Consider the following 41,023-nt stretch of genomic DNA (forward strand, 5'->3'; position numbering starts at 1 on the left):
CGCGCGTGCCGCCTTCCTGAAAGTGATGATTGAGTGCGGACTACTCACCACCAACGAGGCCCGCCGCCTGGACAACCGGCCGCCGCTGCCTGGTGGCGAAGTCGCCACCAGGCAATCTCAAAACGTTCCCCTTACTCAACTTGGCCAAACGAACCCCGCACCCAGCGGGGTTTAGTTTTTCTGGAGGCACGCATGCCAAATATTTGCAAAACGCTCGCCTTCGAACAGGCCGAAATCAAGTTCGCCAGCTCAGGAGCGAGCACGTTTGAAGGCTATGCCTCCGTGTTCGGCGTCATTGATGGCGACGGCGACATCATGCTGCCAGGCGCATTTTCAAAGGTGCTTGGCAGCCAAAGCCGCCAGGTCTCAATGCACTTCAACCACCGCACTTGGGAAATCCCGGTGGGTAAGTGGTTGCAGATCGAGGAAGACAGCAAGGGCCTGCTGGTTCATAGCGAACTCACGCCTGGCCATGCCGGCGCTGCTGACCTGTTGGCGGCAATGAAGCACCAAACGGTGGGCGGGCTTTCGGTTGGCTTCGGCGCCACGAAAGACGACTACGACCGCATCGCAACCGGCCGTTCGTTCAAGAGCGTTTCCCGCCTGAGCGAAATCAGCATTTGCACCAACCCCGCCAACGAGCTCGCGACGATCGCGTCGATGAAGAGCCTCGAGGGCGTTACCACCATTCGTGACGCGGAGCACTGGCTGCGAGACGCCGCCGGTTTCTCCAAGACCGAAGCGCAGGCTTTTATCGCCTGCATCAAGTCCGCAGTTCGGAGCGATTCCGAAAGCGGCGACGACATCGCCGCGCTGGTCGCGAGCATCAGTAGCTTTCCCTCCAAACTGAGGACGTAAATATGGAACTGGCCCAAATCCAGAAGGCAATTGAAGAAGCTCAAAAGAACATGGAATCCCTGTTCGCTGAGCAAAAAAAGGAAATCACCGAAACTGGCGCCGTCAGCAAAAAGCTGCAGGACGACCTGAAAACTGTCAGCGATGAGCTGAAAAGCGCCGGGACTCGCCTGTTCGACCTGGAACAAAAGCTGACCGATGGTGCCCCGGACAAGGAGAACAAAAAATCCTTCGCCGAACGAACCGCAGAAGAGCTAACGAAGTCGTGGGACGGTACGCGCAGCAAGGTCGAAGTGAAGACCTTCAACAAAGTGTTGGGCAGCGGCGCTTCTTCGGCCGGCGGGCTGGTGGAAGTGCAGCGCAATCCGGGCATCCTGATGCCTGGCCTGCGTCGCCTGACCATACGCGATCTGCTTGCGCAGGGTCGAATCTCCAGCAACGCCCTGGAATACGTCCGCGAAAACGTGTTCACCAACGGTGCTGCACCGGTAGCAGAGGGCGCGCTGAAGCCTGAAGCTAACCTGACGTTCACCAAAGAAACCGCCAACGTCAAAACCATCGCGCATTGGATCCAGGCTTCGCGCCAGATCATGGAAGATGCGCCCATGCTCGAGTCCTACGTCAACAACCGTTTGATGTACGGCCTGGCGTTGGTCGAAGAAGGTCAGTTGCTCAACGGCAGCGGTACCGGTGACAACCTGCAAGGGCTGAACGTTGTGGCTTCGGCCTATGACACCACCCTAAACGCCACCGGTGATACCAAGGCTGACCAGATCGCCCACGCGATCTTCCAGACCAGCGAGTCTGAGTTTGAGGCCTCCGGCATCATCCTCAACCCGCGCGACTGGCACGCCATTGCGCTGCTGAAGGATGCCGACGGCCGCTACATTTTTGGTGGTCCCGCCGCCTTTGCTGCCCGCGTTATGTGGGGTATGCCGGTGGTGGCCACCAAGGCGCAAACCCAGGGCACCTTCACCGTGGGTGGCTTCGATCTGGCGTCCCAGATCTGGGATCGCATGGACGCGACCGTGGAAATCAGCCGTGACGATCGCGACAACTTCGTCAAAAACATGCTGACCATCTTGTGCGAAGAGCGCCTGGCGCTGGCGCACTACCGTCCAACCGCAATCATCAAGGGCACCTTCACCGCTCAGGCGTAAGGGTTGACCGATTGCCAATGAGGGCAGGGCCGGCAACGGCCCTGTTTAACGCATGAAACAGATCAAAGCGCTGCGCCAGTTCTCGCACTTCCACCTGGGTACGGTGGACGAGGGCGAGGTAAAAAACGTGTCCGACGATATCGCCGAAGCACTGATCGGCATGGAGTTGGCTGAAGAGGTGGATGCCGAGCCGGCTGAACCCGAGAAACCCTCCAAGGAAAAAGCGAAAAAATGACCATTGATGTTGCCACCCTGGTGCCGATCGAGCGCATGCGCGAGCACCTGCGCCTGGAATCGGACGATGCAAGCCAGGATGGCACCATCCTTCTTTATGCAAAGGCGGCGCTGGGATACTGCCTTTGGTACTGCGACGAGCCCCGGTGGCTGACGGCCGGGGACGTTCCTGATCAGGTAGAGAGCGCGATGCTCCTGGTCCTGACAGACTTCTTTGAGCACCGCTCCAGCCAGAGCGAAATCCAGCTATACAAGAACCCAATGGCCGAAGCGCTATTGTTCAGCTGCCGGAACTGGTCGGGCACCGTCCCGGCAGAGGTGGAGTAATGGAGGTCGGGCGCCTGAACAAGCGAGCTACGATCCTGGCACTTACCCCTGACCTTGCGACAATTGAGCTGGGCGGGGTATGGCTCGCGATCGCGAGCAAGGACGCTGCTGATCTTGCCCCGCAGGTTGGCGTGCGTAGCCTGGCACGAGTTGATATCCGGGCTCGGTACAGCGACCGCTTGCAGCAGGGGCGATACCTGAAACACGGCAACCGCCTGTTCCACCTAACCAGTGTCCGCGACCCCACCGGCACGAAGGCCGAGCTGCGCTGTTCGGCGGATGAATTTGTGGGGGAGGCCGCGATCTACAAGCCAGAAGGTGTGCCGCCGCGCCCATGCCGCGTGAACCTCGCCTTCGACGCGCCATACCGCGACGAGTACGGGAAGGTTGTTGAATACCGAACCAAAGCGGAAGTAGTTCTGATCGAAACCGGCCGCGTTCAGGCGGATGAGCAGCTTATTGTCGGCACCACCACTTACAACGTTCTGGGCTACGCAGATGAGACCGATGACGGCATTGTGAGGGGGCTATGGCTGCAACCAATGGAGGGGTGAGGATCGGCGTCACCGCTCTTGGCACTGAGTCTGCTCGCCGGCAATTGGCTAGCCTGGGTAAGAGCATTGACCCTGTACTGCGTGGCACGCTGGATACCACAGTCGGCAACGTGAGGAAAACTAAGTACACGCCGGAAATCGCGAAGATGTTTAAAAGCCGGGGCTGGGTTAACAAGCGCCTGATCATCAAGCGTGTGAATGCAAAGAAAGGCCGGTTTGATGCGCGGTTGATCCCTAGCTCCGCCGGCGTTTATGTGAATGAGTACCGAAAGTGGGGGTATCAGCTGGTTACCCCGACTCGTGCTCGAATTCTGGTTGGCAGTTTCAAAGGGCACAAGGTGGCTGCGGGCTTTGTGAACCCTGCGAGCTTGGGGCGCCAGCCGTGGTCGACCAGGTCGGGCAAGAAATCGCGACAGTCGAAAGAGCTGGTTGCGGCAATGGCGCCGTCTGTTGCGTTTTACTTCAAGCGCCTGACCAACTCCGCAACCCTCACGTACACCAACCGATTCATGTCTGCTGAGTTTCAGCGCCGGTACCGACGCGAGCTTCTGAAAGGTTAACCATGCCCACACCAACGAAGGCCACTAAGGTCGGCGCAAGCCTGCGCGCTTGCCTGGAAACGATCACCCAGCAGAACGGTTACCAGACCCAGCTCGCCGCTGTTTACGGGCCGGCTGACAAGGTGCGCGAAAAGCCACCGACCCCATATGCGCTGGTTCGCCCGTCCGCCGACAACCGCACCGGTGCGGCAATGCAGCAGGCAACAAGGGTTCGCATGTTCGAAATCGAAGTGGTGTTCTCCAAGGCGGTCGAGGATCCCGAAGCGGCTCTTGATGCCGTGCACGTCGACATCCTCCGGGCATTGGGCTTCGGCCGCGACAACGACCGGAAGTTTGCCGGGCTGATCGAAGACGACGACGAAGCAACCTTCCGCTACGCCGCTGAAAACGAAACCACCCACAGCATCACCATAAGCGTCGGCGTGCTCTACGTCGAAAGCTACAACTGACCACCCACCGGCCACGGGCCAGGAGCAAACCATGCAATACACCCAACTCTTCCGTGGCAATACGCTTGTGGCGCCATATCCGACCAATGTGTTCCAGGAGCTGTTCAAACTCCAAAACTCTTCTGCAGAGCCGGAGACCACCGAAATCACCATCGCCGACCCGACTCGCCTGGGCCTGCCTGAGCTGGATGGTGTGACTTCCACTTCGGCAATCAACATCACCGGTGAGGCTGTTAACTTCAGCCCGGCCGCCGCGGCAATCTTGATGTTCGGTTCGGTGGAGCGCGTGCCTTCTGGCACTGTGGTCGCCGAAGAGCAGGACGCATACGTCGACCGTACTATCGCCCTGGCGCACATGCCGTTGGTAATCACCAGCGTCAAAGCTGCGGACGCCGATGTTGGTGATCCTGCCTACGTTCGCAACGTCGATTACGCCGTCACTCCAGGCGGCATCAAAGTTCTGTTGGGCGGGCAGTTGGCCGACGACATCAACGCAGAAGCGGCGCCGGTTGGCGGGGGCCTGAAGCGCCTCGCTTTGAAAATCGCGTACACCTATCCCACCGTGGATGTGATCAAGCCCTTCATTACCGGGCGTAAGTTCTACCGGATCATGTTCGAGCAGGTGAACGAAGCTGGCGATGGCGAGAAGCGGCGCATTCGCTGCTTCTATGCGCGCATCAGCCTGAACGGTGGCTTGCCGCTGAACCAGGCAGCGGAGTTCGGTGTGATTCCCGTGAGCATTCGCTTGCTGGCCGACCCTAGCATCGTAGATACGGCGGAAGCGGCCATCTGGCAATTTGAAGTTCAGAACACTGACGAGGCCGCGTAAGGCCCAATCCACTAGAAAGCCCGCTTCGGCGGGCTTTTGCTTTTCGGGGTTTACATGTCCGAGCATCAAATTCTGTTCCCACAAAGCCCAGTCGTGATGGTTGGCCGTCGAGCCGTTGAGGTTCGCCCGGTACAACTGCGGCATTTCGAAATTTTCGCGGCGGCTGCGGCGGGTCTGATCGCGCTACTCGCCGACTCTTCTACCGGGAAAATCTTGGCCTATGCCAAGAACACCGCAGCACTGACCGCAATCATCGGTGCGTGTACCACGCTTCCAGTCTGGCGCGCTCGCCGACTACCGGCGGCCGTGGTCGTGCAACTGATGGTCGTTGTAGTTAAGGAAAATTCCGATTTTTTCAATCAGGCCCTGCAGGTGATGGCAAGCCATATACCTGGTTCGAGTCAATCCAACGACTGATCAGCAACGGCCACCATTGGGCCGATGTGCAGGGCTACACCCTCCCGCAGTTGCGGGCGTTTCTTTCCGGTGTCGACAGTGTTGAACGATCCCAGGCCCGCATGCGGCTTGTGACCGCGCGCGCCGCCAAGGCCAACAAGAGAGACTTTGATCGGCTACTCCGAGGGCTATCGTAATGGCGGGCGGCAAGGTAACAACCCAACTTGTCATCGAGGGCAAGAACAACGCTGCGAAGGCTTTCAAAGAGGCCGACGGCCAGCTGAACAAGCTCAGCGCTGGCGCGAAGGAGGCGGGTGCTGTGTTGGCCGGGGCACTGTCCGTCGGGGCGTTTGCTGTCTACATCAAAAGCGCCATCGACGCAGCGGACAAAACCGACGAATTGGCCGAGCGCGCCGGCGTCCTGAATAGCCAATTTGCGGGACTGCAGTACGCCGCCAAGTTCGCCAGCATGGACGGTGAAGCCCTGGCCGCTACCCTGGGAAAGCTGAACCAGAACGCTGCCAAGGCGGCGAATGGATCGAAAGCTCAAGCAGCGGCGTTTGCGAAGGTAGGCGTCTCGGTTCGCGGTGCTAACGGGGATATCAAAAGCGCCGATGTTCTGTTGTTGGAACTCGCTGACAAGTTTGCCCAGTTGCCTGACGGGGCTGAAAAATCGGCATTGGCTGTTGAGCTCTTCGGCAAGTCTGGCGCGAAACTCCTGCCTCTTCTCAACCGTGGCGGGAGCGGTATTCAGGAGCTAATCAACCAGGCCAAGGACCTCGGTTTAGTTCTTTCGGACGAGGCATACAAGGCAGCTGGAAATTTCAACGATCAGCTGGATGTGCTGGGCTCAGTTTCCGAAGGTGTAGGGCAGAAAATGGCGGCGGATTTGCTCCCGTCTCTCAACGTCATCACCGGCCTGATGCTCGATGTTTCAAAAAATACGAACCTGGCCACCACGTCTTCCACATTCTTTGGCGGCGCTCTCAAGGGGCTCGCTGCGGCCGGGATTATTTTTGGCGCCGTGATGGATGCGGCCGGCACCTACCTGGGGGCTCTTTTGGCGGCGCTGGTCACGGCCGGGAAGGGCAATTTGACCGGTGCTTTCGATATCCTAGAACAGCATTCGGCAGATGCCAGCAAAGGCATCAGCGATGCCGTAGACCGGATTGGAAAGGTTTTTAACGGAGAGTATGAGCAGGCCGGTCAGCAGGCTGCCGAGGTCTCAGAAAACATCCGCAGAAGCTTCGATTCTGTGGCCACCGGCATGGGCGCTACCGTAGAGCTGGCCGAGATAAAGGCAAAAGAGTTGAAGGGGGTCCAGGATCAGGTAGTAAAGGACTCCCAAGGCACCTTAAATCGGCTCGTGGACGCCCAGCGCAAAGCAAAGTCGGCGCTGGAAAAGGTGCAGTCTCAACAGCTTGAAAGCGAGAAGCGCTTCAGGGAGGCACGCCAGGACCTCAACAGGAGTGAAGACGGTGTCGCCAGCTATGGCGAAGCGGAAGCACTTAAAGTCAATGCGAGGAACGCTGTTAGCGCGGGAGACGCGGACGCCGCGCGAGAAAGCGTGATCCAGGCGCTTGCGGTGCTGAAGGAGCTAAAGGCCGCTGGCGAAAGTACGTATGGGTTCGAGGGTTTCATTAACGACCTCAATGCGATCGATGAAGCGGCCCAAGCGATCGATCTTAAAAATGCAAAAACAGGCATGGCTGATGCCACGAGCGAGCTAGAAGCCTTCCAGCGCAAGCTCGATGCAGTGAAAGATACGAAGATCACGATCAACCTGAAGCCTGAAGAAATCGCCAAACTTGAAAGCGATATCCAGGCGCTGGCTCAGCGCCTCGGCAATACGCTTACGATCACCGCCACTATTACGCCGATCGTGGCAACACCCGAAATGACGGCCGTAGGGCTTGAGCAACCGCAGATCACCTATCCCGGCTATGCCAGCGGCACCGACAGCGCCACGCCTGGTTTGCATTGGGTTGGCGAGAACGGCCCTGAGTTAATGCGCTTTAGAGGGGGTGAGCAGGTATTGCCGGCCGATGCGTCACGCAACCTTGCCACCAATATGGCCGGGCTGCTCAGTGGTGACGTTCTGGGTGGTAGTGCTGCCAGTGATGCCCTGAATTCCGCTAACAGCGATCTGCCGCACCTTGGCCAGTTGGACCTCAACATTGGCGGGGATAGCCACACGGTCTATGTTCCCAAGAAAACTGCCAGCGCTCTGCGTACAGCCAAGCGAAAGCTCGGCCGCAACTAAGCCAATCCTGCCCGCCACGTGCGGGCTTTTTGTTTGTGGAGCCCCTGAATGGCAATCCTGATCACGCTCGGCGGTGTACCGCTTGTTTGGCACGCCGGCGCGCCTGAGTTGGATGATGACGTGCTCGATGCGTCCACGCTGCTGCGCATGAGCGACGGCCGTGGCGTAAACATGCATCGTTATCAGAAGGTGACCGGCACGATTGCCGGTCAAGGACTGATGCCACCAGGTCTGGACGGACTGGATTTCACTCAACCTTTGGAGCTGCGCACCACTCAGGTTTCTAATGTGGTCGCCGAGGGCCGTGTTTTTACGCCCAAGACCACGCCCCGTCCCGATGTGGCGCCATGGGCGTTTGCTTTGATAGATGGACAGTGGATAAAAACGGCCTGTGTCTTTGCTGACGGCGTGATCACTGTCGCGGATCGCGCCGACGCCGAGCTTTACCAGGCCTGCTGGATGCCTGTGTATTCGGTGTTCGCCAAGCGGCCGGCGAAGTCTCAATCCACCACACACAGCTGGTCCATTCCCTGGGAAGAAGCCTGATGCTGCTCAACGGATCGACGCTGAACAGCGTCACCTTAAACGGCAACCGCATTGAGCATACAGAGGGCGAGCCCGAGTATGTGGTGGCCGGGATCTCGTATGCCTGGGGCGTAATCCTCAACGTGTCCGGCACTGACGTCGCAGCCCACTTGGTCGGCAGTATGTCAGTTGATCGGGAAGAGGGCGCCGCGGGGTTGGCCGACTTTGATCTGTTCATTGAGGAAGGGGTGTCGGTTGTGCCGACTGATTGGCGCAACAAACCGGTCACCATCGACTTCACTTGTACCGATCAGGCCGGGATGACGAAGTCGGAGCGACTGTTCACCGGTGTGATCACCGGCCCCGCTTGGAGCGCGAGCGAGCGCATTCTTAGTTGTGAATGCGGGGATCAACTACAGCAGAGGGTCGAGGGAATGCCTCTGGCGGCCATCGATACCCTGGCGGGAGGCGTATGGTCAGCGGACCTTTACGAGCCCGTGGATGGCCGGAGCCGCTGGGATTACATTCAGGAGCGGCTGGCGACCGTAGCCGGATCGCTAGATTGCGCGGCCGATGGCAGCCTGCGCGTTACCAGCTGGTTTGCGGGTGCGCCGCAGATTGTATTCGGGTACGGCACCACGCTGGATCAAACGGTTGAGTTTGATGCCGCGCAACTGAGCAACGTTACCAACCGTGTAGAGGTGGAGTTCAGCTTTCGGTACAGCCGCCTTTGGCAGCTCAATCAGCATTACACCTGGTTGGTGCCCGCTGGCAGCTTCTGCGCCTGGCGCGTTGACTCGCACGAATTGCCCACCAAGGACATGATCGAGGATGCCGCTACCGATGGCGGCCAGACCATGATTAACGGCACGTTTGTGTATCTCCCACCCTCGGCACCCGACCCTTGCGGTACTGGTTCACCCTGGATCAACACGTACCCGGACCTGTTGACCGGGGCCGGTTGGACCGGGGCGCGGCGGTGGGCGCAGGCCGTAACGGAAACCTACACCATGGTGTTCGCCACCCCAGAGGGTGAGGTAGAAGCGACGCAGATTATCAAGCGTGATAGCGGTTCCTTGGAGATCGAGTCGGACAGTATTGAGGCCTGGACATCGGACCCCATCACTGGGGGAGTCTCTGGCTACTCGGATGTGCTCGATGAGTCCCGTAGGGACTTGGCGTTGCGGGTGAAAATGCTCTCAGCCCGAACGCAGATCATCGCCGCGAATCGCGATAACGGAATGAGCTGGCAGGTTCCGACTCCGATGGCGCTCGGCACCGACCTCACCTCTACGCTGCAGTTGGACGACCAGCGCACCAAAGGTCTAGGAAAGTGCCGTCGAATCGTGCACGACCTGGACTTCGAAGCCGGCACGGCCATTACCACGATCAGCATCGCAATCATGCGTGGCGGTGGATCAAGTGATGCCCTGACGGCGCCGCCTCGCCTGGGCGTTGCTCATGTTGATCCGGGCGAGAAGGCAACTGATGTTTTGCCCTCGCAAATCGGCGGCCGAAGCGATAGCCCGCCTTATGACGAAGACCGTGACGGCTTCTCCGGTAACTACGACTACATCGACAACGACGTGGGCCAAGAGGAGTACCCGCGCCGAATCACAGCCACCGCCCCGGAAATCCCCGCGGCGTTGCGCGATGAGTTGGCGTTGACCTCCGAAAGCCTATATCGCGTCGGCATACCGAATAATCAGTTGGAGCTTTGATATGGCCTTGGGCGATGCACGCCGCGCAAGCGGCCGCGCGAACGAAGCAAACCGGCGCGCAATTGGCACCACGAACGAGTCTGAGCGCCGGGCTATTGGCCGTCAGAATGAGGCGGATCGGCGCGGAACCGAGGTTGTCGATGAAATCAACAGCCTGGTTAGTCCTCTACCCACCAAAGCGACTTTGCGCGCTGTGCCGCCTGTTGGCCCTACGGCTGCCAAGCGCGGTACCGGCACCTATAAGGCCCCTGCGTCTGGCACCGGTGGTGGCATCGCCAGCCCGGTCACCGAAAAAACCAAGGTGGTCGACGGTAAAACTGTGCCTGACCGCGTGTATTACGCCGCGGGCTTCACCAGTAGCGATGGCCTTTTCATCCTTCCTGCGATCAAAACCCAGAACATGGCCGACGCCAACGGCGCCGATGTGGTGTTCGAGTTTGCCGACCCGGCGGGCACCGTATGAGCACACCAGGGGTACCGCCTTGGGGCTGCCCTTGGCATGGCCTGGTGAAGGACTACCGGCTTACGCTTCCGACCGGCGATCTTCTGGTCTACCCGACGCCAAACGCCGGTGGTTTATGGGAGGCAGGTTCAAACGCCCTTATTCAGCATCCGGCGGCGCCTGAGATCGAGCGATCGAGCGAAGAGGCTGCAGCTGATGCGGCAGCAGGGCGGCAATGGTGGAACAAGGCGATTCTCGCGTGGAACTCGCTGCACGGTAAAAACATTGGTGGTTGGATTTACATTGATTCCGCCGGCGCCTGCTGGCGGGTTACCACCACGCTTTCTGCGCTCCATATGAGCGGGGGCACAGCCGAGGTAAAGCTGAAGCGCTTCGGTTTATTGGGTGGCTCAGCAGAGGAACATACGTACAGCGTTTCGGTACCAAACATGGGGCAGGGAAGCCCTGCCATAGAAGGCTCAAACGGTTCCTACCTGCTCACTCGGTACCATACAAATAAGGTCGGTTCTGCCGCCGTTTTTGAGTTGGCTGTGGGGTTTTCCGGTGACAGGTATGCCCATTGGCCACGCAGGCCCTGTGGCTGGGTTGAAATTAAGCTGAGTGGGCCGGGCGCAGAATGCGTTATTTCCGTTGCAACGGTGAAAAACCGTGCGGAAACCCTGGGCTCGGCCACCACGAGTGAGCTGACCAGAATCCCGGACAACTGGTACGTCCAAGAGCACCCTGCAGAATCGAAGAAGCGTTTAACGCAGACACCGCTCTCGGGGTTCACCACTTTCCTGCTTGTCCAACATGAGGCCGTCTCTGGCATCGAGGCCCGTTCATACACCGGGTATACGGTAGGCATGTTCTACGACGACGCCGGCTTGCATGAACTCACCATCAGCGAGCAGGCACAGACCTCCTATAGTTCGCCACCGGCGATCCACTCCGGTCCTGTTGAGTTCGACTTCAACGCACCTGTCACCGGGAGTTGGTACAGCAGCACAAGCTTCACGACCTCGCTTAGAATCATCTATGCAATCGATGGTGAGGAAGTTTGCACCTACGATTACAGCGCAGTGCAGACCAGCTCTCAGACGGGAACCATCACGAATGGTGCGTCAAACATCGAGTTCACCTGGTCGGTTAGCTACGCGCCCGGAGGCGTAAGTAGCGGGTCGGGAAATATTGTGTGGGTCGTGGACGGAGTAGGAGCCCTTGGTGGTGACTACACCGCGCGCTTCTCGACCGCGATGAGTGACGGGGCGATACCTCGCGATATGGGTGGCAACGGTATTGCGTACCGCTGGAGTACTTCCGGCACTGCCAGAACCATGCGGTTGTTCCCTCATCGCCACGCGAACACGCTTTTTGGTAATTGCGAGCGTTACACCGACCCGCCGGCCACTAGCTACCCCGCCGCCGTCGCCACCCCAGTTGGAGCCCTATCTCTGCCGGTTTTCGTTGGCGGGTCCGACCAAACAGTCTTTGTTTATGGCAGTTGGTGCCCTGTCACCGGCCAGGCCGTGCGCGCTTTAGAACCCGTTTGCTGGGTATAACCGAGGATCACCATGAACTTTGTGAACAACTGGAGTCGGCCGATTGCGCTGGCTGCCGGCGCCGGCACGTTGTCCGGCGTTACCGGCTTGGCAGATGGCGAATACACGCTGACCTTCACTGACTCAGCGACCGCACCCACCAGGTGGGAAATTGTGTTCGCTGTCTTGGCTGGGGGCACTGCCACTCTGCAGCGCGCCCAGGAAGGCACCACGGATCAGGAGTGGCCGGCGGGCAGCATTGCTTACTGTTCGGTTACTGCCGGTGTGTTGCTGGAGGTGTTCGATAAGCTGGCCGTTTACGCCGAGCAGATTTCTAGTCTGGAAGAGCGGGTCACCGCTCTTGAGCCAGCACCCGCGCTGCCGGTGTTCTCCGGCATGCAAATCGACAAGACGTCGGGCGTCTTCGAAAGCTCGACAGTGAACCAGATCACGCTGTCGTTCGAGTACAACGCTGTGAAAGTGCTCGATACCGGCGATCTCGTGCCCGTCTTCGGCGTTCAAGAAAGCACCGAATACGGGGCTGCAAACCTCATTGATGGTGAGACAACTGCCCGTTTCATGCTGGCAGAAGGTGTTGATCTCCCGCCTCACGACGACATTCACGCCACGTTCTACGGCCTGCCAGATGCAGTAATCAGCCTCGTTGACCAGTTCGGAGAGATCTACGCCAGTCAGGCCACGGGATCCGAGAACGGCGGGGTCAGCTGGACTGTCACCCCCTAGCTTTCAACTTCCCAAATACCTAGGAGTAGCCAGCCATGCAGCCGGCCAGCATCCCCCTGTCCATCGTTCAGGGCGCGACACTTCGCGAATCCATTCGCGTTATGCAGTCCACGTTTGAATACCGGCCAATCGCTGCGATATCTGCCACTGCCCCCGTGCTGCTCACTGTTGCCCACGAGCTTCCGAAGGATTGGCCGGTATGGATTCAGAACGTCCAGGGCCTGCCAGAACTCAACCGAGCGTTCAACCAGGCGCAGTTGCTCGCCTCAGTGATCGATGCAGACACGTTGGAAATCAACGCCATATCCGGAGTCGGCCGGAAGGGTGCCGGCGGCATGCTCATTTATCACCCGCCCGTGGACCTGACCGGCGCCACCGCTGTGCTGCAGGTGTTGGACGAGAAGGGCGCCAAGGTGTTGGAAGTCGCACCGGAAGTGCACGCCGCTGGCTGGATCGATATCAACCTGACCGCCACCGAAACTTCTGCCCTCACCTGGCGAAAGGGTACTTGGCTGCTCAACGCGCTAATGCCGAACGGCGAGGTTCTTTCGCTGTTCACCGGCCCTGCCGAGGTCGTGCCCCCGGGCACGTCGCCGAAGCTTTCCGCTATCTCGTCTGGCTTTGTTTACACCTTCGGCACCCAGGGCCCGGCTGGCTCCGGCGACTCGGCCGAGTTGCTTGCATTGATCGCCGCTCAGCAGCAGCAAATTGACGAGATCTTCGCTCTTGTGGGCGGTGGTGAGTCCCCTGTTTTCGTCCTCTCTGGTGAGGACTTCGTAATGTCAGGCGAAAACTTCGTCGTCAGCTCTGGAGTGCATTAAAAATGGCAAATGTTCAAATTGTGGCAGAGCTGGAACGGCTGCAGGTGGCTCACCTAAGCGATGTGAATGCTCGCGCCACTGCTGCCCAGGGTGCCAAGGCGGATGCAGCCTTGCCCGCTGCGGAAGTCGGTCAAAGCGTTGCATCGTTGGTCGGCGGCAAGGTGCCTGCCGGGCAACTGCCATCCTTTGTCGATGACGTTCTGGAGTTTGCCAACCTTGCGGCGTTTCCTGCTTCTGGTGAGTCAGGAAAGATTTACTTGGCAATCAACGGCGGCGACAACCCGTCGAATCCTACGAAGCAGTACCGCTGGACCGGCACGGCATACATGCACATTCCGGCTTCGCCGGGCACCACGGACGATGTGCCCGAGGGCGCCAACAACAAATACTTTTCTGCGGTCCTCGCGCGTGCCGTGACCCTCGGCTCGCTGGCATTGACCAACGCCGCGATCCTGGCCGGCGATACCTTTGAGGTCATGTTCGGCAAGCTTCAGGCGCAGATCAATGCGCTCAAATCCGCCCAAACCTGCATCCCCATTGCGTGCAGCGACGAAACAACTGCGCTCACCGCCGGCGCCGCCAAGGTCACCTTCCGTATGCCTTTCGCCATGACCAACGTGTCGGTGCGCGCAAGCCTTACCGTGCCTCAGACCAGTGGGGCGCTGCTCACCATTGATGTGAAAGAGGGCGGGGTTTCGCTGTTCTCCACCAAGCCTACGTTCGACAACGCAGAAAAGAGCACCACGACGGCGCTCGCGCCTGCGCAAATGACCGACACCACCCTCGCTGATGATGCAGAAATCACCATCGACATTAGCCAGATCGGCGACGGCACCGCCAAAGGCTTGAAGGTGTACATCCTGGGGAACAAGTGATGCTGATGAATCCCTACCGGTACGTTGTGCCGGCCATTGAGTCGAATGCTCCGGCCAAAAACTGGCGGCTGCCCATCAGCGCCGCTGTCGACAGTTTGGGTGATACGACCCTGCAGACCTCGCTGGTCAACTCGGCGGCGGCTCTCTCATTCCCCAGTTACACTGTGGCCACCGGCACGACTCGGACGGTTACGCAGGATATCGAAGCCGTAACCAGCCCCGGCGCCCTGCTCTATTTCATATTCGACCAGGTAGTCACCCCGACGGCGCAACGGTCGTTTGATGGCGGCACCACCTGGCAAGACCTGACGTTCAATATTTCCAGCTACCAGGGCGGCGACATCACGACGGCGGTTAAGCGCGGTCAAATGATCGAAATCCCAGCCGGCGCAGCGTCCAAAGTGCGCCTCAGCGTGGCGAATGCCTCTGGCTCACTGGCAACCGTCTATTTGAAAATGCACCAGCGGCCAGCGATCGGTAAGGCTGACGCCTGGGTGCACCACGGCGCATCGCTTGAATCGACTATGCCCAGCCTGCAAATGATTCAGGCCTGGCGGGCGGCGTTCCCCGACTTTGACCCGATATTTTTCAACTGGGCGCAGAGCAGCCAGAGCGGCGCTCGCGTCAAGGCACTGGTTGATGATTCGATAACCCGTATCCCGTGGGTCCATAACTACCTGTTCGATATCGGCGGTAACGATGTAACCAGTGGTCGCCCATATGTGCAGGGTGTCACCACGTTGCCTAGCTTCGGTCAGGCCTTGGATGCCATCAACGCAGCCGGCCACCTGGCATTGCCGTGCAATATCTCCTATCGCAACTATACCGGCGCGCCAGCGGTGAACGGCGGGGCTAATCAGGAAAACGGCTCGGCACCGTACAACGTAAACATCATCATCCCCACCATGTTGCAAAAAACCCCGTGGGCTGTTGATCCGGTCTTAGGTATCGCGCGCCTCGACTGGTACAACGCGGTAATGGTCAATCGAGAGCTTCTGTCGGACGACGTGCATCACTCGGACGCCATGCGGGCGACTGTTACCATCCCGCTATATGCAGACGTTTACGCTCGATATGTCTATACCGGGGCATGGCCGCTCGGCTTTATGGAGCAGCAGGTGGCTAAAGTCGAAACGCTCAAGGTTGACAAGGATTACAGCCGAGCGGTTGAAATGTTCACCTTCACGCCCGACAGCGCCGGGAAAGCTGCGCTGCTCGCTCGCTTGAATGCCGCACTGGTGCTGCCTGCAAATACAGCGGCGCCAGCCTTGAGCGGTGCGTTTGTGGTTGGCGCGATAGTCAACGGCACCCCCGGCACCTGGGCGGGCTTCCCGACCCCAACCCTCGCCTATCAGTGGTACGCTGACGGGGTAGCTATCAGCGGCGCAACGGCGACCGCCTACACCATCACGTCGGCAGAACTCGGCAAGGTGTTGAAATTCCGGGTTACTGCCACTAACGCCAAGGGCTCGACCTCGGTAGATAGCGCCAACAGCGCCGCAGTGACAGCCGGCAGCAGTTACGACCCACTGACGCAAACCTTGCTGGCGCGCATGACCGCCCAGCCCACCGTGACGCAGGCGAACAAGATTGACACCTTGATGAAGGTGCTCAAGACGATGAACCGCACTGCGTTCGGCATGTTCGCCGCTCACGATAAGCAGGCGGCGCTTTTGGATTGGGTTCGCAGCGACGTTACCTTCACCTTGAGCGCACAAGAGCCGGCTTTCACTGCGCTCGGCGGCTTCAAGGGAACGGGTTCGTCTATCGGCATCGACTTGAAATGCACCTTGAACGCCATCGCTGGCTACACGCAGAACAGTGGCTCGTATGGCTTCGGGATCAGCATTTTGGGCAGTGGCCCCATCATCGGGCAGCTGGAGTCAGGCGCGCCGGTCTACTCGACAACGCCAAGTTCGTTCCGACATAACAACGGCTCTGGCTCAGTGGTGTCGGCAACCGCACTGGCGGTCGGCAACTTCATCGTGACGCGCACTGCATCAACTGGTTTCACCATCCGCAAGGATCAGGTGGCCCGCGAGACGGCTACGCAGGTTTCTGCAGCGCTGGGTGCAACATCGCTGGCTGGGCTTCGTGCGGTGAACGTTACCGGGACGCACCAGATGAGCCACTTCCATATCGGCCCATCTCTCACCGACGCACAAGAGCTGGAGCTCAACGCCGCGATCGCTACCTATCTGGCATAAGCCACACCCGCCACCCAAGCCCGCTGCGCGCGGGCTTTATTTTGCCTGGAGAAAAGTATGCAACTCACCCTGCAGCAGTTGTTGTTGATCCTGCCCGGCGCCCGCAAAGCGCCTAACGCGATCATCGATGCGCTCAATGCCGCCATGGTTCGCTATCGGATCGACTCGCCCGTGCGTGCCGCCGCGTTCCTGGCACAGGTCGGTCATGAATCTGGCCAGTTGCGCTACTTACGCGAAATCTGGGGGCCCACCCCTGCGCAGGCTCGATACGAAGGCAGGCAAGACCTGGGCAATACCCAGCCCGGCGACGGTAAGCGGTTCATGGGCCGGGGCCTGATTCAAGTTACTGGCCGGGCAAACTACCAAAAAGCCGGCGCGGCCTTGGGCCTGCCGCTGGAGGACCAGCCGGAACTGCTCGAGCAACCGGTGCATGCCGCTATGTCGGCCGCCTGGTTCTGGCAGACCCACGGGCTGAACGAGCTGGCGGATGCCGGCCAGTTCCAGACGATCACCCGCCGCATCAACGGCGGGCTGAATGGCCAGGCCGAGCGAGTGGCGCTGTGGGAGACGGCCAAGCGGGTGCTGGCATGAATGAAGTCGCCCTGCGAGCACTGGCCTATGTGCTGGTGGGAGCGTTGGCTCTTGGCACGGGCTGGCAAGTGCGCGGCTGGAAGGAGGGCAGTGATGACGCCATTCGGCTTGAGGCCAAGCAAGCGGGTGAGGACCTGGTGCGCCAGGCCGTCGCCAGCGTGGCCGATCAAACCGCCAAGGCCGTGGCCGGCATCAAGGTCACCAACACCACCATATACCAGAAGACCCGCCATGAAATTATCAAAGAGCCTATGGACCCTGGCTGCCGTCTGCCTGCTGGCTGGATGCGCAACATCAACAACGCGCGATCCGGTGCCGATAGACCAGAGCCTGCTGCAGCCGTGCCTGGATCTGGCGGCGGTGCCGGTGGCTGAGGATGGTACCGGTGACCCGGGCGAGTTGACGCTGGCCGACGTGGCGCTGTCCGGCCAATACCTGGAGTGCCAACGGAACCACCAAGGCCTTATTGAAGCGGTGAAGGCACAGCAACAACTGGGTCGGTAATTCTCTCGATCAGTTCGGGGCCCTGATTGCGTGGGCTGCCCACAGCCTTTGGCACTGGGTACCAGGTGAAAGCGTCGGCGCCCAGGCCTTGGCCGCTCGCGATAGCCAGAGCCCGCTCCGGGTCTGTGGCGGGGTCGAGCCATTCAGCGGCCAGATCTGGGGGCAACACCACGGGGCGACGGTCGTGGATATCCAGCAACCCGGAATCGGCCGCGGCGGTGATGATGGTGAAGCCGTCGCCTTCGGCCTGTTCCAGACCCTGGGTGACCTGGCAGAGCGAGGCGAAGAACAGGGGCGCGCCATCCCTGGCCTTGATGAAGTAGGGCTGCTTTATCTTCGGGTCGTCTGGCTGCTTTACCCATTCATACCAGCCATCGGCCAACGCCAACGCGCGGTGCTTCCAGATCGCCCGGAAGAACTTGCCGGTGGCCACCGTCTCTACCCTGGCGTTGATCGCCGGCGGCATCTTCCCTTTCGCCCAGTGCGGCGCATATCCCCAGCGAACGGCTTCGGCCGCCAGCCCTTCACCGGTGTCGTAAAAGATTGGTGCCTTCTGAGTAGGCGCGATGTTGTAGCGCGGGCCTGCCGCCGGATCCGTTCTGTCCTCGATCGGCTGCATGATAGCCAGCACGTCGCGCCATCTGTTCAGGTCCTGTTCCTTCGCGTATCGCCCACACATGTCTTGTCTCCCTTCACGTCAGCCATAAAGCTCAGACATGCCGACGCGCTATGCGTGCGTACTTTGGCTCAGGTCTGGCTGATCGATCTTGGCTGGCCGAGATTCGTGCGCGATGCCTTTCCAATCACGGTGGTATTTCTTGAATTCGTCGTAAAGCACCCGCCGGGCACCCTCGGTGCCAAACTCGTCAATGAGCATGGCAAGTGCATAGCGTGCGTAGGACTCCACATCATCAAGGAAGATGACGTGCGGCTGTTTGGGATTGAAGACGGAAACCATGCTGCTGATCTGCACGGTTCGAAGAGGTTTTAGCATGGCGCTGACTCAATACTGTTTTTATGTACAGTATTGGGGCGCGCGCGGAATTTCCAGTCTGGCCAGATGAGTAGCTACTTCTGCAAGCCTTTTCGCCACTCGCCAGGTTTCCCTTCCAGTAGTTCACCACGCAACTCAAGCACCAAGGCAGCGATTGCCCGGCTAGTGTTTAGGCCGGCGAGGGGTATGCCTACAAACGACATTCCTTTCTCAGGATGGTCCTTGGGGCTGATCTGCACGTTCAGGGAAACTCCATCAGGACAGGTGCAGACGCATTTCTCTGGAAGAAAAGCTTGCTCGATGATTCGGCTTATTTCGAGGGGAGAAAGGGCGTAACCGTGCATGGCTAGTCCTCTTAGCTGTGGCGGGCGAAGCGTTGAATAGTAGTCGAAATGTTTGGATGGGCAAGTAGGGAAGGGGAGCACCCAGAACGGGCTGATGGCCTGTACCACTTTTTTTACCGATGACTGGTGAAACGGAGTTAAGCGGTGGAGGCCTGCAGGGGAAATAGCCAGCGACCCTCAAGAGTCAAGGACGTTGCTCGATTGCTGCACTACTCTGATCTTCTATCCTGGCTGGCCAGAAGATTTCCCTATGAGAAAAAATACACCACCTACCGAGCCAATAGCCGAACAGTTCGATCTGCTCAAAACCCAGATCGAGAGTATCAGCCATACTTGCGCAACCTTAGCTCAGCTGTTCCGGTCTCGGGCAAGTGCGCCGGACATTCTCAACGAAGTCCAAATGGCGGAGCACCTCGGAATAAGCAAGCGAGCGATCCAACATCGGAGAACTCGGAGCTTTCTTCAAGCCGGAGTGTGTATCAAGGTTGATGGGATCTGGTTGTATAGCGTCAGTCGTTACGAGGCGTGGGTACATGGCCTGTGGCAGGAACCCATATCAGCAGGAGCAAGCAAAAAGGCCGCTCGGTCCCGTGCGATGCGGCTGGTCTAGCGATGGTGTTTGAGGACAGGAAAATGGGTGAGTTAACAGAGACCGAGAAGAAATTGGCAGTGCTCGTGATTCGCGAAATGGACAAGAATCGACGGAGCATCAAGGATCTTGAACGAGGTGCCGATGCGGTTTTGAAGGTGTTCCGCAAGGTTACGTCTCCGCCAAAACGTAGCCTGCTTAAGCGACTGCTACTTCCCTTCGGTAGAATTTGATTCGATAAGAACTAAGGTCTGGACCTTGCTTTACCAAGCCGCAACTGAGGTTCTTTCTTGGGCGCATCGCCCAGAATTTCGGGACCGTATTTGTCGTCGGTATTCGGCCTGAGACCACCCGCATAGTTAACCAGGTCCACGGTTGTCCAAATCACGTTTCGCCCATAGAAAAAACGGATGCCTTGCGAGCGAAGTGATCGTTCGATGTCGCTGCGCCGGGTATATCCGGTAGTACGTTGGAGGTCTTCGAAACTAAGCAACCGGCCACCAGTCATGAGAATCCTCCATCTGCAGATACTTCGCAGCAGTGCAGTTCTGCTAGGTATTTCATTGCGCTAGCTCTGGACGCCCCAACTGTAAGCTGATTCTGACCAGACTGAGCTTAGCTTCCATGCTCCGGTTTGCAGCTTCATTAGTGGTCAAATAATGTTTGGCCTTTTTCAGATATGCCTTGGAGGCCTTCAAAGGTATATGTCCATCCAGCTTGTACAGTTCCCTGTAGAACTCATCGGCCGCTTGCGCATTTGGTTCTGCGATCTCTGCGGCGGCCTGCTGAAATGGCTTCCGAATCTCCACCAGCTGTAGTGCCATCGGCGAGGCTTGAATTTCTTGGACGATTTTGTAAAGCATCATTGCGCCAGCTTGGGCAACTTCACGATTCCTCGCAGCGATGGCTAGCGCTTCGGTGTAATTATCTTCAGCTGACTTCCTTGAAGCCTTCCGCTCCTTCCAAATGAAGATCACTGAGCTAGAAAGGAAGCCGACCACACCACTAGCCAACAGTTTTAGAATCTCCATCCAGGTGGGCATACCCTTCTCCTTGTCAGCGTGACTGTCAGTCCGCGGTGACACTGCTTGTTCGCCGGTAGTTATATCAGTCGATAGCATCCAGCGATCGTCGTCCGGTTGGCATGGCCCACCGGTTTCGCAACCCACATGGATACCCCATTGGGTTGTTGCTAGATCTTGCACGATTGGACTAGGTTATGCTCGAACGTGTCCGGCCGGCCGGCGCTTCGAATCTGAATAGGCCCAGGCCAGCTTCAGGTGTACGTTGAGCTGTACATCCATTGATCTTGTTTGTTAACAATCCAGCATCTGTGGGGTTTAAAGTCGCTGATTTGGGTCTCTCCGTCCGCACCATATAACGCTGTTCGCGCAGCGACAAAAAAGGCAGCTCCGAAAGGGCTGCCTTTTTTCGTTTCTACCGTCCGGGTTTGTCAGCTGAGGTCTTGGGTCTTGTTGACCTGGTCTTTGCCACGCCCGGTTTTAAGTGCCTTGGACACCACGGTACGCAGGGCGTTGTCGATCACCCCTAGCGCGCGTTTGCCGTGCTCTTCAGGGCGGCCGGTGAAAGACGTGACGTGGAAATAGTCAGTGTGATCCGGCGAGTTGACCGAGAAGAAGTAATTGGACACGCAGCAGCGGGGCACCTGCGCTTTGACGGGGCTGACCGAGTGCCAGGAAAGCTTGTTGGTTTCCATGACCACGAGCCTGTTGAATTGGCAAAGGATGGTTTTCGGCACGCGGCGCGCCTCATCCCACAGCTCGAAGTTGCCGCCGTTTTCCAGGGTCCAGTCCGGCGATACGTAATAAAGAAGGTTGAGGCGACGGAAGCGGTCGCGTTGGCCGTCGTGGCTGTTGTCGATGTGCGGGTTGAGGAAGTCGTCCTGAAACATCATGGACAAGCCGCCGGCATACAGGCTTGGGTCGGGCTCAAGGTCGGTCATCGCTACCAGTTCTGACACCTTCTGGACGGTGCGGGCGTCCTGAATGGCGTAGGTCATGTCGCCGAGAATCTGGGCATGCTGATTGAGGTGCGCGGAGGTTCGTTTCTTCTCGCGGAACGATTCGCGGCTGAAAAAGCCATTGCCGTCTTTTGGGAAAGAATCGTAGATCTGGCGGGCTACGTCGACCGGTAGCAGATCGTCGACGACAAAATGGCGCGTGTGTGTGCCGGTTGGATTTTCCCACTGTTCCCGGATGGCTTCAGCGCTTTCGTCCAGCCTTTTCAGCACCAGCTGTACCAGCTCTTCTCGTTCCATGTGCACTGCTCCAGGATAAAAGCCGCGAATTCTAATGAGTTGGCGCGAGCCTGAACACTGTTGCCGGGTGCATGTTTTGTCAGGGTGGGTGAGCAACATCTCCGCCAGGCACCGGTTGTGTCGCCGTCTTCTTATATAGAAGTGCTATTTCTGTAGGGTGATTCAGACCGTTTTCCCCGGTGACATCCTGTGTGGTGACTTCTTGAGTTTTCGCCACTAGAATGCATGCCCTTGATTCTGGGGCCGGAAACGGCCGGCTAACGTCTGTGCAACGAGGAATATCCATGCAAGTTTCTGTTGAAAATACTTCCGCTCTCGAGCGTCGTATGACCATTGGCGTTCCTGCTGAACGCATCGAGACCGAAGTTAACAAGCGTCTGCAGCAGACTGCACGCCGTGCCAAGGTCCCGGGCTTCCGCCCAGGCAAAGTGCCGATGAGCGTTATCCGTCAGCGTTACGAAGACGCTGCTCGCCAGGAAGCCCTGAGCGATCTGATCCAGGCCACCTTCTACGAAGCTGTGGTTGAGCAGAAGCTGAACCCGGCTGGCGCGCCTGCCGTGCAGCCAAAAACCTTCGAAAAAGGCAAAGACCTCGAATACGTCGCTACCTTCGAAGTGTTCCCTGAGTTCCAGGTTGCTGGCTTTGACAGCATCGCCATCGAGCGCCTGGAAGCCGAAGTGGCTGATGCCGACCTCGACAACATGCTGGAAATCCTGCGCAAGCAGAATACCCGCTTTGAAACCGCTGACCGTGCCGCTCAGAAAGACGACCAGGTCAACATCGATTTCGTGGGCAAAGTTGACGGTGAAGCGTTCGCTGGCGGCTCGGCCAAAGGCACTCAGCTGGTTATCGGTTCCGGCCGTATGATCCCAGGCTTCGAAGATGGCCTGGAAGGCGCTAAAGCCGGCGAAGAGCGCGTGCTGAAGCTGACTTTCCCAGCTGACTACCAGAACCTGGAGCTGGCCGGCAAAGAAGCCGAGTTCACCGTTACCGTGAACAGCGTTGCCGAACCAAAACTGCCTGAGCTGAACGACGATTTCTTCGCTCTGTTCGGCATTAAGGAAGGCGGTCTGGAAGGTTTCCGTGCCGAAGTTCGCAAGAACATGGAGCGCGAGCTGCGTCAGGCGATCAAGTCCAAAGTTAAGAACCAAGTGATGGAAGGCCTGCTGTCGGCCAATCCGATCGAAGTGCCAAAAGCCCTGCTGAGCAACGAAGTTGACCGTCTGCGCGTACAAGCTGTGCAGCAGTTCGGTGGCAACATCAAGCCAGACCAACTGCCGGCCGAGCTGTTCGAAGAACAAGCCAAGCGTCGCGTTGTGCTGGGTCTGATCGTGGCTGAAGTGGTCAAGCAGTTCGAGCTCAAGCCTGACGAAGCCCGTGTTCGCGAGATGATTCAGGAAATGGCGTCGGCCTACCAAGAGCCCGAGCAAGTCGTGTCCTGGTACTACAAAAACGACCAGCAACTGAACGAAGTCCGTTCGGTTGTACTGGAAGAACAAGTTGTAGATACTGTCCTGCAGAAGGCCAATGTGACCGATAAGCAGGTCTCTTACGAAGAAGCGGTCAAGCCGGCAGAAGCTCCACAAGCAGCCTGACCCCTACCGTCGTACGAGCAACCATAAGCCAGCCTTCGTGCTGGCTTATGTGTATTTGAGACATGACAAAAGCTAGGGAGCGTCGGATACATGTCCAGTAATCCTTTTATGCCGCAATCGCATGACATTCAGGCCGCTGGTGGCTTGGTGCCTATGGTCATCGAGCAGTCCGCCCGTGGTGAACGTGCTTATGACATCTACTCGCGCTTGCTCAAAGAGCGCGTGATTTTCCTCATCGGCCCGGTCGAAGACTACATGGCCAACCTGGTAGCGGCGCAGTTGCTGTTCCTGGAAGCGGAAAACCCGGACAAAGACATTCACCTGTACATCAACTCGCCAGGTGGTTCGGTGACGGCCGGTATGTCGATCTACGACACCATGCAGTTCATCAAGCCTGACGTGTCCACCATCTGCATTGGCCAAGCCTGCAGCATGGGCGCCTTGCTGCTGGCGGGCGGCGCCGCTGGTAAGCGTTACTGCCTGCCGCACTCGCGCATGATGATTCACCAGCCGCTGGGCGGCTTCCAGGGCCAGGCTTCGGATATCGAGATTCACACCCGTGAAATCCTCACCATCCGTGACCGCCTGAACCACATTCTGGCGCACCATACCGGTCAACCGATTGACGTCATCGCCCGTGATACCGACCGCGATAACTTCATGAGTGGAGAGGTTGCGGTCAATTACGGTCTGATCGATAAGGTTCTGAGCAAGCGGGAAATGGCTGCTCAGTAAGCCTTTTGGCGGCGGTCAGTGATACACGGCCGCCTTGCGGGCTTGAAAATGCCCGCATTTGCCCTCATCTTGTGTTTCAAGCCTATCGGATTGGATTGAACGAATGACTGACACCCGCAACGGCGAGGACAACGGCAAACTGCTTTATTGCTCCTTCTGCGGCAAAAGCCAGCATGAAGTGCGCAAATTGATTGCCGGCCCCTCGGTCTTTATCTGCGACGAGTGCGTTGACCTGTGCAATGACATCATCCGCGAGGAGGTGCAGGAAGCTCAGGCGGAAAGCAGCGCTCATAAACTTCCGGCTCCTAAGGAAATCAGCACTATCCTTGATCAGTATGTGATCGGTCAGGAGCGAGCGAAGAAGGTTCTGGCGGTAGCGGTTTATAACCACTACAAGCGCCTCAATCAGCGCGACAAGAAAGACGATGTCGAGCTGGGTAAAAGCAACATTCTGCTGATTGGTCCCACTGGCTCGGGTAAAACCCTGCTCGCCGAGACCCTGGCACGCCTGTTGAACGTTCCGTTCACCATCGCGGACGCCACCACGCTGACCGAAGCCGGCTATGTCGGTGAGGACGTGGAAAATATCATTCAGAAATTGCTGCAAAAATGCGATTACGACGTAGAGAAGGCCCAAATGGGCATTGTCTATATCGACGAAATCGACAAGATTTCGCGCAAATCCGATAACCCGTCGATTACCCGCGACGTTTCCGGCGAAGGCGTGCAGCAAGCCCTGCTGAAACTGATCGAAGGTACGGTCGCCTCGGTTCCGCCTCAGGGCGGCCGCAAGCACCCGCAGCAGGAGTTCCTGCAGGTCGATACGCGCAACATCCTGTTTATCTGTGGTGGCGCGTTCTCGGGTCTGGAAAAAGTGATTCAGGGTCGTTCGGCCAAAGGCGGCATCGGTTTCAACGCCGAAGTGCGCAGCATCGACCTGGGCAAGAAAGTGGGCGAGTCGTTGCGTCAGGTTGAACCTGATGACTTGGTCAAGTTCGGCCTGATTCCGGAGTTCGTTGGCCGCTTGCCGGTTATCGCAACCCTGGATGAGCTGGACGAAGCTGCGCTGATGCAGATTCTGACCGAGCCGAAAAACGCACTGACCAAGCAATACGCCAAGCTGTTCGAAATGGAAGGCGTGGACCTGGAATTCCGTCCGGATGCCCTCAAGTCCGTCGCTCACCGTGCCCTGGAGCGCAAAACCGGCGCCCGTGGTCTGCGATCCATTCTGGAAGGCGTGTTGCTCGACACCATGTACGAAATCCCGTCGCAGTCTGACGTGAGCAAGGTGGTGATCGACGAAAGCGTGATTGCCGGCACCTCCAAGCCGTTGCTGATTTACGAAAACAGCGAGCCGCCTGCGAAGGCCGCGCCAGACGTGTAAAACACGGTTGTCACATGTTGAAAGCAAGGGGCCTGCGGGCCCCTTTGCTTTTCCTGCGTCAGCGCTTGTTTTTTGTTTTGGCTGCCCCCATCTTAGGTCCAAGGGTATTTCCCACCTGTTTACGGCCTTATGGCCGCCGTAGAGCTGAAAATCATGAAGACAACAGTCGAATTGCCTCTCTTGCCACTGCGTGATGTCGTGGTTTACCCACATATGGTGATCCCGCTCTTCGTGGGGCGCGAAAAATCCATCGAGGCTTTAGAGGCCGCGATGACGGGCGACAAGCAGATTCTGCTGGTGGCTCAGAAGAATCCTGCAGATGACGATCCTGCCGAGGACGCGCTCTATCGCGTCGGCACCGTCGCCACTGTTTTGCAATTGCTTAAATTGCCTGACGGCACCGTCAAGGTGCTGGTCGAAGGCGAGCAGCGCGGCTCCATCGAGCGCTTTATCGAGATTGATGGCCACTGCCGTGCGCAAGTTGCCTTGATTGAGGAAGTGGACGCTGCCGAGCGCGAGTCCGAGGTATTTACCCGCAGCTTGCTCAGCCAGTTCGAGCAGTATGTTCAGTTGGGTAAAAAAGTCCCGGCTGAAGTGCTGTCCTCGCTCAACAGCATCGATGAGCCAAGTCGCCTGGTCGACACCATGGCGGCGCACATGGCGCTGAAAATCGAGCAGAAGCAGGAAATCCTCGAAATCACTGAGCTGGCTCAGCGCGTTGAGCACGTGTTGGCGCTGCTCGATGCCGAGATCGATTTGCTGCAGGTCGAGAAACGTATTCGCGGCCGCGTGAAGAAACAGATGGAGCGCAGTCAGCGCGAGTACTACCTGAATGAGCAAATGAAGGCCATTCAGAAAGAGCTCGGTGACGGCGATGAAGGCCATAACGAACTGGATGAGCTGAAGAAGCGCGTCGAGAACGCCGGTCTCACCAAAGAAGCCCATACCAAAGCGCAGGCCGAGCTGAACAAGCTCAAGCAAATGTCGCCGATGTCGGCTGAAGCGACTGTGGTGCGTTCCTACATCGACTGGCTGGTTAACGTGCCATGGAAAGCTGAAAGCAAGGTGCGTCTGGACCTGGCCAAGGCTGAAGATATTCTCGACGCCGATCACTACGGCCTCGAAGAGGTCAAGGAGCGCATCCTTGAGTACCTCGCCGTGCAAAAGCGCGTGAAAAAAGTCAAAGGTCCGGTGCTTTGCCTGGTGGGTCCGCCTGGCGTGGGTAAAACCTCGTTGGCCGAATCCATTGCCCACGCGACGAACCGCAAGTTCGTGCGTATGGCCTTGGGTGGTGTGCGTGATGAAGCGGAAATCCGCGGTCATCGCCGTACCTATATCGGCTCGATGCCAGGTCGCCTGATTCAGAAGATGACCAAGGTTGGCGTGCGTAACCCGCTCTTCCTGCTTGATGAAATCGACAAGATGGGCCAGGACATGCGCGGTGATCCTGCGTCGGCGTTGCTGGAGGTGCTCGACCCTGAGCAGAACCACAACTTCAACGACCACTATCTGGAGGTCGATTACGACCTTTCGGACGTAATGTTCCTCTGCACCGCCAACTCGATGAACATTCCTGCGCCGTTGCTGGATCGTATGGAAGTCATTCGTCTGCCCGGCTACACCGAGGACGAGAAAGTCAATATCGCGGTCAAGTACCTCGCGCCGAAACAGCTGCAGGCCAATGGCCTGAAGAAAGGCGAGTTGGAGTTCGAAGACGCGGCTATTCGCGACATGATCCGTTACTACACCCGTGAAGCGGGTGTGCGTAGCCTTGAGCGTCAAATCGCAAAAGTGTGCCGCAAGGCGGTCAAAGAGCACTTCCGCGAGAAGCGTATGAAGGTGGTCGTGGCGGCCGATTCGCTCGAGCATTTCCTCGGCGTGAGCAAATACCGCTACGGTCTGGCCGAACAACAGGACCAGATTGGTCAAGTGACTGGTTTGGCCTGGACGCAAGTGGGCGGCGAATTGCTGACCATCGAGGCGGCCGTGGTGCCGGGTAAAGGACAGCTGATCAAGACCGGTTCGCTGGGCGATGTGATGGTTGAATCCATCACTGCCGCACTGACGGTTGTGCGCAGTCGGGCCAAGAGTCTAGGCGTCGCTCTGGACTTCCATGAGAAGCGCGACATCCATATCCACATGCCGGAAGGGGCAACCCCCAAAGATGGCCCCAGCGCGGGCGTTGGCATGTGTACGGCCCTGGTTTCGGCACTCACTCAGATACCGGTTCGCGCCGATGTGGCAATGACCGGTGAAATTACTTTGAGAGGGCAGGTTCTTGCTATCGGTGGCCTGAAGGAAAAACTTCTGGCAGCGCATCGTGGTGGAATCAAGATCGTGATTATTCCCGAAGAAAACGTTCGTGATCTGAAAGAGATTCCCGAGAATATTAAGGCTGACCTGCAGATTAAACCGGTTAAATGGATTGACGAGGTCCTGCAAATTGCGCTGCAATACGCCCCGGAGCCCTTGCCCGATGCGGCTCCGGAGATGGTTGCAAAGGATGACAAGCGCGAGACTGATTCCAAGGAGCGAATTAGCACGCATTAGCCGGGGGGCTTCCTTGACACATTTTTAGAGCCCTTGTTATAAAGCGGCTCTTCTTGTGCCAAATGGCCTTCCAGCACCGTTTTTGCTTTCACCCAAAAATTAAGAAATAAACTCAAACAGGAATAAGGGGACTTAGAGTGAACAAGTCGGAACTGATTGATGCTATCGCTGCATCTGCTGATATCCCGAAAGCTGTAGCTGGCCGTGCGCTGGACGCAGTAATCGAATCCGTAACTGGCGCTCTCAAGGCTGGTGATTCGGTTGTACTGGTAGGCTTCGGTACTTTCGCTGTTAAAGAGCGCGCTGCTCGTACTGGCCGTAACCCACAGACTGGTAAGCCGATCAGCATCGCTGCTGCTAAGATCCCAGGCTTCAAAGCTGGTAAAGCTCTGAAAGACGCCGTTAACTAAGCGTCTTTTTAGTTTTGCCCACCTCGATCAGCTTCAACACTGATCGAGTCGCGAGGCGGTAGAGTAGGGTCGGTTAGCTTACGGACCCAACGCTCACAGAGGTTCCAACGGAGCCTTGATCGCCTCGCCAGCTACGAGAAGGCGCATCCTCGGATGCGCCTTTCTTCTATCCGGATTCTACCCACGCTCCACGGCCGCTTATTTCAGTACGGTCGTTTCTGGGGGACGCATGCTGCAGAACATCAGGGACAATTCACAAGGCTGGATTGCCAAGACCATTATCGGTGTCATTGTTGCCTTGATGGCATTCACGGGCATCGAGGCTATTTTTACCTCGCAAAGCACCAAGCAACAGGCTGCCAAGGTCAACGGTGAAGAAGTCAGCCAGAACGAACTGAGTCAGGCCATGGAAGCCCAGCGCCGTCAGTTGATGCAACGCCTCGGCAAAGATTTCGACGCGTCCTTGCTGGACGACAAACTGCTGCGTGAAGCGGCGTTGAAAGGTTTGATCGAACGCAAACTGCTGCTGCAAAGCACCAAAGACTCCCACTTCGCTTTCTCCGAAAAAGCGCTGGATCAGTTGATTCTCAACACCCCCGAGTTTCAGGTTGACGGCAAATTCAACGCCGATCGTTACGATCAGGTTATTCGTCAGATGGGCCATACCCGTCTGGAATTCCGTCAGATGCTTGAGCAGGAAATGCTTATCGGCCAACTGCGTGCAGGGATATCCGGTAGCGGTTTCGTTACCGATGAAGAGGTGCAGAACTTTGCCCGTCTGGAAAAACAGACCCGCGATTTCGCTACCCTGACGCTCAAGGCCGACCCGAAAGCGGTGAAGCTGTCTGACGATGAAATCAAGGCGTACTACGACGAGAACGCCAGCCAGTTCATGAGCCCTGAGCAGGTGGTGCTCGACTACATAGAGTTGAAGAAAGATGCGTTCTTCAGCAAGGTCGAGGTCAAGGACGAAGATCTGCAAGCGGCCTACCAGAAGGAAATCGCCAACCTGGCTGAGCAGCGTGACGCCGCGCATATCCTCATCGAGGTAAATGACAAGCAGACCGACGCCCAGGCCAAAGCGAAGATCGACGAGATCAAGGCGCGTCTGGACAAGGGTGAAGACTTCGGCAAAGTAGCCAAGGAAGTTTCTGACGACCTGGGCACTAAAGCCAACGGCGGCGACCTGGGTTACGCCGGCAAAGGTAACTACGACCCGGCCTTCGAAGAGGCGCTGTATGCCTTGGACAAAGGTGCCGTTTCGGCGCCGGTACGCAGCAGCTTCGGCTGGCACCTCATCAAGCTGCTGGGCGTGCAAGCGCCGGAGGTTCCGACCTTCGCCAGCCTGAAAGAAAAGCTGACCCGCGATCTGAAAACTGCGCAAGTCGAGCAGAAGTTCGTCGAAGCCAGCAAGGCGTTGGAAGACTCTGCATTCGAAGCCTCCGACCTTAGCCAGCCGGCTCAGGAGCAGGGCCTGCAAGTGCAGACCACCGCTGCGTTTGGCCGTGAAGGTGGCGAAGGCCTGACCGCTAACCGCCAGGTGCTGCAGGCTGCATTCAGCCCTGAAGTGCTGGAAGAAGGCTCCAACAGCGGTGCCATCGAACTGGACCCGGACACCGTGCTGATCGTGCGCGTTAAAGAGCACAAGAAGCCCGAGCAACAGCCGTTGGAAAAAGTGACCGCCGCCATTCGCGACCACCTGATCCAACTGCGTGCTGCTGAAGCGGTAGAAACCAAAGGCAAAGCGCTGCTGGCTGATCTGCGCGAGGGCAAAACGCCGGTTGCCCAGGCCAAAGGCGAGCCCGAGTGGAAAGTGGTGGAAGCTGCTACCCGTAGCCAGGAAGGCGTTGAGCCATCCGTGCTGCAGGCACTGTTCCGCATGGGCAAACCTGAAGCCGCGGACAAGGCCACCTTTGGTGGTGTGACCCTGGCCAACGGCGACTACGTGGTCATTCAGCTCAAGGGCGTCAGCGAGCCGAAGGACAGCCTGAGCGACGAGGACAAGGCCATGTACCGCCGTTTCCTCGCCTCGCGTAGTGGCCAGCAGGACTTCGCGGCCTTCCGCGCGGAGCTGGAATCCAAGGCCAAGATCGAACGTTACTAACGCTCGCTTTTAGCCAATAAAAAACCCCGCCAAGTGCAGGGTTTTTTATTGGGTTCGATTCGTTAGCTTTTGATTGTGAAAAGTCTCAGCAGCAGTGCAAATCAAGATCATGCGGGCTAGAGCAGGGCGAGGCCAACACGGCCCCGGCAAAAATGCGTTTTGAAGCGCAGTTGGCTGTAGCCAATCAGCATTCAAAACGCATTTTCAACGCGGCCACGCCGACGCACAGCCGATCGTTTGGTAACCCTTACTCTTCGATGCTACCCATGGCGGTGGTATTGAAACCGCCGTCTACATAGGTAATTTCACCACTGATACCCGACGCCAGGTCCGAGCACAGGAACGCGCCCACGTTACCGACTTCTTCGATGGTCACGTTGCGACGCAGCGGGGTTTGCGCTTCGTTGGCGGCGAGCATCTTGCGGAAGCTCTTGATGCCCGAGGCCGCCAGGGTGCGGATAGGGCCGGCGGAGATGCAGTTAACGCGCGTGCCTTCCGGGCCGAGGCTGCCGGCCAGGTAACGTACGCCGGCCTCCAGGCTGGCCTTGGCCATGCCCATTACGTTGTAGTTCGGCATGGTGCGCTCGGCACCGAGGTAGGAGAGGGTGAGCAGGCTGCCGTTGCGGCCTTTCATCAGCTCGCGGCCGGCTTTGGCCAGGGCTACAAAGCTGTAGGCGCTGATGTCGTGGGCAATTCGAAAGCCATCACGGGTGGTGACTTCGGTGAAGTCGCCATTCAGTTGGTCGCCCGGGGCGAAGCCAACCGAATGCACGATCACGTCCAGGCCATCCCACTTCTTGCCGAGCTCGACGAACACGTTGGCGATTTCTTCGTCGCTGGCCACGTCGCACGGGAAGCACAGTTCGGGGCTCGAGCCCCAGCCGGCAGCGAATTCTTCCACGCGGCCTTTGAGCTTTTCGTTCTGGTAGGTGAAGGCGAGTTCAGCACCCTCGCGATGCATCGCGGCAGCGATGCCGGATGCGATGGACAGTTTGCTAGCGACACCGACGATCAGTACGCGCTTACCGGCGAGAAAACCCATGGTGTTATTCCTCTTCCTGCTTTCAAGGATTAATCGGCAGTGGCTGGTGCCAGGAAAGCGGCTTCCAGCAACTGCTGCGTATATACGTGTTGCGGGGCGGCGAAGATGTCCTCGGCTGGCCCCTGTTCCACAACCCGACCATGCTTGACCACCATCAAGTGGTGACTCAGCGCCTTGACCACCGCCAGGTCATGGCTGATGAACAGGTAGGTCAGGTTGTACTTGCGCTGCAGCGATCGCAGTAATTCCACCACCTGGCGCTGCACGGTACGGTCCAGTGCCGAGGTGGGCTCATCCAGCAGAATCAATGCCGGTTTGAGCACAAGTGCCCGGGCGATGGCGATTCGCTGCCGTTGCCCACCGGAAAACTCGTGGGGGTAGCGGTGCCGGGTTTCCGGATCCAGACCTACCTCCAGGAGTGCATCGATTATTGCCTGCTCCTGTTCTTCTTCACTGCCCATCTTATGGATGCGCAGCCCTTCGCCGATGATCTGACACACCGACATCCGTGGGCTCAAGCTGCCGAACGGGTCCTGAAACACCACCTGCATCTGGCGCCGCAATGGCCGCACCTGATGCTGGGTCAGGCCGTGCAAATCCTGGCCTTGAAAGCAGATCGCACCCTGGCTTGCGATAAGTCGCAAGATGGCCAGCCCCAAGGTGGACTTGCCGGAACCGCTTTCGCCCACAATGCCCAGGGTCTGGCCCTGATGCAGGCTGAAGTTGATACCGTCCACTGCTTTCACATGATCGACCGTACGGCGCAGCACGCCTTTCTTGATCGGAAACCACACCCGCAGGTCATCGACTACCAGCACTGGCTTGCCGGCCGCGTTGGCGACCGGCTTGCCGCTGGGCTCGGCACCGAGCAGTTCCTGGGTATAAGGATGCTGCGGATTGGAGAACAGCTCATCGCATGACGCCTGTTCGACGATCACTCCGCGCTGCATGACACATACGCGGTGCGCAATTCGCTTCACCAGGTTGAGATCGTGGGTAATCAGCAGCAGCGCCATGCCCAGACGCGCCTGCAAATCCTTGAGCAATTCGAGGATTTTCAGCTGCACCGTCACATCCAGCGCCGTGGTCGGTTCGTCGGCAATCAGCAGCTCCGGCTCGTTGGCCAGGGCCATGGCAATCATTACTCGCTGCCGTTGGCCGCCAGAGAGCTCGTGTGGCAGCGCTTTTAGACGTTTATGCGGCTCGGGTATGCCCACCAGCTCCAACAGCTCCAGCGTGCGCTTGGTGGCCGCTTTGCCGCTAAGGCCTTTGTGCAGGGCGAGCACTTCGTTGATCTGCTTTTCGATGTTATGCAGCGGGTTCAACGAGGTCATCGGCTCCTGGAAAATCATGGCGATGCGGTTGCCGCGGATATGCCGCAGCTTTTTCTCGTTGACCGTCAGCAAGTCGTGCCCGGCATAGCGAATACTGCCAGCCGGATGGCGTGCGAGCGGGTAGGGCAGCAGGCGCAGAATCGAGTGCGCTGTTACAGATTTGCCCGAGCCGCTTTCGCCCACCAGCGCCAGGGTTTCGCCCCGGCGGATATCAAAGTTCAGGTCATGCACCACGCATTGGCTACTGGTGCCGGTGACGAACTCCACGGCCAGGTCGCGCACTTCAATCAGGTTTTCCGGCGCGGTATTGTCAGCCGTTTTGTTGGAAGGCTTGGCCATGTTATTTCCTCGGGTCGAAGGCATCGCGAGCAGCCTCGCCGATAAACACCAACAGGGTCAGCATCAGGCCCAGCACGGCAAATGCGCTGATGCCCAGCCACGGCGCCTGGGTATTGGCTTTGCCCTGGGCCACCAGCTCACCCAGCGATGGCGAGCCGGCCGGCAGGCCGAAGCCCAAAAAATCCAGGGCGGTCAGGGTGCCGATGGCGCCGGTCAGAATGAACGGCAGAAACGTCATGGTGGAGATCATGGCGTTGGGCAGAATGTGGCGGAACATGATGCCGCTGTTCTCCATGCCCAGCGCGCGGGCGGCGCGCACGTATTCCAGGTTGCGCCCGCGCAGGAACTCGGCCCGCACCACGTCCACCAGGCTCATCCAGGAGAACAGCAGCATGATGCCCAGCAACCACCAGAAATTGGGCTGCACAAAGCTGGCGAGGATGATCAGCAGGTACAGCACCGGCAATCCCGACCACACCTCAAGAAAGCGTTGCCCTAGCAGGTCGACCCAACCGCCATAGAAACCCTGCAGCGCGCCGGTCACCACCCCGATGATGGAGCTGAACACCGTCAACGTCAGGGCGAACAGCACCGAAATACGGAAGCCATAAATCACCCGCGCCAACACATCGCGGCCCTGGTCATCGGTGCCTAGCCAGTTGTCGGCCGAGGGCGGCGCGGGGGCGGGCACCTTGAGGTCGTAGTTGATGGTGGCGTAGCTGAACGGGATAAGCGGCCACACCGTCCAGCCGTCTTTCTGCGCGATCAGCTCGCGGATATAGGGGCTTTTGTAGTTGGCCTCCAGCGGGAATTCGCCGCCAAAGGTGGTTTCCGGATAGCGCTTGAACACCGGGAAATACCAGCCGCCGTCATAGTGCACCACCAGCGGTTTGTCGTTGGCGATCAGTTCGGCGCCCAGGCTCAACACAAACAGCGCCACGAACAACCACAGCGACCACCAACCCCGCTTGTGCGCCTTCAGGCGTTCGAAGCGGCGACGGTTGAGAGGTGACATTTTCAATGCAGTGCCCATGCTCAGCCCTCCCGATTGGCGAAGTCGATCCGAGGATCGACCAGGGTGTAGGTGATGTCACCGATCAACTTCACCACCAGGCCCAGCAAGGTGAAGATAAACAGCGTGCCGAAAACCACCGGGTAGTCGCGGCTGATCGCCGCTTCGAAGCTCATCAGGCCGAGGCCGTCGAGGGAGAAAATCACTTCAATCATCAGCGAGCCGGTAAAGAAAATGCTGATAAACGCCGACGGGAAACCGGCAATGATCAACAGCATGGCGTTGCGAAATACATGGCCGTAGAGGATGGCGTTGTTGGTCAGGCCCTTGGCCCGCGCTGTCACCACGTACTGTTTGTTGATTTCATCGAGAAAGCTGTTTTTGGTCAGGAAGGTGAGGGTGGCGAAGTTGCCGATCACCAGCGCCGTCACCGGCAATACCAGGTGCCAGAAGTAGTCGAGGATCTTTCCGCCCAGGCTCATCTGGTCAAAGTGATTGGACGTCAGTCCGCGCAGGGGAAACCAGTCGTAGTAACTGCCGCCGGCAAACAGCACGATCAGCAGAATGGCGAACAGAAACGCCGGAATCGCATAGCCCACGATGATCGCCGAGCTGGTCCACACATCGAACGTGCTGCCATTGCGCATGGCCTTGGCGATGCCCAGCGGAATGGACACCAGGTACATGATCAAGGTGCTCCATAACCCCAGCGAGATCGACACCGGCATCTTCTCAACAATCAGGTCGACTACCTTGGCATCGCGGAAAAAGCTGCTGCCAAAGTCGAGCTGGGCATAGCTTTTAAGCATCAGCCAGAAGCGCTCGGGTGCCGATTTGTCGAAGCCGTACATCTTCTCGATTTCTTTCACCAACTCCGGGTCCAGGCCCTGGGCGCCACGGTAGTTGGAGCCGGCTACCGACACCTCGGCACCGCCACCCGAGATGCGGCTGGTGGCGCCTTCGAAGCCTTCGAGCTTGGCGATCATCTGCTCCACCGGACCGCCAGGGGCGGCCTGGATGATGACGAAGTTGAGCAGCAAGATGCCGAAAAGCGTGGGAATGATCAGCAGCAGGCGCCGCAGAATGTAGGCGAGCATTTATTCGGTTTCCTTGGGTGGTGCCGCGGTTACCGCTTGCGGTTTGCTACCCTCGGCTTTCTCGCTGGTTTGCCACCAGGTCATCATGCCTACGTCATATTTCGGCGTAATGGCAGGCCGGCCGAACTTGTTCCAGTGGGCGATGCGATAGGTGTCGATGTAGTAGTTGGGAATCACGTAGTTGCCCCACAGCAGTACCCGGTCCAGGGCGCGGGCGTGAGTGATCAGGCTTTTGCGTGAGTCGGCGCGAATCAGACCTTCTACCAGCTTGTCGATGGCCGGGTCGCGCAAGCCGATGTAGTTGCGGCTGCCCGGGCTGTCGGCACTGCTGGAATGCCAGTACTCGCGCTGCTCATTGCCTGGCGAGTTGGACTGGCCCCAGGTGGCGGTGGTCATGTCGAAATCACGCGAGCGCATGCGGTTGACGTACTGGGAGGCGTCGACGCGGCGGATCTGCATATCGATGCCCAGTTCGGCCAGGTTGCGCATAAACGGCAGCAGCACCCGTTCCAGGTTCAACTGGTAGAGCATGAACTCGATGGTCAGCGGCTGGCCGTCGGGGCCAACCATCTTGTCGTTTTCGATCTTGTAACCGGCCTCCAGCAGCAGCTTGTAAGCCTTGCGCTTCTGGTCACGGATCATGCCGTCGCCCGTGGTGACCGGCGGCCTGAATACGTCGGTAAACACCTGGTCGGGAATCTGCCCGCGCAAGGGTTCGAGCAACTTCAGCTCGTCGGCATCGGGCAGCGCGTGGGCGGCCATGTCCGAGTTTTCGAAGAAGCTGCTGTTGCGTTTATAGGCACCGAAGAACAACTGCTTGTTCGACCATTCGAAGTCAAATAGTTGGGCGATTGCCTCACGTACGCGTGGGTCCTGAAACTTGGCGCGGCGCAGGTTGAAGGCGAAGGACTGCATGCCCACCGGGTTCTGGTTGGGCAGCGCTTCCTTGATGATGCGGCCGTCGCGCAGGGCCGGGCTGTCGTAGCCGGTGGCCCAGTCTTTGGCCGAGTACTCGAGGTTGAAGTCGAATTGCCCGGCCTTGAACGCTTCCAGGGTCACCGAGGTGTCGCGGTAGTAATCCACTTCAATGGTGTCGAAGTTGTAGTAGCCACGATTCACCGGCAGGTCCTTGCCCCACCAGTCTTTTACCCGCTCAAAGCGGATGCTGCTGCCCGGCGACACGTTGGTGATGCGGTACGGCCCGCTGCCCAGCGGTATTTCGAGGTTGGCTTTACTGAAGTCGCGTGTCGCCCACCAGTGTTTGGGCAGAACCGGCAGCTGGCCGATGATCAGCGGCAACTCACGGTTGCCCGGCTTGTTGAAGTCGAAGCGCACCGTCAGCGGGCCTTCGGCCACCACCTGGGTGACGTCGGCGTAGTACATGGCGTAGGTCGGGGCGCCTTTGCTGCGCAGGATATCGAAGCTGAAAATCACGTCGTCGGCGGTTACAGGCGTGCCGTCGTTGAACTTGGCCTTGGGGTTGAGGAAGAAGCGTACGTAGCTATCATCCGGCGCTTTCTCGATTTTCTCGGCGAGCAAGCCGTACTCGGTAAACGGCTCGTCGGGGGAGTGGTAGGTCAGGGTGTCGTACAGCAGCGACAACTGATCGGCCTGCATGCCTTTGGAGATAAACGCATTGAGGCTGTCGAAGCCGCCATTGCCGCTCAGGCGCAACGTGCCGCCCTTGGGCGCGTCGGGGTTCACATAGTCAAAATGATGGAAATTGGCCGGGTACTTGGGGGCCTCGTCGTACAGGGTTATGGCATGTTGCGGCGCCGCAGCCGCTGCCAGGCAGACACCGGCGAACAGGGCGCCGCTGCCAGCGCGCAGCACGGTGCGCAAAAACAAAGTCATAGAGCCTTCTCCGTGGGCTTCAGCCACCAGGCGCGCAACCCGAGGGTGTAAGGCGGCGTGGTGACGAAGGCGAACCGGTTGCGGTACGCCAGGCGGTGGTAGTTGAGGTACCAGTTGGGAATCATGTAGTGCTGCGACAGCAGCACGCGGTCCAGGGCGCGGGTGGCGGCCACCTGCTCATCGCGGGTCTGGGCTGCCAGCAGGCTTTCCAGCAGGCTGTCGACCACCGGGCTGCGTACGCCCGCGTAGTTCTTGCTGCCTTTGATGGCGGCTTGGCTTGAGTGGAAGTACTGCCATTGTTCCAGGCCCGGGCTCAGGTTTTGCTGCAGCGTCATCAAAATCATGTCGAAGTCGAATTGGTCCAGCCGCTGTTTATATTGCGCCCGGTCCACGGTGCGCAAGTGGGCCTGTATGCCAATGCTGGCGAGGTTTTCCACATAGGGCTGAAGGATGCGTTCCAGGTTTGGGTTAACCAGCAGCAGTTCGAAGCGCAGCGGTTCGCCCTTGGCGTTTTGCAGGCGTTGGCCGTTTAGCTTCCAGCCGGCGTCGGCTAATAGACCCAGCGCTCGCCTGAGGGTTTCGCGCGGGATGCCATTGCCCTGGGTTTTGGGTACCACGAATGGTTCGCTGAAGAGGGTGGTAGGCAGTTGCTCGCGAAACACCGACAACAGCAGCCACTCTCGCCCCTCGGGTTTGCCGCTGGCGCTGAACTCGCTATTGGGGAAATAACTGGTGGCGCGGGTGTAGGCATCGTTGAACAGGGTGCGATTGGTCCATTCGAAATCCAGCATCAGCCCCATGGCTTCGCGCACCTTGCTGTCGGCAAAGGCCGCGCGGCGGGTGTTCATGAAAAGGCCTTGGCTCTGGGTGGGAATCTGGTGCGGAATCTGCGCGCGAATCACGTCACCGCGTTTCACCGCCGGGAAACGGTAACCGTTGGCCCAGTTCTTGGCCTGGTGCTCTATATAAAAGTCGAATTCCCCGGCCTTGAACGCCTCGAATGCGACGTCGCTGTCGCGGTAGAACTCCACTTCCATACGGTCGAAATTGTATTTGCCACGGTTTACCGGCAGGTCTTTGCCCCACCAGTCTTTCACCCGCTCAAACACCAGGCTGCGGCCAGGCGAAACCTGGGTAATTCTGTACGGCCCGCTGGTAACCGGCGCATCAAAGGTGGTGGCCTTGAAGTCGCGGTCTTTCCAATAGTGTTGCGGCAACACCGGCAACTCGCCCAGGCGCAGAATCAGCAATGGGTTACCGGCGCGCTTGAGCACAAAGCGGATGCGGTGGCGGTCGAGAATATCCACCCGCGCCACTTCCTGCAGGCTGGTGCGGTACTGCGGATGACCTTGTTTAAGCAGGGTGCGATAGGAAAACGCCACGTCATAGGCGGTGACCGGCTTGCCATCGTTGAAGCGCGCCTCGGGGCGCAGGTTGAACACCACCCAGCTGCGATCTTCGCTGTATTCCACCGACCTGGCGATCAGGCCGTAACTAGACGCCGCTTCGTCGCCCGACGGGTCGTACTGGCCGGTGCCAGCCATCAGCGGTTCATTCAGCTCGCCAATGCCGTACTGGGCGAAGTTGGGAGTAGACGAAGGGCTGCTACCCTTGAAGGTATAAGGGTTTAGAGTATCGAAGGTGCCAAATGCCATCACGCGGATCGTGCCGCCTTTGGGCGCGTCGGGGTTAACCCAATCGAAGTGGGTAAAGCTGGCGGGGTACTTGAGCGTGCCGAACTGGGCATAACCGTGACTTTCGCTGATGGTCGCGAAAGCAGGAACGCACATAGCCACACTCAGAAGTAGCGAAAGGAGGCAACGCATCAGGCTAGGTGGTCCGTTCCGTAGCGGCATTGGGCTTCGTGCCGGTACAGTAACAGCTTGTATCCGCTGGAAAAAGAGAAAGCCCGGAGGCCGGTTTCAGAGCCTGACGGCAATAATGAAAGATTGCTTTACGAGGTTTTTACTTTGGCAGCACGCACCCATGGATTGCAGTCATGGATCGATCGTTTGAATCAGGCCGAGTTACCGGCATTGGCAGCCGTGGTGCAGGACTTGCACCACCTGGCCCAGGCAGAAAAGTCGTCGGTGCAGCAATTGGCCGATGTGTTGCTGCGTGATGCATCGCTCACCTCCAAGGTGCTGCGCGTTGGCAATAGCGTGTACTACAACCCCGCCCAGGAACCCATTCGCACCATTTCCCGCGCGATTGTGTTGATCGGCTTCGACAACGTGCGCCTGATCGGCCTGTCGGTCAGCCTGATCGACGGCCTGCTGGGTCGCGCGCCCAGCGAGCAGTTGTACGAGCTGCTGGCCCGTTCTTTCCACGCCGCCGTGCAGGCGCGCAATATCGCCGGTTACGTGCTCACCAAAAACCAGGAAGAAGTCTTTATCGCTGCCTTGCTCTACCACCTCGGCGCCCTGGCGTTCTGGGGTTGTGCTGGCGAGCAGGCCGATGAACTGGCCGTGGCCTTGGCTCGCCCCGGTATTAATGAAGACGAAGTGGTGCGCGAAGTGCTGGGCACCAGCTTCCGTCACCTGACCCAGGGCCTGGTGAAAAGCTGGAACCTCGGCGAAATCGCCAGCCTGGCCCATAACACCGCCAACCATAACGACCCGGCCGCCTTTTCCGTGCACTTGGGCGCGCGCATCAGCGAAGCGGCGCTGGAAGGCTGGGACTCGCCGCAAATGGAAGCGCTGGTGCAGCAGATGGCGACCTTTACCGGCATCACGCCCGAGGAAGCCTTGCAGCAGGTGCTCGACAGCGCCGACGAAGCGGTAAAAGTGGCCGCCACCTTTGGCGCCAGCTCGCTGTGCCGGCTAATTCCCTCCACCGACCCCGAGCTGATTCGCACCCAGCAGGAACAACGCAAGGCGCGCCTGCTGCAACCCGACTTGCTGGTGCTGCAACAGTCGCTGCAAGACCTCGGCATGATGGTCTCCAAGCGCGCCGATATCGGCCTGATCCTCGACAGCCTGTTCAAAGGCCTCTACCAGGGTGCCGGGCTGGAGCGGGTGATGCTGGCGGTATTGGCCGAGGAGCAGACGCGCTTCAAGGTCAAACGCGCCGTGGGCGAGAAGACCGAGCGCTGGGTAAGCGAGTTTCTGCTGCCGGCCGAGCAGCCGGAGCAGCCGCATATCTTCAGCTACGTGCTGCGCCACAAAGAGGCGCTATGGATGGGCGTGCCGGCCAGCTACAACCTGAACGAACTGGTGACGCAACCGATTCGCCAATGGCTGGGGCAGGGCATGTTCTTTATTGCGCCGCTGATGGCGGGGACGCGGCAGATTGGCGTGCTCTACGCCGACAGCCGCATTTCCGGGCGGGCGTTGAAGCATGAGCAGTTTGTGGCGTTTCAGCGGTTTACCCAGTTGACCGGGCGGTGTTTGGAGGCGTTGACCAGGAAGTAGGTGGGCAAGCAGGGGCGTCACTTGCAAGATTCTGGGTCCCAGCCTGCGCTGGGACGACGGTGGAATCGGCTCAGATGTCCGTCATCCCTGCGCAGGCTGGGATCCGGGTTCGAGCAGCAGATCAGTGACGGGCAGTGTTTGGCAGCGTTGACCAAGCAGCAGTTGGGGCGGGGAAGGTCGTCACTTGCAGGATTCTGGGTCCCAGCCTGCGCTGGGACGACGGTGGAATGGGCTCAGATGTCCGTCATCCCCGCGCAGGCTGGGATCCGGGTTCGAGCAGCAGATCAGTGACGGGCAGTGTTTGGCAGCGTTGACCAAGCAGCAGTTGGGGCGGGGAAGGTCGTCACTTGC

Annotated in this window: 40 protein-coding genes (1 of these 40 only partly in view); 28 read left to right on the forward strand and 12 right to left on the reverse strand. The window is 58.6% G+C overall.

The window, feature by feature from the left end:
- The 21 genes from PKE98_RS06915 to PKE98_RS07015 all read left to right on the forward strand — a co-directional run.
- Positions 1 to 175: the 3' end of a phage portal protein gene (locus tag PKE98_RS06915; protein WP_271194539.1), read on the forward strand. It extends 1,094 nt beyond the left edge of the window; only the last 175 of its 1,269 coding nucleotides appear in the window; its start codon lies beyond the left edge, outside the window; it ends in the stop codon at positions 173 to 175.
- A 17-nt stretch (positions 176 to 192) separates the two neighbouring features.
- A complete protein-coding gene (locus PKE98_RS06920) occupies positions 193 to 858 on the forward strand; it encodes an HK97 family phage prohead protease (protein ID WP_271194540.1) in 666 nt (221 codons plus the stop codon).
- A gap of 2 nt (positions 859 to 860) precedes the next feature.
- Complete coding sequence (locus PKE98_RS06925; RefSeq protein ID WP_271194541.1) at positions 861 to 2,015, forward strand: phage major capsid protein; 1,155 nt, start codon at positions 861 to 863, stop codon at positions 2,013 to 2,015.
- Positions 2,016 to 2,067: 52 nt separating this feature from the next.
- Complete coding sequence (locus PKE98_RS06930) at positions 2,068 to 2,250, forward strand: hypothetical protein (RefSeq protein ID WP_271194542.1); 183 nt, start codon at positions 2,068 to 2,070, stop codon at positions 2,248 to 2,250.
- The gene (locus PKE98_RS06935; RefSeq protein WP_271194543.1) at positions 2,247 to 2,576 is read left to right on the forward strand and encodes a head-tail connector protein; all 330 of its coding nucleotides are present in this window, start codon (positions 2,247 to 2,249) and stop codon (positions 2,574 to 2,576) included. Before PKE98_RS06930 ends, PKE98_RS06935 begins: the two co-directional genes overlap by 4 nt.
- Entirely contained in the window at positions 2,576 to 3,130 is a 555-nt protein-coding gene (locus PKE98_RS06940) for a head-tail adaptor protein (protein ID WP_271194544.1), read from the forward strand. Before PKE98_RS06935 ends, PKE98_RS06940 begins: the two co-directional genes overlap by 1 nt.
- Entirely contained in the window at positions 3,106 to 3,690 is a 585-nt protein-coding gene (locus PKE98_RS06945) for a hypothetical protein (protein ID WP_271194545.1), read from the forward strand. Before PKE98_RS06940 ends, PKE98_RS06945 begins: the two co-directional genes overlap by 25 nt.
- Positions 3,691 to 3,692: 2 nt before the next feature.
- Positions 3,693 to 4,139, forward strand: coding sequence for a hypothetical protein (locus tag PKE98_RS06950; RefSeq protein ID WP_271194546.1), 447 nt, complete (start codon positions 3,693 to 3,695; stop codon positions 4,137 to 4,139).
- 31 nt (positions 4,140 to 4,170) lie between these two features.
- Positions 4,171 to 4,968: a hypothetical protein gene (locus PKE98_RS06955; protein ID WP_271194547.1), complete on the forward strand. Its 798-nt coding sequence runs from the start codon at positions 4,171 to 4,173 to the stop codon at positions 4,966 to 4,968.
- A 54-nt stretch (positions 4,969 to 5,022) separates the two neighbouring features.
- Positions 5,023 to 5,385, forward strand: a complete 363-nt coding sequence (locus PKE98_RS06960) for a hypothetical protein (protein WP_271194548.1) — start codon at positions 5,023 to 5,025, stop codon at positions 5,383 to 5,385.
- A 175-nt stretch (positions 5,386 to 5,560) separates the two neighbouring features.
- On the forward strand, positions 5,561 to 7,627 hold the full coding sequence (locus PKE98_RS06965; protein ID WP_271194549.1) for a hypothetical protein: 2,067 nt from the start codon (positions 5,561 to 5,563) through the stop codon (positions 7,625 to 7,627).
- A gap of 48 nt (positions 7,628 to 7,675) precedes the next feature.
- On the forward strand, positions 7,676 to 8,173 hold the full coding sequence (locus PKE98_RS06970; protein WP_271194550.1) for a hypothetical protein: 498 nt from the start codon (positions 7,676 to 7,678) through the stop codon (positions 8,171 to 8,173).
- Positions 8,173 to 9,873, forward strand: a complete 1,701-nt coding sequence (locus PKE98_RS06975; RefSeq protein ID WP_271194551.1) for a hypothetical protein — start codon at positions 8,173 to 8,175, stop codon at positions 9,871 to 9,873. Before PKE98_RS06970 ends, PKE98_RS06975 begins: the two co-directional genes overlap by 1 nt.
- 1 nt (position 9,874) lies before the next feature.
- Positions 9,875 to 10,336: a hypothetical protein gene (locus tag PKE98_RS06980; RefSeq protein ID WP_271194552.1), complete on the forward strand. Its 462-nt coding sequence runs from the start codon at positions 9,875 to 9,877 to the stop codon at positions 10,334 to 10,336.
- A 44-nt stretch (positions 10,337 to 10,380) separates the two neighbouring features.
- A complete protein-coding gene (locus PKE98_RS06985) occupies positions 10,381 to 11,877 on the forward strand; it encodes a hypothetical protein (protein ID WP_271194553.1) in 1,497 nt (498 codons plus the stop codon).
- 12 nt (positions 11,878 to 11,889) lie between these two features.
- Positions 11,890 to 12,600, forward strand: coding sequence for a hypothetical protein (locus PKE98_RS06990; RefSeq protein ID WP_271194554.1), 711 nt, complete (start codon positions 11,890 to 11,892; stop codon positions 12,598 to 12,600).
- Positions 12,601 to 12,635: 35 nt separating this feature from the next.
- Entirely contained in the window at positions 12,636 to 13,421 is a 786-nt protein-coding gene (locus tag PKE98_RS06995) for a hypothetical protein (RefSeq protein ID WP_271194555.1), read from the forward strand.
- Between the two features lie 2 nt (positions 13,422 to 13,423).
- Positions 13,424 to 14,296, forward strand: coding sequence for a hypothetical protein (locus PKE98_RS07000; protein ID WP_271194556.1), 873 nt, complete (start codon positions 13,424 to 13,426; stop codon positions 14,294 to 14,296).
- Positions 14,296 to 16,503, forward strand: a complete 2,208-nt coding sequence (locus PKE98_RS07005; RefSeq protein ID WP_271194557.1) for a hypothetical protein — start codon at positions 14,296 to 14,298, stop codon at positions 16,501 to 16,503. Before PKE98_RS07000 ends, PKE98_RS07005 begins: the two co-directional genes overlap by 1 nt.
- A 57-nt stretch (positions 16,504 to 16,560) precedes the next feature.
- A complete protein-coding gene (locus tag PKE98_RS07010) occupies positions 16,561 to 17,094 on the forward strand; it encodes a glycoside hydrolase family 19 protein (RefSeq protein ID WP_271194558.1) in 534 nt (177 codons plus the stop codon).
- Entirely contained in the window at positions 17,091 to 17,468 is a 378-nt protein-coding gene (locus PKE98_RS07015) for a hypothetical protein (RefSeq protein WP_271194559.1), read from the forward strand. The genes PKE98_RS07010 and PKE98_RS07015 overlap by 4 nt, the downstream gene beginning before the upstream one ends.
- Positions 17,469 to 17,557: 89 nt before the next feature.
- On the opposite strand, the gene PKE98_RS07020 is transcribed toward PKE98_RS07015, so the two are convergent.
- The 6 genes from PKE98_RS07020 to PKE98_RS07045 all read right to left on the reverse strand — a co-directional run bounded on the left by PKE98_RS07020 (position 17,558) and on the right by PKE98_RS07045 (position 21,803).
- The gene (locus PKE98_RS07020) at positions 17,558 to 18,277 is read right to left on the reverse strand and encodes an SOS response-associated peptidase (protein WP_271194560.1); all 720 of its coding nucleotides are present in this window, start codon (positions 18,275 to 18,277) and stop codon (positions 17,558 to 17,560) included.
- 48 nt (positions 18,278 to 18,325) lie between these two features.
- Positions 18,326 to 18,592: a hypothetical protein gene (locus tag PKE98_RS07025; RefSeq protein ID WP_271194561.1), complete on the reverse strand. Its 267-nt coding sequence runs from the start codon at positions 18,590 to 18,592 to the stop codon at positions 18,326 to 18,328.
- A 74-nt stretch (positions 18,593 to 18,666) separates the two neighbouring features.
- Complete coding sequence (locus PKE98_RS07030) at positions 18,667 to 18,936, reverse strand: DUF1652 domain-containing protein (protein ID WP_271194562.1); 270 nt, start codon at positions 18,934 to 18,936, stop codon at positions 18,667 to 18,669.
- Positions 18,937 to 19,769: 833 nt separating this feature from the next.
- On the reverse strand, positions 19,770 to 20,033 hold the full coding sequence (locus tag PKE98_RS07035; RefSeq protein WP_373877818.1) for a DUF4224 domain-containing protein: 264 nt from the start codon (positions 20,031 to 20,033) through the stop codon (positions 19,770 to 19,772).
- Between the two features lie 52 nt (positions 20,034 to 20,085).
- On the reverse strand, positions 20,086 to 20,568 hold the full coding sequence (locus PKE98_RS07040; RefSeq protein WP_271194563.1) for a hypothetical protein: 483 nt from the start codon (positions 20,566 to 20,568) through the stop codon (positions 20,086 to 20,088).
- 410 nt (positions 20,569 to 20,978) lie between these two features.
- Positions 20,979 to 21,803 carry a 2OG-Fe(II) oxygenase gene (locus tag PKE98_RS07045; RefSeq protein ID WP_271194564.1) on the reverse strand — a complete coding sequence of 275 codons (825 nt, stop codon included), beginning with the start codon at positions 21,801 to 21,803 and terminating at the stop codon, positions 20,979 to 20,981.
- A gap of 284 nt (positions 21,804 to 22,087) precedes the next feature.
- Here PKE98_RS07045 and tig point away from each other — a divergent pair, with 284 nt between their 5' ends.
- The 6 genes from tig (at position 22,088) to PKE98_RS07075 (ending at position 30,581) form a co-directional block, all read left to right on the forward strand.
- The gene (gene tig / locus PKE98_RS07050; protein ID WP_271194565.1) at positions 22,088 to 23,398 is read left to right on the forward strand and encodes a trigger factor; all 1,311 of its coding nucleotides are present in this window, start codon (positions 22,088 to 22,090) and stop codon (positions 23,396 to 23,398) included.
- A 90-nt stretch (positions 23,399 to 23,488) separates the two neighbouring features.
- A complete protein-coding gene (gene clpP, locus PKE98_RS07055; RefSeq protein ID WP_271194566.1) occupies positions 23,489 to 24,133 on the forward strand; it encodes an ATP-dependent Clp endopeptidase proteolytic subunit ClpP in 645 nt (214 codons plus the stop codon).
- 103 nt (positions 24,134 to 24,236) lie between these two features.
- Positions 24,237 to 25,517: an ATP-dependent Clp protease ATP-binding subunit ClpX gene (gene clpX, locus PKE98_RS07060; RefSeq protein ID WP_271194567.1), complete on the forward strand. Its 1,281-nt coding sequence runs from the start codon at positions 24,237 to 24,239 to the stop codon at positions 25,515 to 25,517.
- A gap of 153 nt (positions 25,518 to 25,670) precedes the next feature.
- Positions 25,671 to 28,067 carry an endopeptidase La gene (gene lon, locus PKE98_RS07065; RefSeq protein WP_271194568.1) on the forward strand — a complete coding sequence of 799 codons (2,397 nt, stop codon included), beginning with the start codon at positions 25,671 to 25,673 and terminating at the stop codon, positions 28,065 to 28,067.
- 137 nt (positions 28,068 to 28,204) lie between these two features.
- Positions 28,205 to 28,477 (forward strand): nucleoid-associated protein HU-beta, encoded by a 273-nt coding sequence (gene hupB / locus PKE98_RS07070; RefSeq protein WP_003239952.1) that lies wholly within the window; start codon positions 28,205 to 28,207, stop codon positions 28,475 to 28,477.
- A gap of 229 nt (positions 28,478 to 28,706) precedes the next feature.
- Positions 28,707 to 30,581, forward strand: coding sequence for a SurA N-terminal domain-containing protein (locus PKE98_RS07075; RefSeq protein WP_271194569.1), 1,875 nt, complete (start codon positions 28,707 to 28,709; stop codon positions 30,579 to 30,581).
- Positions 30,582 to 30,828: 247 nt separating this feature from the next.
- Here the strand turns inward: PKE98_RS07075 and fabI are convergent, their stop codons facing one another.
- Genes fabI through PKE98_RS07105 form a run of 6 tightly spaced genes read right to left on the reverse strand, consistent with a single transcriptional unit; the run spans position 30,829 to position 39,085 of the window.
- Positions 30,829 to 31,623 carry an enoyl-ACP reductase FabI gene (fabI, locus tag PKE98_RS07080; RefSeq protein WP_271194570.1) on the reverse strand — a complete coding sequence of 265 codons (795 nt, stop codon included), beginning with the start codon at positions 31,621 to 31,623 and terminating at the stop codon, positions 30,829 to 30,831.
- Positions 31,624 to 31,652: 29 nt separating this feature from the next.
- On the reverse strand, positions 31,653 to 33,296 hold the full coding sequence (locus PKE98_RS07085) for an ABC transporter ATP-binding protein (RefSeq protein WP_271194571.1): 1,644 nt from the start codon (positions 33,294 to 33,296) through the stop codon (positions 31,653 to 31,655).
- Position 33,297: 1 nt separating this feature from the next.
- Entirely contained in the window at positions 33,298 to 34,317 is a 1,020-nt protein-coding gene (locus PKE98_RS07090) for an ABC transporter permease (RefSeq protein ID WP_271194855.1), read from the reverse strand.
- A gap of 14 nt (positions 34,318 to 34,331) precedes the next feature.
- Complete coding sequence (locus tag PKE98_RS07095; protein WP_271194572.1) at positions 34,332 to 35,405, reverse strand: microcin C ABC transporter permease YejB; 1,074 nt, start codon at positions 35,403 to 35,405, stop codon at positions 34,332 to 34,334.
- Positions 35,406 to 37,259 carry an extracellular solute-binding protein gene (locus tag PKE98_RS07100; protein ID WP_271194573.1) on the reverse strand — a complete coding sequence of 618 codons (1,854 nt, stop codon included), beginning with the start codon at positions 37,257 to 37,259 and terminating at the stop codon, positions 35,406 to 35,408.
- On the reverse strand, positions 37,256 to 39,085 hold the full coding sequence (locus PKE98_RS07105) for an extracellular solute-binding protein (RefSeq protein ID WP_271194574.1): 1,830 nt from the start codon (positions 39,083 to 39,085) through the stop codon (positions 37,256 to 37,258). Before PKE98_RS07105 ends, PKE98_RS07100 begins: the two co-directional genes overlap by 4 nt.
- A gap of 165 nt (positions 39,086 to 39,250) precedes the next feature.
- Here PKE98_RS07105 and PKE98_RS07110 point away from each other — a divergent pair, with 165 nt between their 5' ends.
- Positions 39,251 to 40,672 (forward strand): HDOD domain-containing protein, encoded by a 1,422-nt coding sequence (locus PKE98_RS07110; RefSeq protein WP_271194575.1) that lies wholly within the window; start codon positions 39,251 to 39,253, stop codon positions 40,670 to 40,672.
- The last annotated feature ends 351 nt before the right edge of the window (positions 40,673 to 41,023 follow it).

Origin of the sequence: Pseudomonas turukhanskensis (genome assembly GCF_027922365.1) — a bacterium.
GTDB classification, from domain to species: domain Bacteria; phylum Pseudomonadota; class Gammaproteobacteria; order Pseudomonadales; family Pseudomonadaceae; genus Aquipseudomonas; species Aquipseudomonas turukhanskensis.

Excerpts from the sequence above, each read along its gene's own strand:
- PKE98_RS07045 (WP_271194564.1), bottom strand. The coding sequence starts at position 21,803 with ATGGAACGAGAAGAGCTGGTACAGCTGGTGCTGAAAAGGCTGGACGAA.
- PKE98_RS06955 (WP_271194547.1), top strand. The coding sequence starts at position 4,171 with ATGCAATACACCCAACTCTTCCGTGGCAATACGCTTGTGGCGCCATAT.
- PKE98_RS07095 (WP_271194572.1), bottom strand. The coding sequence starts at position 35,405 with ATGCTCGCCTACATTCTGCGGCGCCTGCTGCTGATCATTCCCACGCTT.
- PKE98_RS06930 (WP_271194542.1), top strand. The coding sequence starts at position 2,068 with ATGAAACAGATCAAAGCGCTGCGCCAGTTCTCGCACTTCCACCTGGGT.
- PKE98_RS07010 (WP_271194558.1), top strand. The coding sequence starts at position 16,561 with ATGCAACTCACCCTGCAGCAGTTGTTGTTGATCCTGCCCGGCGCCCGC.
- PKE98_RS07005 (WP_271194557.1), top strand. The coding sequence starts at position 14,296 with ATGCTGATGAATCCCTACCGGTACGTTGTGCCGGCCATTGAGTCGAAT.
- PKE98_RS07000 (WP_271194556.1), top strand. The coding sequence starts at position 13,424 with ATGGCAAATGTTCAAATTGTGGCAGAGCTGGAACGGCTGCAGGTGGCT.
- PKE98_RS07040 (WP_271194563.1), bottom strand. The coding sequence starts at position 20,568 with ATGCCCACCTGGATGGAGATTCTAAAACTGTTGGCTAGTGGTGTGGTC.
- PKE98_RS06945 (WP_271194545.1), top strand. The coding sequence starts at position 3,106 with ATGGCTGCAACCAATGGAGGGGTGAGGATCGGCGTCACCGCTCTTGGC.
- PKE98_RS07105 (WP_271194574.1), bottom strand. The coding sequence starts at position 39,085 with ATGCGTTGCCTCCTTTCGCTACTTCTGAGTGTGGCTATGTGCGTTCCT.
- PKE98_RS07030 (WP_271194562.1), bottom strand. The coding sequence starts at position 18,936 with ATGCACGGTTACGCCCTTTCTCCCCTCGAAATAAGCCGAATCATCGAG.
- PKE98_RS06940 (WP_271194544.1), top strand. The coding sequence starts at position 2,576 with ATGGAGGTCGGGCGCCTGAACAAGCGAGCTACGATCCTGGCACTTACC.
- PKE98_RS07015 (WP_271194559.1), top strand. The coding sequence starts at position 17,091 with ATGAATGAAGTCGCCCTGCGAGCACTGGCCTATGTGCTGGTGGGAGCG.
- PKE98_RS07025 (WP_271194561.1), bottom strand. The coding sequence starts at position 18,592 with ATGCTAAAACCTCTTCGAACCGTGCAGATCAGCAGCATGGTTTCCGTC.
- PKE98_RS06965 (WP_271194549.1), top strand. The coding sequence starts at position 5,561 with ATGGCGGGCGGCAAGGTAACAACCCAACTTGTCATCGAGGGCAAGAAC.
- PKE98_RS07100 (WP_271194573.1), bottom strand. The coding sequence starts at position 37,259 with ATGACTTTGTTTTTGCGCACCGTGCTGCGCGCTGGCAGCGGCGCCCTG.
- PKE98_RS06920 (WP_271194540.1), top strand. The coding sequence starts at position 193 with ATGCCAAATATTTGCAAAACGCTCGCCTTCGAACAGGCCGAAATCAAG.
- clpP (WP_271194566.1), top strand. The coding sequence starts at position 23,489 with ATGTCCAGTAATCCTTTTATGCCGCAATCGCATGACATTCAGGCCGCT.
- PKE98_RS07085 (WP_271194571.1), bottom strand. The coding sequence starts at position 33,296 with ATGGCCAAGCCTTCCAACAAAACGGCTGACAATACCGCGCCGGAAAAC.
- PKE98_RS06975 (WP_271194551.1), top strand. The coding sequence starts at position 8,173 with ATGCTGCTCAACGGATCGACGCTGAACAGCGTCACCTTAAACGGCAAC.
- PKE98_RS06935 (WP_271194543.1), top strand. The coding sequence starts at position 2,247 with ATGACCATTGATGTTGCCACCCTGGTGCCGATCGAGCGCATGCGCGAG.
- fabI (WP_271194570.1), bottom strand. The coding sequence starts at position 31,623 with ATGGGTTTTCTCGCCGGTAAGCGCGTACTGATCGTCGGTGTCGCTAGC.
- PKE98_RS07035 (WP_373877818.1), bottom strand. The coding sequence starts at position 20,033 with ATGACTGGTGGCCGGTTGCTTAGTTTCGAAGACCTCCAACGTACTACC.
- PKE98_RS06970 (WP_271194550.1), top strand. The coding sequence starts at position 7,676 with ATGGCAATCCTGATCACGCTCGGCGGTGTACCGCTTGTTTGGCACGCC.
- PKE98_RS06980 (WP_271194552.1), top strand. The coding sequence starts at position 9,875 with ATGGCCTTGGGCGATGCACGCCGCGCAAGCGGCCGCGCGAACGAAGCA.
- lon (WP_271194568.1), top strand. The coding sequence starts at position 25,671 with ATGAAGACAACAGTCGAATTGCCTCTCTTGCCACTGCGTGATGTCGTG.
- PKE98_RS06925 (WP_271194541.1), top strand. The coding sequence starts at position 861 with ATGGAACTGGCCCAAATCCAGAAGGCAATTGAAGAAGCTCAAAAGAAC.
- PKE98_RS06990 (WP_271194554.1), top strand. The coding sequence starts at position 11,890 with ATGAACTTTGTGAACAACTGGAGTCGGCCGATTGCGCTGGCTGCCGGC.
- PKE98_RS06960 (WP_271194548.1), top strand. The coding sequence starts at position 5,023 with ATGTCCGAGCATCAAATTCTGTTCCCACAAAGCCCAGTCGTGATGGTT.
- PKE98_RS06995 (WP_271194555.1), top strand. The coding sequence starts at position 12,636 with ATGCAGCCGGCCAGCATCCCCCTGTCCATCGTTCAGGGCGCGACACTT.
- PKE98_RS07075 (WP_271194569.1), top strand. The coding sequence starts at position 28,707 with ATGCTGCAGAACATCAGGGACAATTCACAAGGCTGGATTGCCAAGACC.
- PKE98_RS07020 (WP_271194560.1), bottom strand. The coding sequence starts at position 18,277 with ATGTGTGGGCGATACGCGAAGGAACAGGACCTGAACAGATGGCGCGAC.
- clpX (WP_271194567.1), top strand. The coding sequence starts at position 24,237 with ATGACTGACACCCGCAACGGCGAGGACAACGGCAAACTGCTTTATTGC.
- PKE98_RS06950 (WP_271194546.1), top strand. The coding sequence starts at position 3,693 with ATGCCCACACCAACGAAGGCCACTAAGGTCGGCGCAAGCCTGCGCGCT.
- tig (WP_271194565.1), top strand. The coding sequence starts at position 22,088 with ATGCAAGTTTCTGTTGAAAATACTTCCGCTCTCGAGCGTCGTATGACC.